This is a genomic window from Arthrobacter sp. MYb227 (assembly GCF_002975435.1).
Lineage (GTDB): Bacteria > Actinomycetota > Actinomycetes > Actinomycetales > Micrococcaceae > Paeniglutamicibacter.
This window is the reverse complement of sequence record NZ_PCPT01000007.1, coordinates 1-57,671: the sequence shown is the minus strand read 5'-3', so window position 1 is coordinate 57,671 and position 57,671 is coordinate 1. Positions and strand designations below refer to the sequence as shown.

The window sequence follows — 57,671 nt, the reverse complement described above, 5'->3', positions numbered from 1 at the left end:
CGAGGTAGGTTCGTGCGGTAGTTCGGTGATCTTCATGGCGTCGGAGAGAATTACCGTGAGACTTTCGGCCTTTGTCGGCCGGAATTCCTTGATGGTCTGCGGTAGCCGGGCGGCAAGCTTCGGGTCAATCTCGACGGCAACAACGCGTGCTGCTGCATCGAGCAGACCCAATGTCAGCGAGCCTAGACCGGGGCCAACCTCGAGCACTGTTTCGTTGGGATCAAGTTTGGCGGCAGCCACGATGCGGCGGATGGTGTTTCCGTCAATAACGAAGTTTTGCCCCAACGTCTTGGTGGGGCGTACGTCGAGTTCATCGGCGAGGCGACGAATTTCGGTGGCGCCTAGCAGCGGCGGCGGGGTTGATTCTACGGAAGTCACTGTTCAATCTTAGTTCAGGCACCAGCCACGGCAGACCGATGCGTCTCATAAACTCCGATGGGCCCCACAAAAGCGGAGCCCATCGGATGTATTAGCTTAATATTTTTCTGGGCCTAAGGCCGAAGAAGAATTCAATCGAGAACGATTTAGCGCAGTCCCAGCTTGCTGGAGCATGCTGGCCAGTGGCCCCAGCCACCGCTTTTGCGCAGATTTTCTGCGGTTGCGATCTGCTGAGCAGGTGTTGCTTGGTGCGGCAATGCTGCGTATTTTCCGCCACCGGCGCCACGCCAGCTGCTGGCGCTGAACTGCAGTCCACCGTAGTAACCGTTGCCGGTATTGATTGACCAGTTTCCACCGGACTCACATTTGGCAAGTGCGGCCCATGCACCGGAGACGCTAGAAGGAGTCTTGGTGACCTTGCTCGATTTGGCTTCAGACTTTGTCTTTGCCTTGGCTGGTTTTGGCTTTTCCTTGGTACCAACCGAAATTTCTTCGGTAACTGCCTTGGTCGTGACAGTCTTGTCGTCCAGGTCCTTAGAAACTTCCTTGCCATCTCGCAATGTCACCGTGTAGGTGAGCGTACGCTCTCCGTCGACACCCTTAGTGACTGTCTTCTTGGTGCCTTCCAGTGCCTTGGCATCCTTGACGGTCTTGGTCTCATGCGAAATCTTCTCGGTCTCGGTGACCTTCTTTGTTTCGATGCGAGTGACCTTCACAGCCATGCCCTCGGTAATAGCATCGCCGGGCTTGACGTTTAGCTCGTCATCCTTGCCGAGTTTAATCTTTGCTTCATTCAGGACTTCAGCGACGGTCGGCGAGGTGGATTCCAGCTTCTTGGTCTCACCATCAACCTTGATTTCAACTGCCTTAGGAGTCGAAATATCGATGGGTGTGCTCAACGCGGCAAGTTCCACGGAAGCGCTCTGAGCGATATCGCTCTTCACATCAACGTCGAGCTGCTTCAGTACATCGGCAACCGTCAGGCCCGTGGTGTGTACAACGCGATCCACGCCATCAATGTTTACCTGGACAGATTTGTTGCGCTTGATCTCAATTGCTTCACCATCAGCGATAGGAGCATCAAGCCCAGGGGAAACCACATCTAGGCTATCAACCTCGATCTGCGAGTCCTTCAGAACATCTGCCACTGTCGCGGCGCGGGTGGATACGCTTTGGCTCTGACCATCAATGGCAACGGCAACAGTCTTTCCGCCACCAACAAAAGTGACAAGACCGAGGATCAAAGCTGTTAGGACGGCTGCTTGCGCGCCGATTTTCACCCAACGATTTCTGAGGGCATTCTGCACAGGATTCCAAACTTTGTGTTGATCCAGGCACGGGGAAATGAACAAGGCCCCAACGTATCCCCCCAAACGACCGGTGATTCGGTCAATTCATGAAGAGATACCAATGCGAGTCCACTGAATTAGGTACTTTCTGAAAGTCGCTCAGGTACTAGCTCCACAAAACGGTTTTTAGAGGCCGCGAACGATTTCAAAAGCACCCGGGAATCTTCCCCGATCCCGGCTACTAAATACCAACCGTAACCGAATCGTAATATGGCCGCAAGAGACACGGACCACTCTGGCATAAAAAATCGGCTAGAAGTCTCCGTAGACGCGCTGTGTATTTGCTGCCAACAATCGACAGAACTCTTCTAGCTCAATACCTCGATGTTCGGCCATAAATCGCACCGTCTGTGGCAATAGGTAGCTTGCATTGGGTCGACCCCGGTAGGGATGCGGGGTCAGAAATGGGGCATCCGTTTCAACAAGTAATAATTCCGGTCTGGCTACCGATAACGCAGCACGCAAGTCATTAGAATTCTTGAATGTCACGGTTCCTGAAAATGAAAGATACCATCCGTGCTCATTACAGATCCGGGCCAATTCCTCATCACCCGAGAAACAGTGGAAAACCACGTATTCAGGAAGCTGCTCGCCTTTGAGCACACGCACAACATCGAGATGTGCATCACGGTCGTGAATCTGCAGTGCTTTACCGTGATCTCGTGCCATACGAATATGTTCTCGGAAGGAATGTTCCTGGGCTGGGCGGCCCTCTTCGCCGGTCCGAAAATAATCGAGCCCGGTTTCCCCTATGGCGCGCACGCGCTCGTGACCGGCGAGCGCCTCAATTCCCGCCAGTGCCGCTTCGAGTTCTCCCGTGGCCGCTAGACGTGCCGCGTCGTTCGGGTGGATGGCAACAGCAGCAAGGACCCGGGAGTCTTCCTGAGCAGCGCGTACCGCGAACTCCGAGGATTCAACATCGCAGCCCACCTGGATGACGCCTGGCACACCCACGGCGTTTGCGGCATCTAATGCTTGAGCCACCGTAACCGCGATTTTTCCGTCCTTAAAATCCATGTGGGTGTGGTTATCGGGAACGTTGAAGGGCAGCGGCTCGGGCGCCGAAGGGTAAGAGAGGTTACGTTTCTTACCGCGCTCATCCTGTGTGCTGCGGGTCAGTTCGGTTCCGTCGGGGCCAAGCTCGAGTACGGGCAGGTAAGCTTCGGGAACACCAAAGGTATCCCCAAGCTGGTGTTGTTGACTGCCGTGTTCCATAGCCATTGCGCTCCTCCAGATTTCCGGGCTGCCGTCTAGTGCAAACCCGGTGTACCTTCACTAGGTTACGTGGCCACGGGAAGTGCTTGGTGAGGAATGTGATCTCCAGCATAACTATGCCGGTATCGTTGAAGCAGGAATTTCATAAGTACTTCACTTCCCATTTCAGGAGGGCATTGCATGTCGCTATCCACCGAACCTCAGGTTTTATCGGCGGAGGAGTTTGGTCGTGTCTGTGAGGGCATCCTGAATGCCGTTGCCACGGTGATCGATGGGAAAGCCGAGGTTGCCCGTACGGCGTTGATCGTACTCTTAGCCCAGGGTCATCTTTTGTTGGAGGACGTGCCTGGCGTTGGCAAGACAATGCTGGCCAAGACGCTTGCGAAGACCGTTGATTGCAGTGTGCATAGGATTCAATTCACCCCCGATTTATTACCCTCGGACGTTACCGGCGTTTCAATTTTCAATCAGGAAACCCACGAGTTTCAATTCCGTCCTGGTCCGGTCTTTGCTCACATAGTGATCGGGGATGAAATTAACCGAGCCAATGCAAAAACCCAATCCGCCCTTCTCGAATGCATGGAGGAAGGCCAAGTCACCGTCGATGGAATTACCCACACCTTGGAAAGCCCTTTCATGGTCATCGCTACCCAGAACCCCATTGAGCTCGAAGGAACCTTTCCGCTACCTGAGGCTCAACGGGATAGATTCATGGCAAAAATTTCCATGGGTTACCCTGATGCAGCAGCCGAAATGTCAATGCTCGAAACCCACCAATCGGTTTCTCCCTTGGATGCTGTGCGCCCGGTGCTTGATCTTTCGCAGCTTCATACGCTGATCAAAACCGTTGCAGCAGTGTTTGTCTCCGAACCTGTCAAGGAATACATTGTGTCTTTAGGCAGGGCGACCCGGGAACATAGCGATATACGTTTGGGCGCTTCACCTCGTTCTCTTTTGCAACTTTTGCGCGCTGCCAAGGCCGAAGCCGCACTCAACGCACGGGATTTTGTGTTGCCCGAAGATGTACGAAAGATTGCTACAGATGTTTTGGGTCATCGCCTGATCTTGCATCGCCGGGCTGAGGCCTCCGGTAGCAATGCCGAGTCCGTGCTTGCCCAGATCCTCAATGCCATACCTGTGCGCGCCGGGGCGCGCGGCTAAGTCAGCAGATAGCTACAGACCATGAGCCAGTTGGAAACGGGACCTGCCGAATTTCGAGAATCGCCTCACACAGCACGTTGGGCCATCGATGATGAACCGGCGACTTTACGCGCACGCATACACCTGGGTTTCTTGACTGCCCGTGGGTGGGGCATCTTTGTTTCAGGTATCCTCGCCCTAGTGGGTGCCTGGATGTTGGGTCGGCGGGAGCTCATGGCCATTGCCCTATTCCTCATTGTTGTGCCGCTTCTTGCTGCCTTCGTGCTGCGCTTTGGCTCTTCATCTTTGGCCGTTTCACGCACCTTTAACCCAAACGTTGCAACCACCGGTGCCGGGGTGCGGGTGCGGCTCACCATCTCCCATCAAGGGCGCTCACCTGGCCAGCTCTTACTCAGTGACACTCTGCCCCAAGATTTTGGGCACGGACCCCAATTTTCCTACCCCACACCACATGCGTTGATCAGTGGGGATGGTTCTAAGAGTCTTTATGAATATCGGCTTCGTTTGGCTTCCCGCGGCATCTACGCCATAGGGCCAGTAAATGCCCAAGTTACAGACGTGTTTGGTTTAGCCACTCGGCCTTCCTCGGTGGATCGGCCAAGTGCGTTGGTTGCCATGCCCATCAAAGAAATTCTGGAACCTGGTCCGATGCCCGGCGAGCGCGGAGCCCATGGCGAAGCAAGTGCCAATCGGCGGTTAACCCCTGACTCCTTCGATGTCATGACCCGCGAATATCGTGATGGGGACTCAATACAGCGCATTCACTGGCCGGCAACAGCTAGGCGTGGAGAAATCATGGTCCGGCAAGAGGACTATCGGGCCACGCCGCGGGCCTTGCTCATCCTTGACCGGTCCCGGGCAGCATTTCTACAACAAGGTGTAGGTGCCGAACTGGGCATTGATATTCCTCAATACACCGCGCCTTCTAAGCAGTCGAGTCATCGTTTTGAGTGGGCGGTGCAGGCTGCCCTGGCCATTGGTGCGCACCTTTCTAACACCGGTTTTGGTGTGGAGGTGCTGGATCAGCAAGCAAGGCCCATCAACCAGATCTCGGCATCCGGTTCCGAAACCGGAGAGGAAGTCTTTGTGGGTCCTCATGCAGTAGAGGAAATGCAAGGTGCATTGGCTGCCCTGGGGCTGGAAGACAGCAGTAATCGAATTGATCAGGCTTCGCCGTCTTCAATGAGCACCGCCATGAGGACACGGTTGCGTGCCGATGGGGACCGCTTGGTGTTGTTCTTGGGTGAGATTCCTTTGGCCGCAGCAAATATGTGGATCGATGCTGTGGGTGCCCAGCGCAAGGTGATGGTGTTCTCGATTGTTCACCGACCCGAACATGCGCAGCCCATTATTGACCGTTTCAGGCAGGTCGGGTGGAGTGCTCTTGCGGTATCGCCCAAAACCTCACTCGCCGATGCCTGGGAAGAAATTGGCAGGTCCGTATGAGTGCTTCAACATTGACCCGAGCGCGGTCCCAGGCCGAACCGCCATCATCCCCAACCGCGTTGCGTTCTGGAAAATCGAGGATTTCGGCGTTCTTCGCTTTCGCTGCCACGGCATTTGCCGTGCTGGCGGCAACCGCTAGCCTCCACGGAGTCATCAGTGATTGGGGGTGGATGGTTCAGGTCGGCATCGTGGTGGTCGTGCTGTTATTGGTCACAAACACCGCACGCTATTTTGTGGTGCCACGTTTCCTGCCCCCGGTGTTGGGTTTGCTTGCGGCAATCCTGACAATGACCTTTTTATTCTTCGCTAATACCGCGTTTCTGGGTTTCATCCCCACTTCGGCCACTTACCAGGCGCTCCTGCAGGTGTGGGAATTGGCCAACACCCAGATGGGTTCCCAGGTCCCGCCCGTTCCAAGTACCGGGGTCATAGTCTTCTCCGTGACTATCTGGGCCGCGGTTATCTCTTTGGCCGTGGATACTCTTGCTTTCACGTTGCGTGCACCTGTCATAGCCGGGATTCCCTTAGCCCTGTTCCTGACCATCGCTTCGCTCTTCGAACCGCAGGGCGCAGGCATTGGCAGCGTCGCCACCACCGGCGTGGGGTTCTTGTTCATTCTTGCTGCGGCACGTCGGCTTGAGGTGGTACATCCTAAGCTCGATGGACATCCCGTGCAGGTCGAAACCTTAGGCTCCGGTTCCAAGCTTCATGTGCGTCTCCCTGCTAAACCCGGAAACTCAATGATCCAGGGTGTTGTGGTGCTGGTGGGCGCCTTGATCACTATGTTGCTGCTTCCAGGAATCGTACCCGGCTTCAGCAAGGGAATGTTGGTTGAAGGCACCCGCCCTTCATGGGGCAATGTGGCAACCAATATTGACCCAATGATCGCCTTAGGTAATGATCTGCGCAGCAGTTCCTCGGGCCAGGTGTTGCGTTACTACACGGATGCCACATCCCCCTTGTATTTGCGCACCTCGGTCATTGGCAATCTGGAGGGGACCAAATGGAAACCCGATGATTCTTTGTTGCGGGTTCCAGTATCTGAAAGTCTTCCGGTGCCCATGTTCCCCACGATGATTTCCGAAAGTCACGCGGTGATCACGCGCGTGGTGACCGACAGGTATCGCGGTGCTTGGCTGCCGGTTCCCGGGAACCTAACATCTGTGGAGGGTTTGTCCTCGAACTGGCAATGGATCCCCGATACCAGTACCGTCCTGACACAAAATCCGGGGCAATCTGCCGAGCAAGACTTCATTGGTTTAAGCCAAGAACCTAAGATCACTTCACAAACACTGCATGAGGCCAGCCGACAGTTAGACGAGGGCTACTTTGATTCGGTTAATCCCGAATACTCGCAATTGCCCAACAACGTACCAAAATCTGTAAACACTGTCATCGAGAAGGCCACCGCTGGTGTTGAGGACGCTACAGCATACGAGCAAGCCGTTGCCATACAGGATTACCTACGTTCTAAAGCATTCACGTACTCCGAGAAAACCCCGGTTCAGGACGGTTATGACGGTAGCGGCATGGATGTCATTGCTGCTTTCTTAGAGAAAAAATCGGGATACTGTATCCATTTCGCCTCAACCATGGCGCTCATGGCTAGGACGTTAAACATTCCAAGTCGGATCGTCACCGGGTACTCACCAGGAGATCCAAGCGGAGATTCCGTGACCAGCAGTTCCGGAACTAAACTCAACGAGTTCTCCGTGACCTCACGAAATGCTCATGCCTGGCCCGAGCTCTATTTCCCGGGGGCCGGGTGGGTAGCATTTGAGCCAACTCCGGGCCGCGGAGTGCCTCCGGCTTACGCTCCGGCGCAGGCAGCGCCGACCCCAAGCCAGGGTGAAGATCCACGTCTAACTAATCCCACAGCCAAGCGTTCGGAACAAAGCGCTCCTACGTCCCCTTCCGCTCAGTCGGGAGCCGCAACAAACCAACCTTCGGCGGATGAACCGGTCTCCCCCTGGCCATGGCTCGGTGCTCTAGCCATCGTCCTCATTGCTGGTGTTCCGCTACTGATGCGTCGAATCCAACGTTCGACTCGAATCTCGGCAATAGAAAAACCTGGCACGCTTGGGAGCGAAACTGGTGCAGCTGCCGCATGGGCCGAATTGGTGGCATTGGGTATCGATCATGCAAAACCCATGCGTCAAGATGAATCGGCAGGTGATTATTCACGCCGTCTTGCCAAGCATTTCGCCACGGTTTCTGCCGATCTTCAGATGCTTGCAACAAGCTACGAACACCAAAACTATTCCCAAACCACACTAAAGCTCTTCACTACCCAAGAACTCACTGATGCCTTAGAAAATATTGGCCATGCCATGGCTAAAGAACAGTCCTTTGGTTCAAGGCTCTGTACAGTTTTATGGCCACGGTCGGTGTTTGCTCCTAAGCCCTTAGAAACTGCTCATTATTTGGGCTCCAAGTAGATTCTCAACTGTTCCAAGTGATCGGGTGGATTAAATCCGGTTGCCTTGATTTTGGCTAGGTTTAGCACGCTGTTGGCTGGGCGCGGTGCGAAGAATCTTTGCTCGCTGAAATATTCGGAGGTGCTCGTTTCTTTCACCCGGACTTCGCTATAACCCAAGATTTTAAAGGTCTCTTTGGCTATCGTTGCCCACGAAACGGGTGTCCCATCATTTGTCAGATTATAGGTTCCAAAGGGCGCCTCGGCGTGTAGCACATGCAAGATTCCTCGGGCTATATCGGTGGCAAAGCTAAGCCTTCCCACCTGGTCATTTACCACTTCGGGGTCGAGTCCTGTCGCGGCAAGCCGGTGCATTGTTGTTATGAAGTTTCTCCCGTCCCCAATGACCCAGCTGGTTCGGAAAATGTAATGCCGCAACAGCCCTTTGACCACGCTGTCACCTGCCGCCTTAGTTTGCCCATAAACACCTAGGGGGCATACTGGGGCATCTTCGGCATAAGAATTTTCTCGTCCATCAAAAACATAGTCACTTGAAATGTGCACCAAAGTGATTCCATGCTTTGAGCATTTTTGTGTAAGTTCGCTCAAGGCATGAACGTTAACTTCCCACGCTTTTTCTCGGCCTTCTGGTGTTTCCGCCACATCAACCTGGGTAAAAGCCGCAGCATTAATTACTGTTTCATACGCCGCCCAGTCGAGATCGGCAAGATCTTGGGCATTGCAAAGGTCAAATTCTTCCCGGGTCAGAAACTCAAAGTCTTCGTCACCTGCAACTGCTATTGCAAGCGCTCGGCCGAGCTGCCCATTGCCCCCGAGGACTAATGTCTTGCGTTTTTTCATCGGTACTACCGCTGCAAGATCCGGATGGTTCTTATCCGCTTCGGAAATTGTTGCTTGTTGCAGGTCCACTGGCCAGGGGATGGCAAGTCGTTGGTCGGCCAGATTTACAAAGGTGTATTGGTTTTTAGCTTGTTCGGACCAGTGTTCGGTGACTAGATAGCTGTACCCGGTGTCTGGTTCAAGGGTTTGGAATCCATTGCCCACCCCTCGTGGAACGAAGATTGCTTGCCCGGCACGTAGTTCATGGGTATAGAGAGTCCCGAAGTTTTCTCCCGCGCGTAGATCTACCCAGGCGCCAAATACCGCTCCCCCGACAACTGCAATGTATTTATCCCAAGGTTCAGCATGGATGCCGCGGGTGGTTCCCCGCATTTTATTGAATGACACGTTGTTTTGAACCGGACGAAAATCCGGTAGCCCTGCAGCAACCATTTTTTCTCGCTGCCAATTCTCTTTGAACCATCCGCGAGCATCTTCAAACACCGGTAGTTGCACCAGTAAAAGGCCAGGAATACTTGTCTTTTGAACCGTTAAGGAGTTCATGCGGTGCCCACGGTCTTCACCGCTTCTAGCTTTCTGTCGCGTTCTTGAGATTCATAGCGCGCTTCGGTCTGCTGTTTTAGAGGTTCCCACCAGGCGCGGTTCTCCGTGTACCACTGAATCGTTGTTGAAAGCCCTTGGGCAAGATCTTCGTGCTGCGGAACCCAACCAAGTTCCACGCGTAGTGGGCTTGCATCAATTGCGTAACGCAAATCGTGCCCCGGCCGATCGGGAACCTTCTCATAGTCGTTTGCATTTTTTCCCATGAGTTCCAGGATGGTTTCGAGCACTACCCGATTATTTTCTTCTCCATTGGCACCGATGAGATAGGTTCGGCCCATTTGCCCGTGTTGCAGGATGCGCCACACCGCCGATGAATGATCATCTACATGGATCCAGTCACGGACGTTATTACCCGATCCATAGAGCTTCGGTTTTTCACCATTGAGGATATTGGTGATTTGCCGTGGAATGAACTTTTCAACGTGTTGGTATGGCCCATAGTTGTTCGAGCAATTACTCAGTGTTGCGCGTACGCCAAATGAGCGCACCCAAGCCCGCACCAAGAGGTCGGAAGCCGCCTTAGTCGAAGAATACGGGCTCGAGGGGTTGTATGGGGTCGTCTCGGTAAATCGAGCCGGATCATCTAGCTCCAAATCCCCATAGACCTCATCGGTGGAGATGTGGTGGAACCGTACATTGTGCAGGCGAACCGCTTCAAGGAGCATATAGGTTCCCAGAATATTTGTTTCAAGGAAAGGGGCCGGATCATGCAAGGAATTATCGTTATGCGATTCTGCAGCAAAATGAACAACGGCGTCGGAGTCGGAGACAAGTCTATCGACGAGGCTGGCATCGGTAATTGAGCCAATACACAGCTCGACCCGATCTTCGGGTAATCCATTCAGGGACTCACGGTTTCCTGCATACGTCAGTGCATCGAGAACGACTACCTGTGCAGAGGAGTGCTCGAGTAGGTAGCGCACAAAGTTCGCCCCAATGAATCCGGCACCCCCAGTTACCAAGATTCTTTTCATATTTGAAAGGCTATCTCCCCTCCCTATTCTTGACTAGGTGTGCCTACTATGGCGTTATGAGGGGGATCATTCTTGCTGGGGGAACTGGATCGCGGCTACATCCGATCACGTATGGGATTTCAAAACAGCTAGTACCTGTTTATGACAAACCCATGATTTATTATCCGTTGAGCACATTGATGCTTGCTGGAATCAAAGACATTCTTGTTATCACCACTCCATCCGATGCACCACAATTTCGGGGACTTCTAGGCGACGGCTCAGACTTTGGGATCAATCTTGACTATGCAGTTCAAGAATCCCCCGATGGGTTGGCTCAGGCGTTCATGATCGGAGAATCGCATATTGGCAATGAGGCAATCGCGTTGGTCTTGGGTGACAACATTTTCCATGGCCCAGGTTTTGGAACACAGCTGGCCGATTTTCATTCCGAAGCCGGAGCCTCAATCTTTGGTTATTGGGTCAAGGACCCCGGGGCATATGGTGTTGTCGAGTTCGATGCTGCGGGTCAGGCAGTCTCGCTTGAGGAAAAGCCCGAACAGCCAAAAAGTCATTACGCGGTTCCGGGCTTGTACTTCTATGACAACAGCGTTGTCGAACGAGCACGGAATCTACGGCCCTCAGCTCGCGGAGAACTCGAAATTACCGATATTAACCGCCAATACCTTCAGGAGGGTTCTTTGCGGGTCAACGTGCTTGCCCGAGGGACTGCCTGGCTGGATACCGGAACCTTTGATTCGCTCAATGATGCATCGAATTTTGTGCGAACTATCGAGGCCCGTCAAGGACTAAAAATTGGTGTCCCCGAAGAAATCGCTTGGCGCAAGGGTTACATCGATGATGAATCGTTGGAGGCGCGTGCCGCCAAACTAGGTAAGAGCGGCTATGGTGCCTACCTGCGGATGTTGCTCGAACAAAAGTTTGAAGACCCCTATCACTAGCATCCGTTCAAACCCAGAGGTGAACGCGGGAACAGTAAAGCGACGTGTGTGGGTGAATTCGCCAACACACGTCGCTCTACTTTGCAGGAACCTGAATTAGGTACCGCGAGCTATTTACTTAGACTGCGTACGGATCTGCGATACCGATGTACTGGGTGGTTGTGTACTCGGCAAGACCCTCGGCGCCGCCCTCGCGTCCCAGACCCGAATGTTTCACACCGCCGAACGGTGCTGCGGCGTTTGAGATGACACCGGCGTTGAAGCCGACCAGGCCGAACTCGATCTGCTCAGCAACGCGGAACAGGCGGTTGTGGTCCTTGGTGAAGATGTACGACGCCAGGCCGTACTCGGAGGCGTTGGCCAGCTCGATGGCGTGTGCCTCATCGCGGAAGGTAGTCACCGGGGCTACGGGTCCGAAGATTTCCTGGCGGAGGATCTCGGCATCGTTAGCAACGTTGCTCAGCACGGTCGGGGCGTAGAAGAAGCCTGGGCCTTCAACGGGTGCGCCGCCGGTGATTGCAATGGCACCGGCTGCAACTGCCTTTTCAACAAGCGCGTGAACATCATCGCGGGCATTGCCGTCAATCAGCGGGCCGACGTTGGTGCTCGGGTCGGTGCCACGACCGGTCTTCAGTGCGCCCATGGCTGCGGCGAACTTGGTGGTGAATTCCTCTGCAACGGCTTCGTGAACCAAGAAGCGGTTTGCTGCGGTGCAGGCCTCGCCCATGTTGCGCATCTTCGCTGCCATCGCGCCCTCAACTGCTGCGTCAATGTCAGCATCTTCGAAGACCAGGAACGGTGCATTGCCGCCAAGTTCCATGGAGGTCCGCAGCACGTTCTCGGTTGCGTCCTTCATAAGCATCTTGCCAACCGCTGTGGAGCCGGTGAAGGAGACCTTGCGCAGACGCGAGTCGGCCATGATCGGGCCGGAGATCTTCGAAGCCGAAGCGGAGGAAACAACGTTCAGCACGCCTGCGGGCAGTCCGGCTTCCATCATGACCTGTGCGAAGAGCTGGGAGGTCAGCGGGGTGAGCTTGGCCGGCTTGAGCACCATGGTGCAGCCTGCGGCTACTGCTGGGCCCACCTTGCGGGTTGCCATGGCAAGTGGGAAGTTCCACGGGGTGATCAGCAGGCACGGGCCAACGGGCTTGGTCTGCACGATGATCTTATTTTTGCCCTCCGGGGTGGTGAGGTAGCGGCCGTAGTCACGGACGGTTTCCTCGGAGAACCAGCGCAGGAATTCTGCGCCGTAGGTAACTTCACCGCGGGCCTCTGGAATTGGTTTGCCCATTTCTAGGCTCATCAACAGTGCAAAATCCTCGGCGCGGGCGGTGATCATGTCAAAGGCACGGCGCAGGATCTCGGCGCGTTCGCGCGGTGCTGTCAGTGCCCACGAGGCTTGGACGGCGTCGGCGGCGTCAAGTGCCGCCATAGCGTCCTCGGAGGTGGCGGAGGCCAGCGTCGCCAGCTTCTCACCGGTGGCCGGGTCGAAGACATCAAAGGTGCCGCCGTCGGAGGCATCGCGCCATTCGCCGTTGATCAGCAGACCGGTGGGGACGGAGGCAAGTAGCGCAGCTTCACGCTCTGGGGTAATGGTCATCGGGGCGTTCTCCCTTGAACGAAAATTACGGGCAGTGGATCAGTTCACTGCCCACGCTAGTGCTACAGGCTAGGGCTGTAAATTTCTATCTGCACTATGACGCACCCCATGTGTTGTGCAGGTATCCCAAAGAGCCCCCGTCAGAAAATTAATTCCCGTGCTGGCTAGGCGCGAGCTTCAAGCACCGCGGTGTATAGCTCGCGCTTTGAGACACGTTCTTTCTCGGCGACAGCCGCAACTGCTTCTTTTAGACGTAGTCCTTCGGAAACCAACTGTTGCACCTGGGCAACATGATCAACTGCACGTGCTGGTTCTCCTGCCGGTGCACCACCAATAACAACTGCAATCTCGCCACGCACCTCTCCCTCGGCCCAGACCAATAGTTCATCAAGTGGTCCGCGGATGACCTCTTCATACATTTTGGTTAGTTCGCGGGCAATCGCACCGGGTCGTTCGCCGCCGAAGGCATCACGTAGCGCACGAATCATTGCATCCAAGCGGTGCGGTGCTTCAAAGAACACCATGGTGCGTTGTTCGGTGGCAAGGTCTTCGAGGCGTTTAGCGCGTTCCCCCGCCTTGCGTGGCAAAAAACCTTCAAAGGTGAAACGGTCGGTGGGCAACCCTGACAGGGCAAGGGCCGTAAGTACCGCCGAGGGGCCGGGAACTGCCGTCACGGTGACACCCGCTGCAACTGCTGCCTCGACGAGTTTAAAACCGGGATCGGAAACTGCTGGCATGCCGGCGTCGGAAACCACAAGAATAGTTGCACCGCCGGCCACTAGCTCGAGTAGTTCGGTCAGTCGGTGGGTTTCGTTGTGTTCGTGGTAGCTAATTATGCGTCCCGGAACACGGACCCCCAGACCCTGGGCTAGGTGTACGAATCGGCGGGTATCTTCGGCGGCAACAACATCGGCGCTCTTCATGAGCTCCACCAAGCGTGGTGAAGCATCGGAGAGGTTTCCAATAGGTGTTGCGGCTAGGACGATCTGGCCCGAATTTTCTTGAGTTTCCACACGCCAAGCCTACTGCCAGTGGTGCCTTCCCGGTGTACCAAGCACCCCGGCTAGTAGAGTGGGGCTGGTGAACACAGCAACACCGCCAACGATCCGCCGCTGGATGATGGCCCCCGAGCGGGCCTTTAGCATCCAAGCGTTGCGTGATCGACTCATCGGCCACGTTTTCGTACCTGGTCTGTGGGGTTGGATTGTTCCCCTCGCCATGACGGTGCTTGCCGGTGTACTGCGGTTTACAAATCTGGCACACCCGCATCTGTTGATCTTTGATGAAACGTATTACGTCAAGGATGCCTACACCATGATGCAAGCGGGCTACGAGCTGGAATGGGCAGAGACGCCAAATGATGCGTTCATCAGTGGTCACCCCGAACCCAAGGATAGTGCCTCTTTTGTTGTCCACCCGCCCTTAGGCAAATGGTTAATTGCCGCGGGTATGTGGATCTTTGGTACAGATAATGGTTTGGGTTGGCGGTTCTCCACAGCACTTTTTGGAACTCTCGCGGTCCTACTGATTGCCTTGATCGCCCAACGTATGTTTTCCTCCGTGATCTTGGGTGGAGTTGCCGGGGGGCTCGCGGCAATTGATGGGCATCAAATTGTCATGTCGCGCACCGGATTGCTCGATATTTTCTTGATGTTTTTCATCGTTGCCGGTTTCTGGGCACTGCTGAATGACCGTTATTACGGGCGTGAAAGGTTGGCCCGCGCACTGGCAACCCTCGATGGGAAATTACCGGATCCACGTCTACTCGCATACGGACCATGGCTCTTGTGGCGTCCCTGGCGCCTTGTAGCCGGTGTCATGCTAGGGTGTGCCGCGGGCGTAAAATGGTCGGCATTATCCTTTATCGCAGTCTTTGGTTTGCTGACTGTGCTGTGGGATCTCAGTGCCCGTCGCCGCGCCGGTATTCGGCATTGGTTCGTCGGCGGAATTCTACGCGAAGGCATTCCAGCCTTTTTCACAATTATCCCCACCGTGGTTGGCGTCTATCTACTCACCTGGACCGGTTGGTTTATGACCTCCGGTGGCCGTTATCGACAATGGGCGGTAGAAAATCCTTCGGAAGCCTGGAGCTGGGTTCCCTACTCGGTGCGCTCCCTGATCGAATATCACCGCGCTGCCTATACCTTCCATGAAGGACTTGGTGCTCCGCATGGGTGGGAGTCTTCCCCCTGGAGCTGGCTTTTTGCCGGGCGCCCGGTGCTCTTTTTCTACGAGTCTCGCACCACCGGGCAATACGGTTGTATGGATACCAATTGTGTTCAGGGAATCACCGATTTGCCCAACCCCATCATGTGGTGGGCAGCAACGCTGAGCCTGCTCCTGCTCTTGTTCTATTGCATCGGGGCACGCGATTGGCGCGCAGGTGCCATTTTGGGAGCTATTGGTGCCGGGTTCCTCCCGTGGTTTATGTATCCAGAACGCACAATGTTCTTCTTCTACACTCTTCCCTTTGCACCGTTCATGATCCTTTCCTTGGTTTATGTTTTGGGCAGGTTTATCCCCGAAGGGAGTGTAGATGCGTGGCGTAGCAGCAGAGCATTATTATTGACCGGATTGTTCTTAGCGCTCGTGTTACTGGTTTCTGCGTTCTACCTGCCAATCTGGACCGGACAAATGGTCAGTTACGAATTTTGGCGCCTCCATATCTGGATGCCAAGTTGGTCCTAGTCCCCAACCATAAATGTCGAGCCCCAGCGACGCTGGGCAATATTTTCAGTTCATCAACCAGCAGGAATACTCATGCGTGAAGTAAGTACCAAAAAACTTATTGAACTTTCCCCACATTTCAACACCACAAATTTACTGTTGGACAGGCTTGCCTCAGGCAATGAAACACCACTCTTTAGTGTCAAGCGCGGAGCGAGCTGGGTAGATGTTTCAACTGCTGACTTTGTTGCAGACGTTCGCCTGCTGACCAAAACTTTAATCGAAGAAAATGTTAAGCCTGGGGATCGGGTGGCGATCATGTCGCGCACCCGGTACGAGTGGGCCCTGGTGGAGCAAGCCATCTGGTTTGCCGGGGCCATCTCTGTGCCGATCTACGAGACAAGCTCACCATTCCAGGTCGAATGGATTTTACGCGATTCCGGTGCCCGTCATGTATTCACCGAAGAACCCCAGCATGCCGCGGTGGTTCGTGCCGCTCTTGCCTCGTTGGGTGAAGAAGTGACAATTTGGCCCTTTGAATCCGCTGGCACGCAAAACTCGCTCGATAGTATCCCGGCAAGCGGTCTACAGAAACTACTCATGCAAGGTGCTTCATCGGCAATCACCGAGGCCGATGTTGAGCACGCTCGCAGTGGTACTCGGCTCGGTGATACGGCGACCCTTGTCTATACCTCGGGAACCACCGGTCGGCCCAAGGGCTGCATGATGACTCACGCAAACTTTTCGGAAGTCGCGGTGAATCTTGCACCGCATATGGCAAAGGTACTCGGGGATGGGGAACGTACCTTGATGTTCCTGCCCTTGGCCCACGTATTTGCCCGGGCCGTCCAACAAGTATGTTTGCACGCCGGGTCGACGATTGCGCATACGCCCTCGGCTGCAACGCTGGTTGAAGATATGAAGGCCGTCAAACCCGGCTTTCTTCTGGCGGTTCCACGCATTTTTGAAAAGATCCGTGCCACGGCCTCTGCCACCGCCGAATCGGCCGGTAAGGGGGGCCTCTTTGCTCAGGCAGAGGCCGTTGCCATCGAATATTCCAAGGCAGCCGATGCCCGCGGTCGAGGTTTCAAGAGCCGGCGTTCGCCACTATTGTTGGCCAAGCATGCACTGTTCAATAAGGTCTTGTACCCCAAGTTGCGTGCCGTGCTCGGTGGCAACGCCCGGTACACAATTTCCGGAGCCAGCGCATTAAACCCAGACCTTGCGCATTTCTTCCGTGGTGCGGGGCTGGGCTTGCTCGAAGGCTACGGGCTTACCGAAACAACGGCCCCAGCCACAGTTAATCTGGCCGATGACGTACGGGTAGGAACCGTGGGAATCCCGATTCCTGGTACCACCATTAGAATTGCACCCGACGGCGAAGTGTTAGTCAGGGGCATCGGCGTCTTTGCCGGTTATCACAACAATCCCGAAGCCTCCGCGGGCGCCTTTGATGCCGAGGGTTTCTTCAAGACAGGTGACACGGGTTCTCTCGATGAGGCAGGATTCCTAAGCATCACCGGACGCAAGAAAGATATTTTGGTTACTGCCGGCGGAAAAAACGTCGCCCCCGGACCGTTGGAAGAATATGTCCGTGCCTCACGGTTGATCTCTCAGGTGGTAGTCGTTGGCGAAAACCGCCCATTTGTTGGTGCACTGATCACTCTCGACGCCGATGAGCTTACGTCGTGGTGCCGAGCCAATGGCTTACCTGCCATGAGTCTGAAGCAGGCGGCAGCGCATCCGTTGGTGCGCGATACCGTGCAACGGGCTATCGATGCGGCAAATACCACTGTGTCCCAGGCTGAGAATATTCGTAAGTTCCTAATCCTCGAAGAGGATTTCACCGAGGAATCAGGACATATGACCCCCTCCATGAAACTCAAGCGCAATAGCGTCATCGACGCATACGCCGCACAGATCGATGCAATTTATCTTCCGGTGCAACGCTTATAGCCAGCTCGTAACGGGCTGAATGCCGAATAAAAGGTTGAAGGGGGTAAGTGAATTTTTCCTCACCCCCTTCAACCTTTTGTTCAATGTTCTACTTCAACCCAAAGACGCGAGCTTCCTGGCGCAGCCTAGACTTTTCTCGACGCTTGGCCGAAGGCCATGTGAAGATCAGGGTGATCACGGAAACCAGCATGACGAGGCCACCAATGGTGATTGCTGCATCTACCCAGAACTGCGGCGGATAGAGCCTAATCAAGGTGTCCGAATAGTTGAAGGTCCAGGTCCCATTGGCGAAGAAAATATTGTGGAAACCAGTAAAGAAGGCGTCCCACCCAAGTATTGCAAGTGCGGTTAGACCCCCAAAGAGGGCAATTGTTGAAATTGCACCAGCAAATAATCCGCGACGGATACCCCCTGCATAGCTCTTGCCTAGGTAGAACAACACAAAAATCATGATCAGTGCCAGGATCGCACCGGACGCGTAGGTTAGCGAAATAACGTTTTTCACATCAACCATGTGCTGCACCTCGGTGTTGAGGAACAACGGATTACCCAATGGATCACGCAATTCACCCAGATACCGTGAATCTGCAACATTGTTTAAATAGTCGACGCCGTAGGAGCCGTAGGTCAACCGGTCGGCGGTGCTGAATCCAAAACCGTCCGCAGGGAAACCCGGGCGCTGGTATGCCGCCCAGAGGAATGCCGAGCTTGCCACGGCACGAATCGCCACGATCAACAACACAAATGGGTAAATTACGGCAAGTATAACCTGTAAGGTCCGGGCGAGGGGTGGTTTAGATCCAAGGGCAGCTTCTCGTGCAGCACGCCGTTCGCGGGCCGCTGGCGAGGGTTCCGGAGTGGGGCTATAAGCACCAAAAACCCGGTTTCGGGCTTCGGCAACTGCCGCAGCGGTCATTTCCGAATTTGCCTTGAGCGGTGGAACAACTGCTGCTTCGGGGGCAGGAACATTCGCTTTGAGCGCCGCTTGATCCACGGCCGGTAGCGTTGCAGTCGAGGAAGGGGCTACTGCTGGTTTCTCTGGTTCAACAGGAATCATGGCAATAATGTCTTCGATCTCTTCCGGTTTGTTTACCGGTTGGGTCACTTGTGCTTTGTTTTTGGCTACGGTCTTCGGTGCTGTTTCCGCCGGCGTTTTTGCTGCCGGCTTTGAAGCATCGGTTGCTTGTGGCTTGGCCGGAGCATTTGGTACCGGGTCATTCCCCGCGGCTGGCAACGCCTTTTTGGCTTCTGCGGGTTTGCCGGAATCAGGCGCCTGTCCCGGCGCCGCAGGCTTCTTATCGGCTTGCGTCTGAGTTGACTTAGCATCGGTCATCGCCGGGGTCTTTGCGGAAGAGGCCGGTGATGCTGCACTTGAAGCAAACGCGGAGGCTGCCGCGGCAGCTGCGCTGATAGCCGCATTGGGTGCAACCGGTGTACTCTGCGGTATCTGGTGCTCTACAGGCTCGGCAACTGGCTCCGAGAGGGAATCCGATGCTGGGATGACCGGTGGGATCTTGGTTTGTCCCTTAAGCGCCGCAGACCGTGATGCGGCAAGGGTTGCCTCGATCTTTGCGGCAGCAGCAGCGGCAGCAGCGCTCAGCGGTAGCCCCTCTGCGCGGGTACGGGCCGGGTTTAAACCTGTTTTTTCAGGCGGAGTGGAGTCTGGCGTTTCGGCCCGGGGTTCATCCTGTACTGCCATCTTTTCCCTCACAACTTCGGACGTTGGTGTCATACCGGTGCGAGGGTCAGCAACAATCCCGCCATTACCCGGAACACACCATGCCCCAAGCCTATCGAGCTAACGTGCTATCCCATGACTCACTACGCCAAATACGCTCCAGCGTGTCGGAGAGACGCTGCGCTTTTCCACGCTTTCACGTATTGAAGTGGCTAGGAGGACTCCTAGTTTGGGACGCTTTGGGCTTCTTGGGTCAGTAGGATCGGAATGCCCTCACTGATTGGGTAACTCAGACGTTGTCCCTTTTCATCGGTGCCAAGAGAAACTAGGGTGTCACCGATTTGTTCAAGCGCCGAACCGGTGAGAGGACAACGAAGCAAAGATGCGATCTGAACTGGAAGTCTAGGCATACTACCTAGTTTAGAGCTCAGAGTTCCCTTCACGCAGCACGCGAAGGTGTCGACGTGTCAGATGGGTTCCGTTACCCGGTGCAATTGCCGGTGGTGCGGTGCGGGGCGCCGGAATTTCTACGGCGGGTTCAACCGGGGCTTGAACTTCCTTTTCACGCACGGCGTTTGCCAATGCGTAGAGGTCATCCTTGTTCAGCGGCGTTTCGCTGGGAAGCTCCAAGCGCAGCACTTCCCACCCCAGCGGGACGGTAAGTCTTGCCGCGTGCTGAGCACATAAATCGTAGCAATGAGGTTCCGCATACGTGGCCAGGGGGCCCAAGACTGCGGTTGAATCGGCATACACATACGTCAAAGTCGCGATTGCCGTTTGACGGCACGCCGAACGTGAACAAAGTCTTGTAGATCCCACGATTAGACAGACTACCCGGTTCTCTTGGTGTTTACCCCTTCGCACCGCCGGGTGGCAGGCAATCAGTATTTCCGGAGCTCGCCTGGCTCTAGTCTTAGAGTATGACCGAAAATCTTGTGACAGATCTGGATTCCGTGCCCCTAGGCGATCCTGCACCGGGCACGGGCAGAGGTTTTATGGCAAGAAAACGTAACCGGCATGGCCGCGGACGCCGCGGACCAATACTTGATTCGTTGCTCCCGGGAGCCCGCACCCGTGAAGAATTTTTCGAGGATTTACTTATTGAATCTGCCGAACGGCTCGCCGATCGGTGGGGTTCCCGGGTCACCGCCATCGACTTTCGCCTGATGTTGGTTCCCAATACTAAGGTGCTGACGCGGGTAGCGGCCGAGGGGAATAGGGTGCCCTGGGCAACCAACCGTTCGGGGCGTCCGGGGCGCCCCGAACGAATTACCGTCTATCGTCGCCCGTTGGAGCAAGCAGCGCAGGTCCCTGCGGAATTACCGGAATTAGTCCATATGGCTATCGTTGAGCAACTTGCCGATTTGTGGGCCATGGACCCACAAACCATTGATCCTAGCTACCATCCTTGGGGTTAGTGACGTAGCTGAACCTGCACACCTTCAACTCCGGAAGCAGCCGGATTCAATGCCAAGGTCGCGACACCCGTATCGCCTTCTTCGATAACCATTGCGGCATATGCAGGCGCTCCACTTGCTGAAATTATGACGGCAACGGTGTCGTTACCAAGATCGCTTGGCTTGAGGGTGATGGTCTTGGCGTCGCTTAGCTCGATCTTCTTTTCGGCGCCCAATTTTCCGTCCTTATTCAGCGGTCGCAGTGTAATGGTTGCGGTGTCTACCGGTGCGTTGAGGACCAAACGAGCATTGCCAATTTCGGGAACCGGTGAGAGGTGTTCGCTACCAATTCTTGTAGCTCCAACGGCCCAGGCCTGATCCATCGGTTCATCGGCCTTAGTTCCACGGACCATTTTCACCGATGCTGTTACCGCGGAATCGGCTTCCAGGACAAAGGTATAAACGCCAGCAGGTAGACCTGTGAGGGGAAGTCTTGCCGTGGCATTCGAGGCAACGATTAGTTCGCCACCGCCGGGAATTGCTACTTCACCGTTTGCGCCCAAGGCCTTAACCTTGATGGTTGCACCTTCGTTTGAGGTTGCCGAAACATGAAGTTCTGGCACTGCATCCGCTGCTGAGGTGCCTTTGGCAAGGTCACCGGCAAGCTGTGGATCTTGCAGGAGGACACCGGGGATTATCTGGCTGGAAGCCGCTGGTGTTCCTGGAACTAGATAATCAATTCCTCCAGGGGTAAGCCCATGCAAGGAACTTTGTTGGACAGTTGCATTGATTTTGCCGCCTGATGCCGAAATTTTCAGTGCCACCGATTTTTCGTTTGGCGCGTACGCAGCCAATACCAGTGATTTGCTTTCACCCGGTGCAATCGCAATTTCGCTCAAGGATGCGGCCTCGATGGCTCCTCCGGAGCCACGCAGATCAATACGGACCTGACTGACAGAAGCCGATGAATTCACAAGATGAAGCACAGAGGTAGTACCGCCGGTGGTTGTTACACCGGTAATCCAAGATTCGGAAGCGGGAACGGTGCAGCCGGCCGCGGCAAGCCCCGCCAAGTCTCCGTCTTTTGCGGTATAGAAACGCGCTGCACCACTCAAGGACTGTAATCCGCCAAGTGGTTGAGTGCGCAAGGTCAGTGGTTCGGCGGCCGTAATGCCGCTTGCTGTAATGCCCTTGCGTTGCGAGGAACCGTCTTGGGCCGCTGGGGGAAGTTTAGCGGCTTCGGCTTCTTCAAGTCTGGGGGCAAGCTCTTGCTGGGACTTGCCATCGAGTTTGAGTAGTTGTGTGCCCGGGATGCGACCCACGTTATCGGAGAGCACTGCAGCACGAATCACCGATTTTGAATCTTTTGAGGTTGGCGCAAATTCCGGGTCTGCATCTGCTCCTGCGCCCTTCAGGAGTCGTACTGCTGCCGGGCAAGTGGTTAGGGCGTCACTAGCCGGAAGTGTAGTCAGTCCGGTGACTGCCCCTTGTGCTGGAAGCTGCGCAGGGAAGAGCGTGCCCGCTGCAACAGCGGCAGCTCCAAGGCACAGCACGGCCACCGAACCAATGAAGCCAAGGGTTTTTTTGGCCTTAGAATTTTTGGGCACTTTGGTGGCTAGTCCGGCCGTTGGCGCTGGAACTTTTTCGAATTCAGGTGCTGCCTCGAAAACTTGTGCTTCGGCAGCGGTTACTTCGGCAGGCTTGGAGCTGGAATCATCTGGAGATTCCGGCCCGCTTGTTGTTGTATTTTCCGATTTCTCAGATTTTTGGGGAGCATTAATTTCGGTGGCATTTGCATCTTTGGTGCCGTGGTTGGACGGCTCAACGTCGGCTTCGGCATTCGGAGGCGTTTGCGCGGGTTGGGCGGAAGTCTGCGTTGGTTCAACTGCCGGCTCACCGGGTGAGAAGAATCTACGTTTGGCATTGCGCTCGGCCTCCCGGCGGGCCCGACGTGATTCGCTCATGATTTTTTCTCCTTGGCCTGGGCCGTATGCTGACCGCGGTCCAGCTCATCAATGCTTTCGGCGTTGCCACGAGTACGGTATTCGTCAAGCCTGCGTGCCGAAAAACGGCGGCTACGTGGGATCGGAATTACTAGCAGCAACGCAAGAATAAGTACCGTCCAGCGGGCTATCGAGACCGGTATTTTGTAAGGGCTCGAATACGTAACATTCAAGGTTCCGCCCTCGGTTCCTAGCTCAAAACCTTGGGCCCAGGCTTGGGCTTGAAGCCCGCCTGTACCCGAGACTCCCCCGGTTTGTGGTCCAACAGTCACTCGGGTGAGCGGTTTGCCGTTGAGTGTTGCTTTCCATCCGGCGTCCGCGCGTTCCGCGAGCACCACCTGACGTGGTTCGGTAGATGGTTCAAGCTTTACGTTGCGTACTTCGGCACGGTGTGAAGGTAGCAAAGCAGTGGTTTGACCATTGGTGGTGATTCTGACCCGCGAGGTGAAGTCTGTGGCATTATCCGCTCCGGAAATTTCGGTTCCCGGTTCCACTCGCCAGAGCCATCCGGCATCTGTGCGACCCACCGGTGCGAGCCCCTGTACCGAGTCAAGTTGAGCTACCAAGGCCGAGGCCGTCTCACCGCTTTCTTGCAACACCACAAACCCGACACCTAATGAATCCAGGAAGGAACGTGGATCGAAGTCCGAGTTAGCAACAAGCATTGCGACCGTTGATTCGATGAGTTTCTCCGCGGCATCATCGGCTCGTACACTCGGATCAAGTAAACCGCCTTCGATACGTTCGGCGCTTGCTACCTGGGAGAGCGAATCGGCTGTGGTTCCGGCACCGTTCATCAGTGCTGCGGAAATCGCACCATCACGGCTTGGAGCCAGTACCAAGGTCCGGTCTTCATATGGGCCTAGGCCTCGATCGGCTGCGGTTGCCGGTAGGGTTCGGGACGCGACAGCGCGCAGTGAGCTGGCAGTGCCCCAATTGGTTTGGTTTTCGGTGCGTGAGCCATCTTGTGCCAGAAGCCACGTGGCGCCGCCAGAAATGAGCGAGAGGGTCATCAGTGAGCAGATCAGTACCAACACACCACGGTTTGCACCGTGTTCGGGTAGCGATGTTGTTCCGGTAAACCCTTGGGTAAGTGGTTGTTCTTGGTGCTCCGAACGGATCTCGGCAACACCGATAGTTGCCGCGAAGAGCATCACTACCAAGAATGCCGAGATAAATGGCCCGTTGAATGGTGCAACCCAGGCTTCTCCAGCAACCGAAACAGGAATCAGGCTTGCTCCGTACCCGGCTGCCAACATCAGCACGCCACCAAGCCACAGGGTCCTGACCAATGCCGCCCGTTTGGAAGCCGAGAAAAGCGCGACAATCGACAGTCCCAGTAGTGGGGCACCGATGATGATTCCTATGACCAATGCCCAGGGGCCATCCGGAAGGAAAACAAAGCCAAGCGGCGCGGCGAATGGGTCAAAGTTTACCGGGAAGCCAAGAGCCTGGGCCCAGAGCGGTGCCGGAGCAAATGCTAGTGGAAGGCCAGGATCTGTGATCAACGTACGGATGTTTTCAAAGGCACCAATAATCAGCGGTGCTTGGAAAACAAGGGTTGGCAGTGCCACCCACCACAGCGTCTTTGCACGGGAGCGTAGCGTGATGGCTAACAACAGCATCAGGACGATGCTTGCAATACCAAGAGCCGGTGAGGCGGCCGCTATTGCCGCAAGTAAGAGCGAGGCTGCCGCGGCACCCGTCCAAGATGGGATTGCATCAAATCCGGGGCGTGAAAGAGTCGCACCGTTGATTTGATTGCGCCGTTTAAAGTCCGTTGCAGCACCCACCGTGCGCAGTAGAGCCAGTAGGAGCAGTGGTGCCAGAATATGAACAACCATCGCTCCGGCACGCCCGGATGCCAAGGAAACCTGCAATACCGGTGCGAGGCCCCAGAGCAGTCCGCCAATCATGCGTGCAGCCCGAGAACGCGTCACGGCTCCCAAGCCCAGCCAAGCGCTGAGCGCTGCAAGTGGCATGACCAGCAGTGTGAGTACCACGGCTGCAGCGTTGGAGTGTCCGACACCGAGCAAAGCTGCTAACCAAAGTAGGAAATCAAATGGATCCGACCCGCCGGGTATTCCCGCGCCGAGGTTTTGCCACCAGGTAGTTGCGTTGGTGTAAATCTCAGATGCTTTGGTAGACAGTGGTAGCAATGCCCCACCGGCAACTGCTGGGGCACCAATGAGGGAACGCAACCCAATGAGCGAAAGAGAAACGGTTCCAAGCACGGCAAGAATCGCGCTGATGAATGCAGAGGTTCGTGCCGGGGCTGCAAGGGAAGCAAAATCATTGCGTGAGTCTCCACTGGGAGCCTCCGAGGTCAATGCCCCGGTGCCGTCTCCAAGAACCTGGGCGTGATCGAGGCTTTCGAGCATGTGTTTGCGATGTTCACGGACAAGATTTTGGTCGGTGAGCAGTCGAGCAATCGCGTTCCGTGGCATGGTGCGAGTTTTTGCCGCTGCCTTGCGTGATCGTGAAAGTTTGATGGGGGTTCCCACAGCACGGAACGTCGCGTCCAGTTGTCCAAAGGCATAGCCGGGGTCTTTAGCTAGTAAGGAGCCGATAAATCTATAGAGCCCACCTAGAATGGCCCCAGCTATCAGGAACGGAATCTTCCACCCGGCTGCGTGCTTGAGCCGCATGAAGACTTCGGCGCGCCTGGTTTCCTTGGGTCCGGCAAGCGCACGGACTACCGCTGCCTTGTGGAACATCATTGCTTCGGGAACAACAACGACGCGGTTGCCCAGCAGGCGGTTGCGCCAGCACAGATCCATGTCATCGCCCAGCCCCGGCAGGGCAGGGTCAAAGCCGCCGAGTGCTTCAAAGACATCACGGCGGATCAGCATTCCGGCACTTGTCACAGCGAAGGAGTCGGTTCGTGCATCATATTGGCCTTGGTCAACCTCATCGATTTCAATGAGGGTCACCCGCTCGGCGTATTCATTGACGCCAAGACCCACGTCGAGTAATCGACGTGGTGAATCAAGGTCTAGCTGCTTACAGCCGGCAATAGTCACCGATTCGGTGGCTTCAACGACTGTGACAAGTCTTTCGAGGGCATCAGGGGCCGGGGTTGAATCGTCATGGATGAGCCATAACCATTCGGTGCGCCCCGGTTTGGGTTTGCCCAAAGAATTAACCGCAGCTTTAACCGATTTTCCAAAGCTGTGCGCTTCGACGCCAAGAATCGTGGCGTCCGAGGGCAGATGCTTGCGCATCAAGGATTCGGAATCATCGGTTGATGATGCGTCAACGCCCACAAACCTATCGATGAGGCGTGTTTGATCACGCAGGGCATCGAGGGTTCGGGGCAAGAAGACTGCGCCATTGTGTGCTGCAACAACGGCTGTGACATGGATCGTGGGGAGAATTAGACTGCTCGTTTCCGCAAACGTCGGCGTTCACGCTCTGACAATCCGCCCCAAATGCCGAATCGTTCATCATTGGTCAAGGCATATTCAAGGCATTCGGATCGTACGGCGCATGCTCCACATACGCGCTTAGCGTCTCGAGTAGATCCACCCTTTTCAGGGAAAAATGCTTCGGGGTCGGTCTGCGCGCACAATGCCTGCGTCTGCCACCCTAATTCGCCATCTTCGGATTCGGCCCCCAAGCCAATCCAAATAGCTTTCGATTCGTTTCCCTTATCCAACTCCGCGTCGAGGCTTGGTGCCCATGACGGCGTCGGTTCTCCCACAAGTTCATTGACGGCATCATGTGCCAACAAAAACGCAGCAACTTGTTCGTTGCTACTCAGAGCCTGAGGATCACTCTCGCTACTTACCGAGTTGGATTCTGCTGGGTCAACAAACCAGTCCGTCGGCACTTCTCGTGACCCAAACCGGGCCTGCGAGATGTTCAACGATGCTGCTTCATTGAAGCTGCGATCCAAGTTCCCCATGGTTTATCAACCTTCCGCTGTTACAAACTCGTGACAAAAATTAGACCTAGAGGAAAACTTCAGCGGCTTTTCGAGAAAGGCCACCGCGAGACAATTACGCTCTCCCGGGCGGTTCACTATCTAATTACACTGGTGTAACTCGGCATGAGTCAAGTAGGGTCGTCGATTTTAGCCAAAGCTGGCGTAGATTTAGGGTCACGCCACGCCCGAGAATTCCGCGTGGTAATGGACAAAATACGTATAACGTGAATTCCCGGTGAATTCACAGGGATGACTAGGATGTATTTATGAGCACTGATACCAATTCGTTATCACCCGTGGAAGCACTCCTTTCCCCCTACCGCCATTCGACCCACCCGTGGTTGACTTGGTATTCGCTTTCTGGGGAGCGCGTTGAGCTCAGCGGAAGGGTCTTTGACAACTGGGTTGCCAAAAGCGCGAACCTCTTAGACGAAGAATTTGATCTGGCGCCGGGCGATGTGGTTGGCATAGATATGTCCGGCCACTGGAAATCGGCAGCACTGGCTCTGGCTTGCTGGCATTTAGGTGCCGAACTTCACTGTGTGGCGCCCGGGGAGAATCCGGGAAATGTTGACTTGTTCATTACAGCTTCGCCACAGACATTGAACGTTGACGGCTCGGTAGAAGTTCTTGTGGTTCCGCTTCCGTCCCTGTCGATGTCCTTTGACGGTGAACTTCCGGTGGGTGCCACCGATTACGCGTCCGAGGTACGTTCCTATGCGGATTCCTATTTCCCCTCCCCGATTGATACCACGGCCGTTGCCCTGCGCCATGAGTCAAAGATGCTAAGTTTCGTCGATCTCTTTACCCAGGGCCAGAGCCCGACCGGAACCACCTTGGTAACCACCGCTTGGCCTTTAGAACGCCTTCTTCCAGCCTTTATCGGTCTGTGGTCTAAGGGCACCAGCGTGGTCTTGGTTGAGGAAGGTGTGGCAATCACCGAAGGAATGCTTCAAGGAGAGCGGGTCATCAACACCCTCGACCAAAAGAGCTAGGGCTGCTTCCCACTCGATCGCACAGGGCATGGAGTAATTGCTCGGCGCGTCGAGGGCTTTTAGGTTTCTTTGACGGCCATCATGCCGGGTTCGCCTGGGGCGATCGTCTTGATTATCGAAGAATTGTCGGCGGATGCTTAGGTGAAATGTGCAGCTAAGCACGCTAACCGTTTTCCGCAACGCACATCAGGGACTCTTGACGAAGAATAATCATCGCCAAGAGTTTCCCTTTCCAATCCATCAATAATTCCCGCGGCTGTCTCAACACTAAGTTCTACTCCCCGGACGAGGGGAAGCAGCACTCGTTGCTGATGGAGTTCTTTTCACGACTGGCCTGCAATGCTCGGGGAAAGCCAAAAAGGGTTCAGCCAGAGAATCTCCACTCGTACTAGGGGCTACAGGAAGTACTCGCGCAAGCGCGACAGCCAGTGCGTGATCCCCCAGCAGAAAACCAGCGAGCCGGCCGTGACTGTGCGGACTCCGTTAACGGCCGGCACGTTACCAACGATATAGAAGCACTGTCCTACCATTCGGCCATGGCTTTCCATGTCGTGGCGATCCGGAGCAATATACTGCACATTCGAATCTTTGCCCAAAATGACGTCAATTAAATAGCGATTAGTCATTGATAAATACTAATTCGGGTACTATTCTCGGTCATACTCGAACCACTGGGGGGACGGGACTTGTCGTGAATTTGGGGAAATTACGTCATGAGTCGCCTATTTTTAGATGCACATCGATTGCTGAGCGCTGCTGTCGCATTCATTGTTCTATTGGTGTTGGTGTCCAGCACCAATGACTACAAAAAGTCACCGCACGAAATCCAAATTGTTTCGCATTTTCCGCGTGACGGCGCAAAATCGGTTTCTCGTGACGCCACCGTAGTCGCGTGGCTAGATCATCCGGTTAAGGAAGGATCTAACCAGCTGGCACTGTTGTTGAATGACCAGCAGGGGGTACCCATCAACGGCCGATTCGAGTTGGCAGTGGATGGCTCATCAATAACTTTTGAACCAGAAACGAAATTGGCACCTGGTCAATACGTGGCATCTGTCCGGGAAAGCCCGTCCGCGCTCGACGGCTCCGGTAATTTGAGCACCTGGAATTTCTATGTTCCCGAGAAAAAATCCCTCGAACTTGGTCCTGGCGGTTCCATTTTGTTGGTCACTGACGACGATAATAAATTTTCAGCAAAGTATTCAGAAATCCTACGGCTCGAAGGGCTGAACAGTTTCGAAACCGTCAATGTCGATGAACTAACACCTCAGCTCTTAAGGGCCCACGATCTCGTGATCCTCAGTAGTGGCTCCGTAAAGCCACGGACCGAAAAATCAATCATCGACTGGGTCAAGAACAACCAGGGCAACCTCATCGTTATGGAGCCGGTCGGGCTCCTGGCAAAGCTCGCGGGCGTCCAGAACCACGGTGCAGGCGTATCCAATGGTTATTTTCGTGTCGACACCGCACAGGCCCCGGGAAGTGGCATCGTCACTGATTCCATTCAGTTCCACGGTGAGTCATCAATGCTAAAAGCCATGAGTGGCACCCGGACCATAGCTTCGCTGAGTTCGAGCGCCCTGGGATCGGCTGGATCACCCGCGGTTACGCTGAGACCAGGGACGGGCAAGGAAGGATATGTGGTTGCCTATTCGTTTGACCTTGCCGAATCGACGGTGCTGACGCGGCAAGGGAATCCCGCGTGGGCCGGCATAGAACGCGACGGTATCACGCCGATTCGACCCAACGACTTGTTTTTTGGCGCAGGTGACCGCGACTACCTTGATTTATCCAAGGTCCATATCCCCCAGTCCGATGAACATCTTCGATTATTGTCCAATTTAATCGGCTACATCAATCAAGAAAATGGACCACTACCCAAATTCTGGTATTTCCCGAATTTCTCCAAGGCTGTGCTTGTGATGGCCGCGGACGACCATGGCACCACCACGGGAACTGAGAACATGTTCTCTCGGATGAGCAAACTCAGCCCAGAAGGTTGTTCCGTCGACCTATGGCAGTGTTTTCGGGCTACGTCGTGGGTCTTTCCGGAATCTGGATTAAACCCAGTAGAGGCCAAAAACTACTCAGAGATTGGGTTCGATATCGGTGCCCACGCGTCCACCGCCTGCGAAGACTGGAACGCTAAATCCTTAAATGCGGCATTTTCGGAATCTCTAGGTGAATTCCGGAAGAAGTACCGTGGCCTTCCGCAGCAGACAGGCAGCAGGTTGCATTGCATTACTTGGAGCGAGTGGTCAACGCAAGCCAGCATTGAACGAACGTGGGGAATTCGAATGGACATGAATTATTATTACTGGCCCGCCGATTGGATCCGCGAGCGTGCGGGCTTCATGACTGGATCGGGCCTGCCCATGCGCTTCAGCGACTCAAATGGGGATCTCATCAACGTTTACCAACAAGAAACGCACTTAGTGGATGAGGTTTTCGCGGGACACCCTGAGCAAGTGGAAAAGCTATTGGAACGGGCCACTGGCATCGAAGGATTCTACGGAGCATTCGGCACCCACTTCGATTTCAGCACGGGTTTCGATGCTGAGGTGATGGAACTTGCCATCCGACATTCGATTCCCATGGTATCGGCCAAGCAACTTCTGGACTGGACCGATGCCCGAAATGCATCGAGTTTTGAAACAGCGAAATGGCATCAGGGCGAATTATCGTTCGCTCTGGATATCGCACCTGGAACTCATGGAATGCTCAAGACAATGCTGCCAACCCAATCCGTTGACGGCTCGTTAAGCGTGCTTCGTTTCAGGGGCGAAACAATCAATTTTTTGGTCGAAACGATCAAGGGCGTTGAATACGCAATCTTTGAGGCGGCAAGCGGAACCTACAAGGCGACATACCGCTAGGCTCTTTTCCCTATTTGTGCTTTCTTGAGGGCGGAGCAGCGGATCGCCACGGCAGCAATCTTAGCGGTAGCTAACACCCTCGATCAGAAGAGCTGTGCGCGCTTACTGCTCAATCACCAAGGGCGTGGACCTTCAATGAAGGCTAGCCGTTGACATAAGTGCGTTACTGGCTTTGGCTTCCTTCTCCGGGAGTAGCCCCCGGAGTTTCCGGTGTTTGAAGCTTACGCATGCTGCCGGTCTCTACCCCAACACCGAGTAGTTCCCGATCGTTAGCGAAGGCTTCTTCCTGATCCAGCTCTGCGCCAAAGACCCAGAAACGGTAGGCGAAGAAGCGGAAAATTGTGCCAAGAACCAAACCGACGACAGATCCCGCAATAAAGAGGCTTGTGGTGTCGGTGAGACCAATCCAGTATTTGGTGATCCACACGCAGGCAGCGGCGATTCCCAAGCCAATGGCGTTCATGATGAGGAACATCACCAGTTCACGCACCACATTTGCCTGGCGACGGTGTCGGAAAGTCCAGAAGCGATTGGCTACCCAAGAGAACATCGTTGCAACAACACCGGCAACGATCTTCGCTTTTACCTCGGAATCATGCATGGGGCCTTCAAGCATCCAGAGGTAAATGCCGGAGTCGATAATGAACGCTACCCCGCCTACAACGCCAAATTTTGCGACTTCGCGCCACATCATTGACGCGAGCCCGCTAAGCCTGCCCCAGATCTTCGACAGCATGGTCCTCCAGATATTGGTTTTCGTATACCGGTGCTTCAAACCCATCTCTGGGCTAGCGCCGTTACGTCTCAACCGCGACTACATGACCCGGTCAACCTAAGTATTCTAATGCGGTTCACTGAAAGTTACCCAAGAATGGTGTCGAATCTCGCTTCATTCTCATCTAAGCCCTGTTGAGGTTGGGTAGGCTATGGGGGTGACGTTTCCAGTAATTGGCGTTGTTGGCGGAGGCCAACTCGCACGCATGATGGCCCCCGAGGCATTGAACCTCGGCTTCGAACTACGCATCTTGGCCGAGAGCCCCGATGTTTCTTCAGCGCGCGCTGTTGCCGACGCACCGGTAGGTGATTACAAGGATTTGGCAACGCTGCGTGAATTTGCGCGCGGTTTGGACGTCATGACGTTTGATCATGAGCACGTGCCTAATGAGCATCTGCAGACGCTGATTGCCGAGGGCGTGAACGTCCAGCCGCGTCCCGCGGCGCTGATCCATGCCCAAGATAAATTGGTCATGCGTGCAGCAATCGAGAAACTCGGGTTGCCGAATCCGGCGTGGGCAGCTGTTGAAACAGTTGAAGAGCTTGTGACCTTTGGGCAGCAGATCGGCTTCCCCATAGTGCTCAAGACCCCCCGTGGCGGCTACGACGGCAAGGGGGTACGCATGATCAATGACGCAACCGAAGCCCGCGAGGCGGCCGACTGGTTTGGCAACGGCGCACTGCTGGCTGAAGACAAGGTCGATTTTGCCCGCGAGCTCTCAGCACTTGTCGCTCGCACTCCCTCCGGTGAGGCCAAGGCCTGGGATGTAGTGCACACCATCCAGGTTGATGGTGTGTGCGATGAGGTTATTGCTCCGGCGCAGAACATCTCCGATGAGGTGGCACACACAGCAGAATCTGCAGCACTAAGAATCGCCGAGGCATTCGGTGTCACCGGTGTCATGGCTGCCGAACTTTTTGAAACTCCGGGCGTCGGTGCGGGGTTTGTCATTAACGAACTTGCCATGCGTCCACACAACACCGGTCACTGGACCCAGAACGGCTCGATTACGAGCCAGTTTGAACAACACCTGCGTGCGGTTCTTGACCTGCCCTTGGGCGCTACGGATGCCCTGGCGGAAATTACAGTCATGAAGAACTACCTCGGTGGCGAAAACCAGGATCTGTTCTCAGCATTCCAAGCAGCCTTGGCGGCCGAGCCACGTGTGAAGGTTCATGCCTACGGTAAATCGGTTCGTCCGGGACGCAAGATCGGACACGTAAATGTGGTCTCCGAGCCCGGCGAAAGCGCAGATTCCCTGCGTGCCCGGGCCACTTTGGTAGCCTCAATGATCCGTGATGGCGTAGAAACCACGCCTGTTCCCAGCACCGAAGGAAATGCATAATGTCTACACCCGCACCACTTGTTGGCCTCGTCATGGGCTCGGACTCGGACTGGCCGGTCATGCGGCTGGCCGCCGAGGCCTTGGCCGAATTCGGTATCCCCTTTGAGGCGGATGTTGTTTCGGCACACAGGATGCCCGAAGACATGATTGCTTATGGCAAAGAAGCCCATACCCGTGGCATCCGCGTCATCATTGCCGGTGCCGGAGGCGCTGCCCACCTGCCCGGGATGCTTGCCTCCGTCACCCCGCTTCCGGTGATCGGAGTTCCGGTTCCACTTAAGACCCTCGACGGCATGGACTCGCTGCTTTCCATCGTACAAATGCCCGCTGGTGTTCCGGTGGCGACGGTATCCATTGGTGGAGCCAAGAATGCAGGCCTGCTTGCAGCACGGATCCTTGCCGCAGGAACCGATGAACTTGCAGCTACCCTGCGCACTGCGCTCGTTGAATATGCTCAGTCGCTACGCCAGATCGCTTCCGATAAGGGTGCGGCCCTGCGCGCAGCTGCAGCAACCGACTTCGGCGCCTAAGGACCTATATGACATCGACCCGCCGTACCGCACGCGATCAAGGCGTCTTACCCGACCCGGCTTCAGTGGCAGCACCGGTGCGTTCCAAGCGCGCGTTCATGCTGTTATTGATGACCTTGTTCTTCCCTGGCAGTGCCCAGTCGGTATCGGGTCAGCATGCGGTTGGCAGGTTCGCCATGCGCATCACCATGGCCTGTTGGGCCGTGGTGATTGCGCTGGTCCTGTTGTTGCTACTCAAGCGTGATTGGCTGCTGAGCTTTTTTGCTCAGCAGTGGGTTCAGTTGAGTACCAGCATCATCTTGGTTGCTTTGGCGGCAGGTTGGTTACTACTTTTCCTCAACACCCTCTCGATCATTCGTCCCAAGCTTTTGGCCCCCGGGGCTCGGATGATCATTGGTGCTGGCCTGGTTTTGGCTGTTGTTGGCACAAGCGGCGCACTGGGTTATGGAGCGTTTGTGCTCAATAAGGGGCGGGAAACTATTTCAAACGTTTTCACTACGGCTCCTGCCTTCAAGCCGGTCAATGGCCGCTACAATATTGCAGTTTTTGGTGCCGACTCCGCCGGGAACCGTGATGGGGTCCGCACCGACTCCATGTCGCTACTGTCGGTAGATGCCAAGACAGGTAAATCTCTGCTCATTTCGATCCCGCGTAACTTCCAGAACGCCAAGTTCGCCAAGGATTCACCCATGCGCAAGGTGTATCCGGATGGCTACAACTGCGGTAATGAATGCCTTTTTAACGCTATTTACCGGAATGCCACGGACAACCATGCAGATTTGTACCCCGGGGTAAAAAATCCTGGTGCACAGGCAACCATGGACGCCATTGAGGGAACCACTGGGCTAGAGGTGCAGGCCTACGTCATGATCGATATGGCAGGTTTTGCCGGCTTCATCGATGCCATGGGTGGGGTAAGCGTTGAATCCGGAGGTTGGGTTCCCTACAATGCCAAAAAGTGGCCCAACTCCTCGGTTAACACTCACTGGTTCGCCCCCGGAGTTCATAAATTCACCGGCAAGCAAGCGCTCTGGTTTGCTCGTTCACGTGATTTCACCTCCGATTACCACCGCATTGCTCGTCAGCAGTGCCTGCAACAGGCAATGATCTCGCAGTTCAGCCCGCAAACCATGCTCACCCGCTTCACCTCGATCATGGATGCAGGTAAGCAACTAGTGGAAACCGATATTCCGCAGGCCCAGCTCGGTTCCTTCCTCAACCTTGCAGATAAGGCTCGTGCCACCCCATTCAAACGGTTGACTCTAGGTGCCCCCGATTTTGGTTCGGCCTCCGATAAATTCTCCACCTACCCAGATTTTGATCAAATCCATGCACGCATCGAGTCGCTGATCGAAAAGGAGTCGGGCGCCAAACCCAAGACCACGCAAGCGTCCAAGGGCACCGAAACCAACACCGATTCGTCGGGATCAGCAGCGTCCTCCAGCCCTGCCACCGAGGAGAAAACTACCTCCTCCAGTGGGCGTAATAGCTCCCCCGGCAAGGTCAATGAGGTCAACGAGGATGTTCCGACCACCAAGCGCGATGGTAGCCCCATCACCGAAGAGTATCTTGTACAGCTCGAACAGATTGGTCGAAAAGACCTAATCAATAAGATTGCAGCAAATAACAACGAGTGTTCGGTGCCCTAAGCTGGGGCACCACCCATTGATGTCCAAAGGACCATGATGTATCGCCTGACAAACACCATCCGTGATTACGCCTGGGGATCTTCCGGCGCTATTTCCAATCTTTTGGGGAGCACTCCTAGCGGCAAGCCAGAAGCCGAAATGTGGCTTGGTGCTCACCCTGGTTCCCCATCACTGACCACAAGCACCGGTGCTGGAGCACCCCAGGGGTTAGATGAGCTGATCGCTGCAGACCCGCAGGGACTCTTGGGAGCAGATATTGCCCAGAAATATGGCCAGCTACCCTTCTTGGTGAAGGTACTGGCCGCAGGAAAACCACTGTCTATCCAGGTGCATCCCTCCGCCGAACAGGCAGCCGCGGGTTTTGCTGCAGAGAATGCTGCAGGTCTCCCTGCCGATGCACCGCACCGAAACTATCGGGATTCCTCGCACAAACCAGAAATGATTTATGCGCTTACCGATTTTGCTGCGCTGAGCGGATTCCGTTCCCCCGCCCAAAGCGCTGCACTCTTCAGAGACCTGGGCGCGGTGCTCGATAAGCAAAATGCAGCGACCTGTGAACGAATCGCCGCGCTGCTCTCACACCCGCATGAGGGAACTGCCCTGAGCTCAACGTGCGAATACCTGCTCGGGCCAGCAGCAGAACCCGGCAGCTTGGTCGCCGCAGCTGTGGCCGCCGTCAAGACGCATCCGGAACTTGCCGAGCATATCTCCTTGGCGGAACTGCCAAAGATCAATGAGCATTACCCCAACGATATTGGTGTACTTGTCTCGCTATTGCTGAACCTGGTAGTTCTCGCTCCGGGTCAAGCGATCTATTTGGATGCCGGAAACGTGCATGCCTACCTGCGTGGGTTGGGCGTTGAGGTCATGGCCAACTCGGATAATGTGTTGCGTGGCGGGTTGACCCCCAAACACATCGATGTCGCAGAGCTCTTGCGCATTACTCGTTTTGAATCTCTCGGTGTTCCGTTATTGGAACCGGTTTCCACAATGTTTGGGCAGCAGATTTTCACCCCGCCCTTTGCCGAGTTCCAACTCCAACACATCGAACTTGCCAAAAATGCCGATGCCGGCGATATGGCTGGTGGCGATGTTCCAATTGCCGCACATGGACCGGTGATAGTTCTATGTGTTGAAGGTGAAATCCTTGTTGATACCCCGCGCGGTGATGAACTACTCCGGCGCGGAGATTCGCTATTTATTGGTGCCAATGAGGCCCCGGCGATGGCTCGACGCAGCGCTAATGCAGCGGGCCGAGCTTTCGCCGTGACACCGCAAGAATCCGCATAGTCGATAACGTTTTAAAGACTGTGGGGCCGGTACAAGAAAACTTGTACCGGCCCCACAGTCTTTTGCTACGAAAGTAATTTAGCGGGTGTAGGCTTCCCACTTATCCGACTGGTGTTCGCCTTCAACAAAGCGAATGGTGCCGGACTTCGAGCGCATGACGATCGACTGGGTCTGGATACGGCCGTTCTTGTACCGCACACCGCGCAGCAGGTCACCATCGGTGATACCGGTTGCCGCAAAGTAGCAGTTGTCGCTGGTTACCAGATCATTGGTGGTCAGTACGCGGTCAAGATCGTGTCCGGCGTCGATGGCCTTCTGCTTCTCATCATCGTCTGTGGGCCACAGACGGCCCTGAATGATGCCGCCGAGCGACTTGATGGCACAGGCGGTGACAATGCCTTCCGGGGTGCCACCAATGCCCATCAGTGCGTCAACGCCGGTTCCCTCGCGGGTCGCGGCAATGGCGCCGGCAACATCGCCGTCCATGATGAACTTGGTGCGCGCACCAGCGGCACGGATCTCTTCGACCAGGCCAGCGTGACGCGGGCGGTCCAAGATACACACGGTGATCTGGGAAACCTTCTTGCCCTTAGCCTTAGCGATCAGGTGCAGGTTCTGCTTGACCGGCAGGCGCAGGTCAACAAGCTCCGCCGCTTCGGGGCCGGTGACAAGCTTCTCCATGTAGAAGACTGCCGAGGGATCAAACATTGAGCCACGGTCTGCTACGGCAAGAACCGAGAGGGCATTGTTAATGCCTAAGGCGGCCAACCGGGTGCCATCAATCGGGTCAACGGCTACGTCGCATTCGGCGCCGTTGCCGTCTCCCACGTGTTCGCCATTGAACAGCATCGGTGCTTCATCTTTTTCGCCTTCACCAATGACAACTACGCCATTGAAGGAGACAGTGGAGAGCAGTGAACGCATGGCGTCAACTGCGGCACCGTCGGCAGCATTCTTATCGCCAAATCCAACCCAGGGGCTAGAGGCAATGGCTGCTGCTTCGGTGGCGCGCACCAATTCAAGTGCTAGGTTACGGTCCGGTTCGGCGTCGCTAACCGAAAGCCGTGGGGACAGGTGGGCAAAATTCGTGGCTTCAGTCACGGTCTTCCTCGTCTTTGAGATCTGTTCGTTTGCCGGGGGCCAACGCCTTCCATCATATCGCTCGTTCTTCGAAGGCACCGCCTCATGAACCGAAGGTGACCGGGATATCACGTTTAGATTCTGCGGGCGCAATAGGCGAGAATGGTTGGGTGAGCCAGCACCCCGAAGACCCAGCAGCTACCGTGTCCACTCCAACCTCGGCGCCCACCGAGGCCACCGACCTGCCCGCAGGTACCACCGGTGAAGCGGAAACAGCCCCGGAAATCACTCCGGTTTTGACCCCGTCACAGGCAAAACGTGCCAACCAGACGCTCAAGGGCATGATCATTTCTGTGGTGCTCACTGTTGCCGTTGCGTTGCCCATTATTTTCATTAACCCGGCCAGCAAGGCCGAGACATACCGTCAGCCAGTAGATATTTCGGCTGTTGCCTCGCAGGCCGCCGCGGATGCCGTCTTTACCCCGTGGGCACCTGCCCTTCCGGAGGGTGATTACGTGAATTTTGCACGGTGGCTCACCGGAAACATTGATGGCATCAAGTACTGGGAATTTGGTGTTGTCACCCACGATGACAAGTTTGTCTGGGTCAGGCAGACCGGAGATGTAAACCCTTCGTGGCTTGCAACAGTTACCGATAATGCGGTACCAGCCGGTGAGCATCTTGTAGATGGCGTTGCGTGGGAATTGCGCAAGAAAGATAAGAGCCAGGTACTGCTTTCTACGATCGGTACCTCAACCATCGTTTTGAGCAGCGAAAGCGGTATTGAAACACTTGAGGCCTTGGCGCGTTTGGCCACCGCTCAGGTCCAAGGCTCCTGATAGCCTAGCCGCTACCTGCGGGAAACATGAGACTTTTCCCACAGCGGATGTGCCGATCCCCTCGGCGTTTCGCATATCGAAGCGTCATGCATCGACGTTGGTGCATCCAGATGCCTCTGGTTGCAATACGCTAAAACTCATGAACGAATTCGATGCCCAGCTCGAGAATCTAGCGCTTACTCCTGCCCAAGCGTGGCGGAAGCTGCGCGAAGGAAACTCCCGCTTTGTTTCTGACCGGACCGATCATCCAAATCAGGATGCGTTGCGCAGGCATTCACTGATCAATAGCCAATATCCTTTTGCGGTAATTTTCGGTTGCTCGGATTCGCGGCTCGCTGCAGAAATTATTTTTGATCTCGGTCTGGGTGACGTCTTTGTGGTGCGTACCGCCGGACACGTCATTGATGCCGCAGCTCTCGGATCCCTCGAATACTCGGTTGATCTGCTCAATGTCCCCTTGATTGTGGTCTTGGGTCATGACTCCTGCGGTGCCGTGACGGCAACCATCCGCTCGGTGGAGACCGGGCACATGCCTCCGGGATTCATTCGCGATCTTGTTGAGCACATTACTCCCTCGGTGATTGCTGCTAACCGCAATGGAATCCACGACGTTAATACAACGGTTGTTGAGCACGTCCAGCAGACAACTCACCGCCTAGTTGAGCAATCCCGACTCATCTCAAACGCTGTAGATGAGGGCCGCACCGCCGTCATTGGTGTCACCTATCGCCTAGCCGAGGGTAAGGCGGAGATGGTTTCCGGGTTCGGGGTTCTCTGAGGCCTAGCCCAAAAGCTGCAAAGTTTTAGCTAAAGCGATGGTGCTGCTGGGAAATTATTCCCGATGGACACCATTGCTTTTCTATTCCCGGTTTCGCCAATTGCATGACCACCTGCCTTTTCTACTTATGCGGGCGTAGCGTGGGTGCTATGGATAATTCAGCTGACTTCCGCATTGAACACGACACCATGGGTGAGGTTCGGGTACCCGCAGCTGCGCTGTATAGGGCACAGACTCAACGTGCAGTAGAAAACTTCCCCATCTCTGGGAAGAAACTTGAATCGACCCATATTCGCGCTCTTGCCTTGGTGAAGAAGGCGGCAGCACGTGCCAACCTTGAGCTGGGGGTCTTGGATACCGAGCGGGCTGCGGCGATTGTTGCAGCAGCGGACGAGGTCGCGGCAAATAAGTATGATGCTCATTTCCCCATCGATGTATTCCAAACGGGTTCGGGTACCTCGTCAAATATGAATATGAATGAGGTCCTTGCCGAACTTGCAACCCGTGCCTTGAGTGAGCAGGGGTCACAAACCGTTGTACACCCCAACGACCACGTCAATGCCTCCCAGTCCTCAAACGATGTATTCCCCACTTCGGTGCACGTCGCAGCGACAGCGGGACTGCTAGGGGATGTGATCCCGGGTCTTGAGAAACTTGCCACCTCCCTTGATGCCAAGGCCGCAGAATTCAAGGATGTTGTGAAATCCGGGCGCACCCACCTGATGGATGCCACCCCGGTCACCCTGGGTCAAGAATTTGGTGGCTATGCCGCCCAGATGCGCTATGGCATCGAACGTATCCTGGCATCGTTACCGCGGGTTGCCGAGGTACCGCTGGGTGGCACCGCGGTGGGAACCGGGATCAACACCCCCGAAGGGTTCCCGCAACTGGTCATCAAACTGCTGGCCGATGACACCGGGCTACCGATTACCGAGGCGCGGAACCACTTTGAGGCTCAGGCCAACAGGGACGGGCTCATTGAGGCCTCGGCACAGCTGCGGAACATCGCGATCTCACTGATGAAGATCAACAATGACCTGCGCTGGATGGGCTCTGGCCCAAACACCGGTCTGGGTGAAATTGCCATCCCGGATTTGCAGCCGGGGTCCTCGATCATGCCGGGCAAGGTCAACCCCGTCATCTCCGAAGCGGCCATCATGGTTGCAGCCCAGATCATTGGAAATGACACGGCCATCGCATGGTCCGGTACCAATGGCGCGTTCGAGTTGAACGTGGGCATCCCGGTGATGGCCTCGAATCTTCTCGAATCGATCCGGCTGTTAGGTAATACAACCCGTGTCATGGCGGAAAAAATGGTTGAGGGGATCACCGCGAACGTTGAACGTGCACGTTTCCTGGCCGAGGCCTCGCCCTCGATCGTGACCCCGTTGAATAAGGTCATTGGCTATGAGAATGCAGCAAAGATCGCTAAGAAGGCAGTAGCCGACGGGCTCACGGTTCGCGAGGCGACCGTGGCTCTGGGATTCGTTGAACGCGGTGAGCTGACCGAGGCGCAGCTCGATGAGTTACTCGATGTCACAACAATGACCGGGAAACACTAGGGACGCCCCGGCCCCGCGTCGATATGGCGTCGTGGTGTGCGGCAGAAATTCTGTCTCAAGCCACGACGCCATATGCATTAATCATCCAGCGTTGCCGTCCTGGACGGTGACGCAAAACACAAGACTTGCACCGTTGCTCCATTAGTGCAAAACTGCACTCTATGACGAACAGTGCAAAGAGCGTGGAGAACGTTCCACCTACTCCCCCAACGCTCAGCGCACGAATGCTCAAAACCCGGCTGTCCATCACGCGTCACGCACGCGAACTGACGGCCGCGCACGGTTTCGCAGGATTCACAGTTGAAGAGCTCTGTGCCCGCGTCGGTATCTCCCGCCGCACCTTCTTCAACTACTTCGGCACCAAACTCGACGCGGTCTTTGGCCACGCGGAGGACGGCATACCGGCGGACGCTTTGGAACGTTTCATGAATGCCCGCCCCGCCGGAACCGTGGGGATCTCCCCCACCCTGTTGACAGATCTGGTGAGCCTGGCGCTCGAACAGCTACGTCTGGACGATGAAGAGATCCGCGGAGCGCAGGGCTTCTTTACGATCCTGCACCGCGAGCCCGAACTGCTCGAACGCATGATGAAACTAGGTCCTGAACGTCAGGCCGAATTCACCGCAATGGTTGCCAAACGTGAGGGCGTTGACCCCACACATGACGGCATTGCCTTGGCCTTACACACCCTGCAATTTGCTGCCATGCGTGCCATCGATCGCTACCTGCAATCCCCCGAGGGGCCCACGCTGGGCGAAGAATTCCTCGCCGTCATGGAACAAGCCCAGGTATTGCTGGGTCAGGAACTCACCACGGTGGCGCAAGCCCCCGAGCCTTCCGTGCCGCGTTCACCCTCACCATAATTGCCCGTTTCCCAACTTCAAGGAAAACTCCCCCCGATGTCTACTTCCACCGCGTCCCGGCCCGCCGGGGCACCCGCACCGCTGCTGCTGACCCAGCGGCGGATCTGGATCATCTTCTCCGCGCTGATCGCCGGCATGATGCTCTCCTCCCTTGATCAGACCATCGTCTCCACCGCGATGCCCACCATCGTGGGACAGCTCGGCGGCGTCGAACACCAAGCGTGGATCACCACCGCTTACCTGCTGGCCACCACCATTGTGATGCCCATCTACGGCAAATTCGGTGACGTATTAGGCCGACGCAACCTCTTTTTGATCGCCATCGCGCTGTTCACTCTTGCTTCGGTGGGAGCCGCGTTCTCCGGCACCTTCTGGATGTTCGTCTTCTTCCGCGCCATGCAGGGGTTGGGCGGCGGCGGGTTGATGATCCTCTCACAGGCCATCATCGCCGATATCGTCCCGGCCTCCGAGCGCGGTAAATACATGGGCCCGCTGGGCGCTATCTTTGGTCTTTCCGCGGTTGCCGGCCCCTTGCTGGGCGGCTTCTTCGTTGACCACATGACCTGGCAGTGGGCCTTCTACATCAATATCCCCATTGGCATTGGCGCCTTCATCATCGCGTGGTTCGCACTGACCCTGCCTAATAAGAAGGCAACTAAGAAGATCGACATTCTTGGTGTTCTGCTACTTTCCATCGCCACGACCTGTCTGATCTTCTTCACAGACTTCGGCGGCAACAAGAACCACGGCTGGGGCGCGATTGAGACCTGGGCCTGGGGCCTGGGCCTGCTCACCGCCGCCGTGCTCTTTGTGATTGTTGAAGCTCGCGCACAAGATCCAATCATTCCGCTGGCGCTGTTCAAGAACCCCATCTTCATCAATGCAACTGCCATTGGTTTCACCCTGGGCCTTGGCATGTTCGCGGCGATCGCGTTCGTTCCTACCTTCTTGCAGATGTCCTCGGGCACCTCGGCGGCCGTCTCCGGTCTGCTGATGGTCCCGATGATGGTCGGCATGATGGGTACCAGCATCTGGTCGGGTATCGCCATTAGCAACTCCGGAAAGTACCGGGCCTACCCGATCGCCGGAACCTTGGTCACCGCGGCTGCCATGCTGGCCTTCACTACACTCTCGGCAACCACCCCATTGTGGCTGATCTGCATCTACCTCTTCGTCTTTGGCGCAGGCTTGGGTCTGATCATGCAGGTTGTGGTGCTGGTGGTACAGAACGCAGTAGATCCTTCAATGGTGGGTACTGCAACCTCCACAAATAACTACTTCCGTGAGGTCGGTGCCTCGCTGGGTGTTGCCATCTTTGGTGCCATGTTTACCAACCGGCTCTCCGAGAACCTTACCGAGGTCTTCACCGGCGCCGGGGCCAGCGCCAGCGAGGCTGGCAATGCCACGGCAACACTTGATCCGCAGACCATGGCACAACTTCCCGAGGCCGTGCGTGAGGGCATTGTGACCGCTTATGCCGATTCATTGGCTCCGGTGTTCTGGTACTTGATCCCGTTCATCCTGATCTCATTTGTGTTGGCGTTGTTCCTCAAGCAGGTCAAGCTCTCCGATACCGCAGGCATGGTGGCCCGTGGCGAAGCAATTGGTGGAGAAGAAGCCCTCACCATGGAACAAGTTGCCCGCGCAGGCAAGGATTCTGCCCCAGCAGCTGAAGAAGACTCAAGCGATTCGTTTCAGCAACGATAGTTAGTTTGAGGGCTTAGCAAAATGCCCCCGAGGTTGTTTTCTCCTCAAGGAGAGACAAGTATCGGGGGCATTTTGTCGTTCAGAAATAAATCATTCAGAAATAAAGTGGCCTTCGTTCTTTGGCTCTTGTGCCCATTGGATCGCACGGAGGTGCTTGGGCGGAACCGATGGCAAGTCGTTAATTTCGAACCAAGCAACTTCGAGGTTCTCATCATCATTAACTCTTGCTTCGCCACCCACATAAGTGGCACTCATGACAACATCTAAATACTGAGCGCGGTCCCCATTGGGATAGATGGCCTCATCGGTGGTTGCCACCCCAAGTAATCTATCGATACTGCAATGCACCCCGGTTTCCTCAAAGACTTCTCGAACCGCGGCAAGCGCGGGTTCTTCACCGGGTTCTAAGATCCCCGCCGGGACCGTCCATCTACCGTTATCTGCTCGACGCACCAATAGCACGCGTTCTTGGTGGATCAGCACTACTTTAACCCCGGGAAGCCAGAGTGGGTCGGTGCCAATTTTGCTACGCAGTTGAAGAATAAATTCCGGGGTTGCCATACTGTAATCCTGTCACGAGCGGCAATGCCAGACGAATCACTGCCGTATCGAACTGCTAGAAGCTCACTGTCACAGCAATTGCCGCACCACTTAACATGAAGGGGCCAAAGGCTACCGAGGAACGCAGGTTCATCCGCTTACTCAGCAGCAACATGGCCGAGACACCTGCTCCCAAAATGAAGGCAAGAACTGTCGCGATAAAAAGGTGTGCCCACGAAACGAATCCTAGATAGAGTCCTAGCACCGCGGCGAGTTTCACGTCTCCTAAACCCATGCCGCCCGGAACCAGAAAATGCACCAGTAAATAACCACCAAAAAGAATCCCCGCACCGGTTAACGACCGTAGAAGCCTCTCGGGCTCCCCGGCACATAGTGCCGCAGCACCGAGCAGGATGAGAGAAGAAACAAACCATGGAAAGATAATCGCGTTGGGCAACAATCGAGTGCGGAGATCAATGATTGATAAACGGACACCATTGATCAGGAATAGCGCCAATGCACAGCTGACCAAGATGCCGGCCAGCAGATCTAGAATGGTCGAGGCAGTTAACCAACCCATGATTTGTTCGGGCATGTGAACACCCTACGCCGCTATGCCCCGCCGCTGGGACACCGGAACCTGAATGTGGATAAATACGCCAGGGACGGCAGCCACTGTGGCATGGCCTCGCTACTGGGTTATTCGCCAGCATTCCTCGCTACACTGAAAGCATGGATCAGCTCAATGGCGCAGCCGTTTTTCCGGACCCTGATCAGGCTCCGAGCAAAGAACTTATGGGCACTTTTCGACGTCTTGCACGCTCTTCGCCATGGTTGTGGGACACCATTGAGCTAAAGATCAGCGAACATAGCCTCACCAAGAACGCAGCCGGTGTGAAGGCCGTGGAGACGAGCGCACCATTATCCGTGTTGATTAGACGGCCCAACGCGGTTCGGGTTGAAGATCAGCATGGAAATGTCGTGTTCCGCACCGATTCAATCAATGATTCAAAGTCAGCATCTTTTCTGATGTCCAACCGAAAATCGTGGCTCTTGCCGCCCAAATTGTTGGCTCCAGTCTATGGAGAAGATGGTTTTGTCTCTCGCCGCCCGGAAGCGGCCTATGTGAACGAGCTGATGCCTGTTAGCAAGTGGAATGCCTTCCTTGATCCGGTGGAGATTGCCGGCTTTACTCCTGGCCCAGCAGACCTCGCGTTCCCGCATCCAAGCATTATTCATACGCTGAATCAGATGACCGATGAGGCTGGACGGCCCTGTTTGGAAGCCGACCTTTCACGCGGGCACTCCTATGCGCCGGTCTTTACTCATTCCCCACTCTTGGCCGAAGGAACCACCCGGCTACGCATTGATCTGGCAACCGGTATTTGTGTCCAGCGCACGGTGCTTACCGGTGCCGGCGCTGGAAGTGTGCAAAAGGTGAAAATCATTGCCGTGGATCGATACATGATCGATGGGCTGTTCACCCAGCCCACTGCCCAGCTCTCCGATGTGCGGCAAGCTCCTGTGTGGCCGGTATCGGAAGAAAAGCACCCGCCCGGTCGCCATCAGAGCTAAAAGCTGACTCATCGAGTGGTAGTTGGGTGCCGATCCGTGGTTGCTTCAGCACCCAAATCACGAGACTCTAACTAAATTTTTCTTCGAGCATCTCGGTCACCAGGGCCGCAATCTCCGATCGTTCCGAACGTGTCAAGGTGACATGACCAAAAAGCGGATGTCCTTTGAGCAGTTCAACAACCGCAGAGACACCATCGCGGCGTCCCACCCGAAGGTTATCGCGTTGAGCCACGTCGTGAGTCAGCACAACCTTTGAGTTCTGCCCAATGCGGGAGAGCACTGTCAAAAGCACGTTGCGCTCCAGTGACTGCGCCTCATCAACAATCACGAACGCATCGTGCAACGACCGCCCGCGGATATGAGTCAGCGGCAAGACTTCAAGCATGCCGCGGCTGAGCACCTCGTCTATGACGTTCTTTGACACCACCGAGCCGAGGGTATCGAAAACTGCCTGAGCCCAGGGATTCATTTTGTCCGATTCGGCACCGGGCAGGTAGCCAAGCTCTTGACCTCCTACCGGGTAGAGCGGCCTGAAAACCATGATTTTGCGGTGTTCGCGGCGTTCCATGACGGCTTCGAGTCCTGCACACAGTGCCAACGCCGATTTACCCGTCCCAGCACGCCCTCCCAGCGATACGATCCCCACGTCCTTATCCAGCAGTAAATCAAGGCCTAGGCGTTGCTCGGCGGAGCGCCCACGTAGCCCAAATGCTTCACGGTCTCCACGAACCAGATGAAGCAGGTGGTTTCGATCCACTCGACCCAAAGCAGAGCCCCGGGGAGAATGGATGACCATTCCGGTATTGCAGGGTTGTTCGGCAAGCTCCGGGAGTTCCAAGGATTCGGAGGCATAGAGGGCGCTCATATCTTCTTCGGTAACGTTCAACTCCGCAATACCTGTCCACCCGGAGGAGGCAACTAATTCATTACGGTATTCTTCTGCTGCCAGCCCCATGACCGAAGCTTTGATGCGCATCGGCAGGTCTTTGGAGACGAGACAAACATCGACTCCGTCGTCGAGCAGCGACTTGGCTACCGCAAGGATCTTTGAATCATTATCCGAGTTCCGGAAACCCGCGGGTAGTACTTCGGGAGAAATGTGGTTGACCTCGATCCGCACGGTTCCGCCGGATTTCCCAACAGGCATCGAGGACGCCAGCCCTCCACCGTTTCTTCCCATCTCATCGAGCGTGCGCAGTGCTTCGCGGGCGAAAAAACCAAGGGTTGGATCGTTGCGTTTGTGCTCAAGTTCGATGATGACTGTCAGTGGGAGCACCACGTGGTGCTCGGCAAAGCGCAGCATGGCGTGTGGATCGGCGATAAGCACCGAGGTGTCTAGGACAAAGGTGCGTGCTTCTTGCACGTCTAGAACCGCGTTTTGTTCCAAATTCTCTGCCATTTGTGACTCCCAACGAGGTGTTGTTCCCCGCAGCTATTGCGGGTGAGTGTTGGGGCACTAAGGGTTGGACGGCGAAAACCGGCGATCGGGCTTCTGAGCATGGTGGCCATTGGATGCTGTTCCCGCCGTCCTACTCTCGGAGTTGCCCCTACCGACCTTGAAGGTACAAGGCCGTTATAACCAACCTACGCCCAAACAAGACACTAGTCACGAGTGTTTTATGACCAGTGACCGGCTTCTGGATGAACATTTGGAAACCCCGATGCTAGCCGGTGGTTGGGCAGCAGCCACGGTTATCCGGCCAGCAAGCCGGTGAGAGAATAGCCAAGGAAATAGCTTAGGATCCGAAGCGCCGCTGACGATCGGCAAAATCACGTAGTGCACGCAAAAAATCAACGCGTCTAAAATCTGGCCAGAGTGCTTCGCAGAAGTAAAATTCGGAGTATGCGCTTTGCCAAGTGAGGAACCCGGAGAGTCGTTGTTCTCCGGAGGTTCTAATGACAAGTTCCGGGTCCGGTTGTCCACTGGTGTAGAGGTGTTTGGCTAGCTCGTCCGGATCCAGTGTCGCGGCGATTTGCGCCGCGTTTTGTCCCTTTGCTTGGCCTTCGAGCAGCAATGCCTTGACCGCATCAACGATTTCGCGGCGTCCACCGTAACCGACCGCAACATTGACGTGGACACCGTTAATCCCTGAAGTTGAGGCTTCTAGTTCGCGTAGTTTGTTTGCCAAATAGTCTGGGAGCAGTTCCAAGGCACCCACGGGCTTAACGCGTACCGCCTTGGTTTCGCCCAGGCGTTCGAGGGTGTTGGCGATGATTCCCATCAGATCGTCGAGTTCTTGACTCGAACGATTCATATTGTCGGTGGAAAGCATATAGAGGGTCACCAGATTGATATCTAGTTCCTTGCACCAATCCAAGAACTCTAGGATCTTGTCGGCACCCGCTTGGTGCCCTGTTGCGGTGGTGGCGCCGGCGAGTTTTGCCCAGCGCCGGTTTCCATCAACGAGAACACCAATATGTGTTGGCAGTTTTTCCGGGCTCAGTGAACGTCGGATCTGCCGCTCATAGAGACGATAGACGAAACCCGGTAATTCCACCGCATACTCCCGCTTTGAACTTGGACGGTACCGCATTTGAGATACCCTGATCCTTAACGCTACCTTTTGCGCGGGCCACTAGGTGGCAAGACTCGGCTCCCAGCGTGTGAAGTTACTAAGAAACCCTGCCTACTAACAAGTAACCTACCGCAACGTAGGTTAGGCTTTGTGCATGATCAAGGAAGCGCACCCCCAGGGCAGCGGCAGTCCCACACACCCGTCACTGTCTTCATCTACGACGCCGATCACCGAAATAAAACCACGATTGCGCGGCTGGATTCACGCAGCAATGGTTCCGCTCTCACTGGTCTCAGGAATCATATTGATCTCCTCGGCACCGGCCGGAGCCGGAAAAATAACCAGCGCCATCTATGCGTTTACCGGGCTCCTACTATTTACTGTTAGCGCGACTTATCACCTAGGCGACTGGTCGCCAAGAGTCAAACGTGTGCTCAAACGCCTCGACCACACAAATATCATGCTGCTGATAGCCGGCTCCTACACCCCGCTGGCTTGGGCACTATTGCCAGCGGGCAAGGCAACATTCTTATTGATTGCCATCTGGATAGGGGCCGTGGCCGGAGTTGCCTTCAGGGTGTTCTACACCGACGCACCGCGCTGGCTTTACACACCCGTATATGTGCTCCTGGGACTTGCAGCACTACTGTTCATCGGAGATTTTTACGCGGCAAGTCCGGTATCCGCCGTAATGATCTGCGTGGGCGGTGCCTTCTACATTTTGGGAGCAATTTTTTACGCACTCAAACGCCCCAACTTCAATGCTCAATGGTTTGGTTTTCACGAACTTTTTCATGTTTTGACGGTTGCCGGATTCGCTTGCCATTACATTGCCATCACGCTGGCTGTGGTGAGCCAGCGTTAGTGCATGGCCTCGAGATTTTCAAGGCCTGGGACCAAGAGTTGGATCAGCTCCGCCGGACTATTGGCAGGCATATGGCACACACCGCCGCGACACACATATATTCGCAGCCCTTCAGCGGGCCCTGTCGGATAGTTCGTAGCCAGGCTCACCGGGGCCGCTAGGTTCCCTAGCTGCGCAATTCCAGCCAGCACCCCGAGGCGCATTGCCTCATGACGTTGCTCGGTGCGCCCTCCAGCGATCACTAATTCGGAGGTGGAACCACGCACAAATTTCACCGCAACTCCCAGTGCGCTACCCGCCGCATGCGGAGCCCTATCCGCAATGGCAGGCACAAAACCAATGAGGGTTCGAACCAGCTCTAGGTCCGCATTGATAGCTTCATTCCCCTGCCCGGCGAATCCACTTTCCATGATTTGGCGCATTCCGGCACGGGCAAGCAAGGCCGCGGCAAGCAGGGAACTAGCCGCAGGAACCGCATCATCAAGAGCTTCTGCAGTCAGGGCACCGGCGCGGCTTGCCAAGACACGTGGGTCTCCGCTGGGTGCGTCAACGGGCCCTGCCGCTGAGACAAAACGTTCCACGGTGCCATCCAAAAGCTCGTGTGAACGCTCAAGCCAGCGTTGCTCACCACCAATGACGGCAAGAGCTTGGAACCCTAAGACCACAGATGCATGATCCTCAAGCACACCGATATTCTGCAAATCCGCTTGACCTTGATAGCTCACCCGCAAGAGTACTGAGCGCTTTGCATCCCAATGGGTAGCCCACAGGTATTCTGCAGCGCCCGTGGCAAGCTCCAGAAATTCCGGTTCATCAAGTAATACCGAGGCTTCGGCAAGCGCGGCAATGGCTAGCCCGTTCCACCCGGCAACCACCTTCTCGTCTCGCGCAGGTTGGATTCTTTGTTGACGAACTGTCGCCAATTTTTCAAATGCCAGATCAAGTTCTGCCCATTGCTCAAGGTTTGGAACCTTGCCCAACGCAATGCTCAGGCTTGGTTCTTGACCATCGCTGACTTCCGCTGCTCGACCATCCCAAAGTTCCCAGAACGCATTTGTCTTATCGGTAATAATTTCTTCGATTTCGCTGCGCGTGAAGGTGTAGGTTGCACCCTCACGGTGACTTCCATCTTCCATCACGGTATCGGCATCAAGCGAGGAGGCCAGCCCGCCGGAGGGTAAGAGCATCCGAGCCCTGAGCCAGTTGCCAATGCCGCGGGCCGCCCTGCTAAAGAGTTCACGTTCGACCGCCCGCGGGCTCTGCACCGCGGCGCGAGCGTAAATGCTTAATAGTTGGGCATTGTCATACAGCATTTTTTCAAAGTGTGGGATCTTCCACTGCGCATCAACACAGTAGCGGGCGAATCCACCCTCTATCTGGTCGGCAAGTGCACCGGTGGCCATCAGATTTAGTGTTCTGTTGGCTAACGTTGTGGCGGCTGTTGCCGCGGGCCCCGTTCCGAGTCCGGCACGCAGCAAAAAGTCCAACACCGGCGAAGGTGGGAACTTTGGAGCCGGGCCAAAGGCTCCAGTTGGATCTTCTAAGCTGCCGAGCTTTTCAATGGCCGTGGCAATCACAGGCCCGAGCCTTACCTGATTTTCGCTGGTGGGCAACGGGAGTTTGCGGGAGAACATTTTTGCTTGTCCCGTGGCTACCGAGCCCAGGTGGGTGGCAAGAGCTGTTGCCTGTTCCTCAAGCTGCGGCCGACGATTGACCCATGCATCGTGTACCGCCTCGAGCACTTGGCTAAAGGATGGCTGCCCGGGGTGTGGCTTAGGTGGGAAGTAAGTGCCCGCGTGGATGGTGCGTCCATCGGGTAGCGTGAATACGCTCATGGGCCAACCACCGGAACCGGTGAGGGTTTGAGTTGCCGCCATATAGGTCTGATCAACGGTTGGGTGTTCTTCGCGGTCCACCTTGATGGGTACGAAATTTTCATTGAGGTAGCCGGCGACCTGCGGATCATCGAAGGACTCTGCTGCCATCACGTGACACCAGTGGCAGGCAGCGTAGCCAATCGAAAGGAACACGGGGATATTGCGTGCCTTCGCGTGTTCAAATGCCGCGTCCCCATAGGGCCACCAATCCACCGGTTGGTGGGCGTGTTGGCGCAAATAGGCGGAGGCACTTGAAGCGATTCGTTGTCCCATGCTCCAAGTCTCCCCCACCAGGTGGCACTAATAGTGCCTTCTGTGGTCCTGCCCCGGTTGGTGTTTCACACACGTCATGTGAGCGCAAGAGCGGAAACCGCAAATATCAGAGGCTCATCAACGGTACGAGCAAGAATTTTTGGGCTCGCTCAAAGCGCAGGCCCGAGCATCTTAAAAGATTTTCGACCCATAAGATTTAAGAAGTAACGCTTAGCAGTACTTTGTGTTGGCGCCTTGGACTTGACCGGCGCCAACATCAGCCTACTTAGTGAGCTGGCTTATCGCCGGGCTCATCGGGCTGGATATCTTTGCCGCGCTCCACCAATTCTTGTTGGCGTGCCTCGGCCTCGCCCTGGTAACGAACCCGGCGGATACGTCGAGTCATATCGCGGATGATGAAAATGGTGACAATGACAAGGGCTGCCGTTGCCACGAAGCCCACGAAACCCGGACCGATGGACCGAGCAGCGTCCTCGGAGATTTCGGGAATCGGGGAAGGTGACACGGATGCTGCATACAGCAGGAACGAATACACGCGCGAAGCTCTTTCTAAAAGTTGACTGCCGGGAACAACGGCACAGTATCTATCTTAGACCGGCAAACAAATCGGTTTCGGGCAGCTCCGTGGGAACCGAGGACTCGATCAAGGTGAAATCCTCCCAGGGCCAGTGCTTGGCGTAGATCGCTTCGGGCACGGCAAAGAAGAAACCCGTGGGATCAATCTGAGTTCGGTGCGCCTTCAGCGCCTCGTCACGAGTCTTGAAGAACGCAGCACAATTAACCTGAGTTGTGGTTTTGTGTGGCGAAACCCACCCAAACATTTGCTCGTCCGGGTGCTTTTCCCATTCGGCAATACGCTCAGCGTAGGGAGAATCAATGCCTTCCTCAAGCATTGCGTAGTGCAGTGCGCGGAAGCGTTCCGGAGCAAAAGCACGGTCGTAGTAAAACTTTGAAGTCTCCCACGCCTCACCAAGTTCAGGTGAGCTTTCGGCCTTGGCTGCTTCCTCAAAAGCGTAGACGGCAACCTTGTGCGCCTGAATATGATCAGGGTGTGGGTACCCGCCATTTTCGTCATAGGCGATGATCACATGAGGTTTGAATTCACGGATCAGCTTGATCATGGGTGCCGCAGCAATTTCGAGCGGGATCAGAGCAAAAGCACCAAAGGGAAGTTCCGGAAGCGGGTCTCCCTCGGGCAGACCAGAGTCAACGTAACCCATCCAACGATGTTCAATCCCCAGGTGGGCTGCGGCCTCGGCCATTTCGGTGCGACGTACTCCGGCTAGGTCACGGTGGGCATGAGCGAGCTCGCCGACTGCAGCGTTGAGGATATCCCCGCGCTCGCCTCCGGTGCAGGTGGCGACCATGACCCGTGCGCCGGCGGCAACGTAAGCTGCCATGGTTGCCGATCCCTTTGATGATTCATCGTCCGGGTGGGCATGGATCGCCAGCAAACGCAGGCCCTGAGACGGGGCGATTAGCTCTTCGTTGTGATCTTGCACCTGTATAACTCCAACTTCATATGCTCGGTAAAGGGATTCCCTGCGCCAAGGCTTAGACTGGTAGAGATGCTTTCTCCCCGGCCGCGACGCCCACGATTCTGAAAGAGGCGCCATTGTCCAGCTTAACTAATAGGTACGGTTCGCCCAAGAAGAGTCTTAGCAAAAAAACTCGCAGAAACCTCATTATCGGTGGTTTGGCCTTCGGCATCCTCTTTGCGCTCTACCTCGCTTGGGCGACGATGAGCAAAGTTGAGTTCAAGGACAACTCCTTTGAGGTCATCTCTCCCACCGAGGCTTGGACCCTGGTTGATATCACCAAGGATGCCAAGGATACTGCGCAATGCGAGATCCGTGCCTTGAATGAATCGTACGCAATTGTTGGATGGAAGACTCTGACCATCGGTCCAACCGAAGGCAAGGGCAAAGTGACTCAACAATTTGATGTCACGCTTCGGACAGAATCCTTAGCCACCACTGTTGGCGTTGAAGAATGCAAAATCATCAAGACCAACTGATCAATTCGCTCGTAAATAAGCGACTCGCCGGGTACGCCAAAAGCTCAAACTCTTGGGTAAATGCTCATCGAGGGCTAATATCTTTCTAATACGTTAACGCCCCGCTGCAGATCGTGACGGACGAAGTTCTTCACCATCTGTGCGGGGTCTTTGCTTGCAAGATGTTCGTCGCATCATCGGCAGGGACCGTCTCGGCACGTTGCTCCAATCCAGGATCAACCGCCCTGATTACACAAGGAGTACCACCGTGACTACCACCAACCACGAACCAGTCATCTGGCTGACCCAAGAAGCCTTCGACCGTCTGAATGCCGAGCTTGAGCACCTTTCGGGTCCGGGCCGTGCGGAAATTGTCGACCGCATCGAGCAGGCTCGTTCCGAGGGCGACCTCAAGGAAAACGGTGGCTACCACGCAGCCAAGGAAGAACAGGGCAAGGCCGAGGCACGTATCACGTACCTGAAGGATCTACTGCGTCGCGCCCACGTTGGCGAAGCTCCTGCCGATGACGGAGTTGTCGAGCCTGGCATGCTCGTTGAAGCAATCATCGCAGGGGATCAGACCACGTTCCTCTTCGGTAGCCGCGAAGTAGCAGGCGACTCGGATCTGGAAGTTTACTCGGAGCAGTCCCCGATCGGTGGTGCCGTCCACGGCGCCAAGTCGGGTGACAAGATCACCTACACCGCTCCGAACGGCAGGGAAATTCTCGTTGAGATCGTTTCTTGCAAGCCTTATAGCGCTTAATTTCTTTCTGCCACGACGAACTCTTGGCACCGGTTGTTGATGGGGGTTTCCGCTAGCGCGGAAACCCCCATCAACACTTTAACCTTCGGTAAAAAGGGCAAGAAGTAGCCGGTGTTTCTTTTCCCAGCAAGGAAGGTGAAACACCGGCTAGCTTGTGCGCTGAACTTTTACTGCATGATCATTGGCTGGAAACCTTCGGCACGAAGGTTGTTGAGTACCTGTTCCGAATGAGCGTGACCCTTAGTTTCCATATCAATGGTGATTGCTACGTCTCCCATGGACAATGAACCGCCTACACGGGTGTGATCAAGACGGGTAACGTTGGCATCGGATTCGGCAATGACACGAGAAATCGTTGCCAGCTCACCTGGACGATCATCAAGCATCATGCGCACCGTAAGGTAGCGCCCCGCGGCCGAGAGACCGCGCTGGATGACCTTGAGCATCAGCAGCGGGTCAATGTTGCCACCGGAGAGGATCACCGCTGTCTTGGCCGGGTTTAGGCCCAGCTCTTCGAGCTTGCCTTCGAGGAGCGCAGCAACTCCCACGGCACCAGCGGGCTCCACCACGAGCTTGGAGCGCTCCAGCAGGAAGACTAGCGCACGTGCCAGCCCGTCCTCGGAGACCGTCACGACATCATCGACGAGTTCCTTGATGATCTGGAAGGGAAGCTGGCCGGGGCGACCTACGGCAATGCCATCGGCGATGGTACGTACAGTATCCAATGGCACCAGTGCATCTGCTGCAAGTGAGGGAGGGTAGGCTGCAGCATTTTCTGCCTGCACACCAATCACCTTGATGTCCCTGCCCATTTCTGCGGCCTTGGATTTGATAGCTATTGCCACCCCGGCAAGTAGCCCACCGCCACCAACACCCATCAGGACGGTATCAACGTCTGGAAGCTGTTCAAGGATTTCTAGTCCAATGGTCCCTTGTCCAGCAATGATGTCCGGATTATCGAAGGGGTGAACAAATACCGCTCCGGAGGCCGTGGCAAAGCGTTCGGCTTCGGCAAGGGCCTCATCAACGTTGTGACCGTGCAGGATCACCTCTGCGCCATGATCACGGGTTGCGGTGAGCTTGGGCAGGGCAACACCCAATGGCATGTAGATTCGGGCCTTGATGCCCAATCGGCGTGCGGCCTGGGCAACGCCCTGCGCGTGGTTTCCTGCTGATGCAGCAACTACGCCGCGTGCGCGCTCCTCTTCGGAGAGCAACGCCATCCGAACGTAGGCTCCGCGTACTTTGAAGGAACCGGCACGCTGCAGGTTCTCACATTTAAGGTAAACCTCGGAGCCAACGGCCAAGGACAGCGCACGCGAGTGCTCGATCGGGGTGCGTACGCTGACTCCCTCCAGAATGGTTTGTGCATGTTCGATGTCGGAGAGACTTACCGGGAGCTTGGTCTGCTGGATCATTGAACGACTTTCTCAAGGGGCGTGATGACGCGAATTCTAAATGGGATTATTTCTTGGTTAGGGCCGTGCTGGCTGTTGGTGCGAACCGGGGTTTGGTTCTTCACCGTCCAGGTCGGCGGGAGCCGGTTCCGGGTGACGGACCGGCTCGATAATTCGAGTGGGATTCGAAAGGTCGGGATCGTTTTCCCACCCTCGATTTGAAATGTATTTCACCACGGTATTGGCGATGGCCAGCAGCGGGACGGCAAAGAGTGCACCGGGGATCCCGGCGACCATGGAGCCTCCGGCAACCGCCATGACCACGGCTAGCGGATGTAGGCTGACCGCCTTACCCATGATCAGGGGTTGGAGAATATGGGATTCTGCCTGCTGGACAAAGAGCACGATGAGCAACATGATCAGCGCGTTGACCGGTCCGTTTGCCACGAGTGCCAACAGTACTGCCACAGCGCCGGTGACCATGGCACCGATGACCGGGATAAAGGAGCCAATGAAGACCAGCACGCCCAACGGTAGGGCCAGTGGTACACCGATGATCAGTGCCCCAACCCCGATGCCAACTGCATCAATGAAAGCTACAAAGAGCTGGACCCGTACATAGATCACCATCGAGGCCCAGCCGCGGCGCCCCGCTCCCTCGGCTGCCGGACGAGCCCGGCGCGGAAGAATATTGATGAAGAACTTGCCAATGCGTGGACCATCAAGCAACAAGAAAATCAGTGAGAATAGCACCAGCAACAGGCCCGCCACGAGGTGGCCGAGGGTCGTACCCCACGAAAGGGCTCCCGAGACAATGCTTGAGGAGTTGTTCTTCAATTGATTCAAGGCATCTTGGATCAATACGTCTAGGTCTTCATTGCTCAGGGCCAGCGGTCCATTGGCAAGCCAATCTTGGATCTGTGAAATACCCGTGACAGCTTGGGCCCACAAGCTAGAGAAGCCTGTTGCTAGGCGTTGTCCTACAAGTGAGAGTCCCCCAATGACAACAGCGAGGAACGCAATCATGGTGATGCCAACTGATAAGCCCTTGGGCAGACGTAATCGTCTATTGAAGAAATGGACTATGGGGCTCAGCAATCCGGCGATGAGCGCCGCAATCATCAGTGGCACTACCAGTAGCGAAACCTGTGAGAGTAACCAGACTGCAATGCCAAGGGCCACGACAATGAGGATCAAGCGCCATGCCCAGGAAGCTGCAATGCGTACCGCATACGGCATGTCTTCGGCCTGCGTCACTTCATTGGTGCTTTCGGCGGCTATCGCTTCGGGTGATTCGGTTTCGTCAGGCTGCCCGGGAAAGAGCTTTGCGCCCAAGGCTTGGACACCTTTAACCGTCTCTGCCCCGGTCTTTTGGTTGAACAGGTGCGGGAACTTCACGATCCCACCAGTTCCTGTTTCGTGTCGAGTACCGAGGGTTGCGAGACTACAGACATGGCACTGCCTGCGGTCTTTCCGGTGGTACTGACGATCAAACTCATGAACATACGGTATCCCTTGGAAGAACAAGGTGCGACATAGATGACGCACATATTGCAGAAAAACTGCGGGGCAGTACCCAAAAATGGATACTGCCCCGCAGTTTTACATCAGATTGACTAGTCGTCGCCACGCAAGATAGCCAGAATGCGCAGAATCTCAACGTAAAGCCAGATGAGCGTCACCGTGAGACCGAAAGCCGCGGCCCAAGCCATCTTGGCAGGGGCGCCGCGCTGGACACCTTCGGAGATCGAGGTGAAGTCCATGACCAGTGCGTAGGTTGCCAGCAGCACGGCGAGGATACCAATGCCCAAGCCTAGGATGCCGCTACGCATGCCGAAGGTTCCACCCGCAACGCCGGTGAGCATCAGAATGAAGTTAAGCAGCGAGAACAGGCCGTAGCCGATCATGGCAATCATGAACATCTTGGTCATCTTCGGGGTGGCGCGGTACTTACCCGAGCGGTAAAGCACCAGAGTCACGGCGAAGACCGAGAAGGTTGCCAGCACGGCTTGAACCGCGATGCCCTCCCACTTGGTTTCGAAGAATGCCGACAGGCCTCCCAAGAACAGACCCTCAAATGCCGCGTAGAGCAGAATCAGGACCGGGGATGGCTCACGCTTGAAGGAGTTAACCAACCCGAGGACTAGGCCAATAATGGCACCGGGAAGCATCAGAATGGGTGCCTGCCAGCCGACGACAGCACCAATGACGACCAACCCGAGGGTCAGCGTGGTCTTGTTGATGACATCGGCGTAGGTCATACGGCCGGTCTGCATCGGTGATGCCGAAGGCTGCGAGTACATATCCTGCAGAGCTTGTGTGCTCATGCCGGATTGTGCGTAAGTGGTGGGCGCGGCACCCGCGGGGCCGGCCGCACGGGTCTGCTCGCGATAGTTCTTGGAATTGAAGACCGGGTTTCCGCCCAGGGCCATTATATTTCTCCTCAGTAGGGTTGTTAGTTAATAGCCTACGTTGGTCTAACGAATCAGATGTACCGAAAAATCCCCAATATTGCATATTTTTCTCAAGAACCCGCGCGAAGTGCTGTTTTAGGGCAAGATTGGCCCTTATTTAGTCGGCACAGCCAGAGTTGTTCATCGAGTTCCTACGAAATTCATGGCAGTTTCATAGAGTTGCACCCTACGTCGCCACTCCCGAAAACCCCTTGTGAAAGCCGCGGAAAAGATTTTTCCACGCACGCTGTGGGCAATAGCCAGACAAGCCAAGCGTTTTGGATACAGCAAAGGCTCCTACTCCCCCGTGTTTACAGGGAAGTAGGAGCCTTGTTTTTGGTACCCCCAGTGGGACTCGAAACCTCTAAAGTCCGCTAGCTTACACCAAAAACCCTGAACTTATGCGGAAACTCATGCGGTGGAATTAGTGGAAGTATGGGCAAACGTGGGCAAAGTGTGGGCAATTTGTGGGCAGACTAAGAATATCGACGTTAAAGAGTTCGCCCCCTACCCCAACTATGAAACATAGGGGGTAGGGGGCGAACTCTTTAACG

48 protein-coding genes (1 of these 48 running past the window's edge) are annotated in these 57,671 nt (G+C 55.5%); 22 read left to right on the top strand and 26 right to left on the bottom strand.

From position 1 onward, the window contains the following. From rsmA to CQ018_RS13990, 3 genes are all read right to left on the bottom strand, one after another. On the bottom strand, positions 1–378 hold the 5' portion of the coding sequence (rsmA, locus tag CQ018_RS14000; RefSeq protein ID WP_105550632.1) for a 16S rRNA (adenine(1518)-N(6)/adenine(1519)-N(6))-dimethyltransferase RsmA. It extends 504 nt beyond the left edge of the window; 378 of the gene's 882 nt are visible here — the first part of the coding sequence; its start codon is at positions 376–378; the stop codon falls past the left edge of the window. Positions 379–524: 146 nt separating this feature from the next. Next, a complete protein-coding gene (locus CQ018_RS13995) occupies positions 525–1,658 on the bottom strand; it encodes a transglycosylase family protein (RefSeq protein WP_308729194.1) in 1,134 nt (377 codons plus the stop codon). A gap of 321 nt (positions 1,659–1,979) precedes the next feature. Next, positions 1,980–2,948, bottom strand: coding sequence for a TatD family hydrolase (locus CQ018_RS13990; protein WP_105550630.1), 969 nt, complete (start codon positions 2,946–2,948; stop codon positions 1,980–1,982). 174 nt (positions 2,949–3,122) lie between these two features. Here CQ018_RS13990 and CQ018_RS13985 point away from each other — a divergent pair, with 174 nt between their 5' ends. From CQ018_RS13985 to CQ018_RS13975, 3 genes are read left to right on the top strand one after another with little or no spacing between them, the layout of a single operon-like run. Beyond that, entirely contained in the window at positions 3,123–4,103 is a 981-nt protein-coding gene (locus CQ018_RS13985; protein ID WP_105550629.1) for a MoxR family ATPase, read from the top strand. Between the two features lie 21 nt (positions 4,104–4,124). After that, entirely contained in the window at positions 4,125–5,549 is a 1,425-nt protein-coding gene (locus CQ018_RS13980; protein ID WP_105550628.1) for a DUF58 domain-containing protein, read from the top strand. Continuing rightward, positions 5,546–7,987 carry a DUF3488 and transglutaminase-like domain-containing protein gene (locus CQ018_RS13975; protein WP_105550627.1) on the top strand — a complete coding sequence of 814 codons (2,442 nt, stop codon included), beginning with the start codon at positions 5,546–5,548 and terminating at the stop codon, positions 7,985–7,987. Before CQ018_RS13980 ends, CQ018_RS13975 begins: the two co-directional genes overlap by 4 nt. Here the strand turns inward: CQ018_RS13975 and CQ018_RS13970 are convergent. Continuing rightward, the gene (locus CQ018_RS13970) at positions 7,969–9,369 is read right to left on the bottom strand and encodes a sugar nucleotide-binding protein (protein WP_105550626.1); all 1,401 of its coding nucleotides are present in this window, start codon (positions 9,367–9,369) and stop codon (positions 7,969–7,971) included. The genes CQ018_RS13975 and CQ018_RS13970 overlap by 19 nt on opposite strands. After that, positions 9,366–10,403 (bottom strand): dTDP-glucose 4,6-dehydratase, encoded by a 1,038-nt coding sequence (rfbB, locus tag CQ018_RS13965; RefSeq protein ID WP_105550625.1) that lies wholly within the window; start codon positions 10,401–10,403, stop codon positions 9,366–9,368. The genes CQ018_RS13970 and rfbB overlap by 4 nt, the downstream gene beginning before the upstream one ends. 56 nt (positions 10,404–10,459) lie before the next feature. Here rfbB and rfbA point away from each other — a divergent pair, with 56 nt between their 5' ends. Next, on the top strand, positions 10,460–11,344 hold the full coding sequence (gene rfbA / locus CQ018_RS13960; RefSeq protein ID WP_105550624.1) for a glucose-1-phosphate thymidylyltransferase RfbA: 885 nt from the start codon (positions 10,460–10,462) through the stop codon (positions 11,342–11,344). A gap of 118 nt (positions 11,345–11,462) precedes the next feature. Here the strand turns inward: rfbA and CQ018_RS13955 are convergent, their stop codons facing one another. Both CQ018_RS13955 and rsmI read right to left on the bottom strand, forming a co-directional pair. Further along, a complete protein-coding gene (locus CQ018_RS13955) occupies positions 11,463–12,944 on the bottom strand; it encodes an NAD-dependent succinate-semialdehyde dehydrogenase (RefSeq protein ID WP_105550623.1) in 1,482 nt (493 codons plus the stop codon). A 164-nt stretch (positions 12,945–13,108) separates the two neighbouring features. Continuing rightward, complete coding sequence (gene rsmI / locus CQ018_RS13950; protein WP_105550622.1) at positions 13,109–13,957, bottom strand: 16S rRNA (cytidine(1402)-2'-O)-methyltransferase; 849 nt, start codon at positions 13,955–13,957, stop codon at positions 13,109–13,111. A gap of 67 nt (positions 13,958–14,024) precedes the next feature. On the opposite strand from rsmI, the gene CQ018_RS13945 reads away from it, so the two are divergent. Further along, positions 14,025–15,632 carry a dolichyl-phosphate-mannose--protein mannosyltransferase gene (locus CQ018_RS13945; RefSeq protein ID WP_258142624.1) on the top strand — a complete coding sequence of 536 codons (1,608 nt, stop codon included), beginning with the start codon at positions 14,025–14,027 and terminating at the stop codon, positions 15,630–15,632. A gap of 72 nt (positions 15,633–15,704) precedes the next feature. Then, positions 15,705–17,567 carry a long-chain fatty acid--CoA ligase gene (locus tag CQ018_RS13940; protein ID WP_105550621.1) on the top strand — a complete coding sequence of 621 codons (1,863 nt, stop codon included), beginning with the start codon at positions 15,705–15,707 and terminating at the stop codon, positions 17,565–17,567. An 88-nt stretch (positions 17,568–17,655) separates the two neighbouring features. On the opposite strand, the gene CQ018_RS20570 is transcribed toward CQ018_RS13940, so the two are convergent. The 3 genes from CQ018_RS20570 to CQ018_RS13925 all read right to left on the bottom strand — a co-directional run bounded on the left by CQ018_RS20570 (position 17,656) and on the right by CQ018_RS13925 (position 20,064). Further along, positions 17,656–19,266, bottom strand: a complete 1,611-nt coding sequence (locus CQ018_RS20570; RefSeq protein ID WP_258142623.1) for a TIGR01906 family membrane protein — start codon at positions 19,264–19,266, stop codon at positions 17,656–17,658. Positions 19,267–19,469: 203 nt separating this feature from the next. After that, on the bottom strand, positions 19,470–19,655 hold the full coding sequence (locus CQ018_RS13930; protein ID WP_105550620.1) for a hypothetical protein: 186 nt from the start codon (positions 19,653–19,655) through the stop codon (positions 19,470–19,472). A gap of 10 nt (positions 19,656–19,665) precedes the next feature. After that, a complete protein-coding gene (locus CQ018_RS13925) occupies positions 19,666–20,064 on the bottom strand; it encodes a DUF3499 domain-containing protein (protein WP_105550619.1) in 399 nt (132 codons plus the stop codon). A 101-nt stretch (positions 20,065–20,165) separates the two neighbouring features. On the opposite strand from CQ018_RS13925, the gene CQ018_RS13920 reads away from it, so the two are divergent. Then, the gene (locus CQ018_RS13920; RefSeq protein WP_105550618.1) at positions 20,166–20,663 is read left to right on the top strand and encodes a metallopeptidase family protein; all 498 of its coding nucleotides are present in this window, start codon (positions 20,166–20,168) and stop codon (positions 20,661–20,663) included. On the opposite strand, the gene CQ018_RS13915 is transcribed toward CQ018_RS13920, so the two are convergent. The 3 genes from CQ018_RS13915 to CQ018_RS20725 are packed head-to-tail and all read right to left on the bottom strand — an operon-like array spanning position 20,660 to position 26,552. After that, on the bottom strand, positions 20,660–22,606 hold the full coding sequence (locus CQ018_RS13915; RefSeq protein WP_105550617.1) for a DUF5719 family protein: 1,947 nt from the start codon (positions 22,604–22,606) through the stop codon (positions 20,660–20,662). The two genes, CQ018_RS13920 and CQ018_RS13915, sit on opposite strands and share 4 nt — an antisense overlap. Beyond that, positions 22,603–26,010, bottom strand: a complete 3,408-nt coding sequence (locus CQ018_RS13910; RefSeq protein WP_258142631.1) for a glycosyltransferase family 2 protein — start codon at positions 26,008–26,010, stop codon at positions 22,603–22,605. Before CQ018_RS13910 ends, CQ018_RS13915 begins: the two co-directional genes overlap by 4 nt. A gap of 11 nt (positions 26,011–26,021) precedes the next feature. Beyond that, the gene (locus CQ018_RS20725) at positions 26,022–26,552 is read right to left on the bottom strand and encodes a WhiB family transcriptional regulator (protein WP_105550615.1); all 531 of its coding nucleotides are present in this window, start codon (positions 26,550–26,552) and stop codon (positions 26,022–26,024) included. 287 nt (positions 26,553–26,839) lie between these two features. Between CQ018_RS20725 and CQ018_RS13900 the strand changes: the two genes are divergently transcribed. Then, positions 26,840–27,568, top strand: coding sequence for a TIGR03089 family protein (locus CQ018_RS13900; protein WP_105550614.1), 729 nt, complete (start codon positions 26,840–26,842; stop codon positions 27,566–27,568). 395 nt (positions 27,569–27,963) lie between these two features. Here the strand turns inward: CQ018_RS13900 and CQ018_RS19895 are convergent, their stop codons facing one another. Further along, entirely contained in the window at positions 27,964–28,194 is a 231-nt protein-coding gene (locus CQ018_RS19895) for a hypothetical protein (protein ID WP_146111916.1), read from the bottom strand. 87 nt (positions 28,195–28,281) lie between these two features. Here CQ018_RS19895 and CQ018_RS13895 point away from each other — a divergent pair, with 87 nt between their 5' ends. After that, positions 28,282–30,444 carry an Ig-like domain-containing protein gene (locus CQ018_RS13895; protein ID WP_105550613.1) on the top strand — a complete coding sequence of 721 codons (2,163 nt, stop codon included), beginning with the start codon at positions 28,282–28,284 and terminating at the stop codon, positions 30,442–30,444. 163 nt (positions 30,445–30,607) lie between these two features. On the opposite strand, the gene CQ018_RS13890 is transcribed toward CQ018_RS13895, so the two are convergent. Next, positions 30,608–31,180 carry a GtrA family protein gene (locus CQ018_RS13890; RefSeq protein WP_105550612.1) on the bottom strand — a complete coding sequence of 191 codons (573 nt, stop codon included), beginning with the start codon at positions 31,178–31,180 and terminating at the stop codon, positions 30,608–30,610. Between the two features lie 190 nt (positions 31,181–31,370). On the opposite strand from CQ018_RS13890, the gene CQ018_RS13885 reads away from it, so the two are divergent. Genes CQ018_RS13885 through manA form a run of 4 tightly spaced genes read left to right on the top strand, consistent with a single transcriptional unit; the run spans position 31,371 to position 36,033 of the window. Continuing rightward, positions 31,371–32,564 (top strand): 5-(carboxyamino)imidazole ribonucleotide synthase, encoded by a 1,194-nt coding sequence (locus tag CQ018_RS13885; protein ID WP_181149902.1) that lies wholly within the window; start codon positions 31,371–31,373, stop codon positions 32,562–32,564. Continuing rightward, entirely contained in the window at positions 32,564–33,094 is a 531-nt protein-coding gene (purE, locus tag CQ018_RS13880) for a 5-(carboxyamino)imidazole ribonucleotide mutase (protein WP_105550611.1), read from the top strand. The genes CQ018_RS13885 and purE overlap by 1 nt, the downstream gene beginning before the upstream one ends. Before the next feature lie 8 nt (positions 33,095–33,102). Continuing rightward, complete coding sequence (locus tag CQ018_RS13875; protein ID WP_258142622.1) at positions 33,103–34,743, top strand: LCP family protein; 1,641 nt, start codon at positions 33,103–33,105, stop codon at positions 34,741–34,743. Between the two features lie 33 nt (positions 34,744–34,776). Beyond that, positions 34,777–36,033, top strand: coding sequence for a mannose-6-phosphate isomerase, class I (manA, locus tag CQ018_RS13870; protein WP_258142621.1), 1,257 nt, complete (start codon positions 34,777–34,779; stop codon positions 36,031–36,033). A 78-nt stretch (positions 36,034–36,111) separates the two neighbouring features. On the opposite strand, the gene glpX is transcribed toward manA, so the two are convergent. Further along, the gene (glpX, locus tag CQ018_RS13865; protein ID WP_105550609.1) at positions 36,112–37,134 is read right to left on the bottom strand and encodes a class II fructose-bisphosphatase; all 1,023 of its coding nucleotides are present in this window, start codon (positions 37,132–37,134) and stop codon (positions 36,112–36,114) included. A 149-nt stretch (positions 37,135–37,283) separates the two neighbouring features. Between glpX and CQ018_RS13860 the strand changes: the two genes are divergently transcribed. From CQ018_RS13860 to CQ018_RS13840, 5 genes are all read left to right on the top strand, one after another. Next, complete coding sequence (locus CQ018_RS13860) at positions 37,284–37,952, top strand: DUF4245 domain-containing protein (protein ID WP_146111915.1); 669 nt, start codon at positions 37,284–37,286, stop codon at positions 37,950–37,952. A 139-nt stretch (positions 37,953–38,091) separates the two neighbouring features. After that, complete coding sequence (locus CQ018_RS13855) at positions 38,092–38,730, top strand: carbonic anhydrase (protein ID WP_105550607.1); 639 nt, start codon at positions 38,092–38,094, stop codon at positions 38,728–38,730. 149 nt (positions 38,731–38,879) lie between these two features. After that, entirely contained in the window at positions 38,880–40,292 is a 1,413-nt protein-coding gene (locus CQ018_RS13850; protein WP_105550719.1) for a class II fumarate hydratase, read from the top strand. A 161-nt stretch (positions 40,293–40,453) separates the two neighbouring features. Continuing rightward, positions 40,454–41,155 (top strand): TetR/AcrR family transcriptional regulator, encoded by a 702-nt coding sequence (locus CQ018_RS13845; protein ID WP_105550606.1) that lies wholly within the window; start codon positions 40,454–40,456, stop codon positions 41,153–41,155. A 36-nt stretch (positions 41,156–41,191) separates the two neighbouring features. Then, on the top strand, positions 41,192–42,862 hold the full coding sequence (locus tag CQ018_RS13840; RefSeq protein ID WP_105550605.1) for an MDR family MFS transporter: 1,671 nt from the start codon (positions 41,192–41,194) through the stop codon (positions 42,860–42,862). Positions 42,863–42,952: 90 nt separating this feature from the next. Here CQ018_RS13840 and CQ018_RS13835 read toward each other — a convergent pair whose 3' ends face one another. Beyond that, positions 42,953–43,423 carry an NUDIX domain-containing protein gene (locus CQ018_RS13835; protein WP_105550604.1) on the bottom strand — a complete coding sequence of 157 codons (471 nt, stop codon included), beginning with the start codon at positions 43,421–43,423 and terminating at the stop codon, positions 42,953–42,955. A 55-nt stretch (positions 43,424–43,478) separates the two neighbouring features. Then, positions 43,479–43,997: an A24 family peptidase gene (locus tag CQ018_RS13830; RefSeq protein WP_258142620.1), complete on the bottom strand. Its 519-nt coding sequence runs from the start codon at positions 43,995–43,997 to the stop codon at positions 43,479–43,481. Between the two features lie 137 nt (positions 43,998–44,134). Here CQ018_RS13830 and CQ018_RS13825 point away from each other — a divergent pair, with 137 nt between their 5' ends. After that, the gene (locus tag CQ018_RS13825) at positions 44,135–44,977 is read left to right on the top strand and encodes a hypothetical protein (protein ID WP_105550603.1); all 843 of its coding nucleotides are present in this window, start codon (positions 44,135–44,137) and stop codon (positions 44,975–44,977) included. 67 nt (positions 44,978–45,044) lie between these two features. Here CQ018_RS13825 and CQ018_RS13820 read toward each other — a convergent pair whose 3' ends face one another. Continuing rightward, the gene (locus CQ018_RS13820; protein WP_105550602.1) at positions 45,045–46,376 is read right to left on the bottom strand and encodes a PhoH family protein; all 1,332 of its coding nucleotides are present in this window, start codon (positions 46,374–46,376) and stop codon (positions 45,045–45,047) included. A gap of 337 nt (positions 46,377–46,713) precedes the next feature. Next, positions 46,714–47,511, bottom strand: coding sequence for an isoprenyl transferase (locus tag CQ018_RS13815; RefSeq protein ID WP_181149901.1), 798 nt, complete (start codon positions 47,509–47,511; stop codon positions 46,714–46,716). 136 nt (positions 47,512–47,647) lie between these two features. Here CQ018_RS13815 and CQ018_RS13810 point away from each other — a divergent pair, with 136 nt between their 5' ends. Next, on the top strand, positions 47,648–48,358 hold the full coding sequence (locus CQ018_RS13810; RefSeq protein ID WP_105550601.1) for a hemolysin III family protein: 711 nt from the start codon (positions 47,648–47,650) through the stop codon (positions 48,356–48,358). Here the strand turns inward: CQ018_RS13810 and CQ018_RS13805 are convergent. From CQ018_RS13805 to mca, 3 genes are all read right to left on the bottom strand, one after another. After that, the gene (locus CQ018_RS13805; protein WP_105550600.1) at positions 48,355–50,508 is read right to left on the bottom strand and encodes a thioredoxin domain-containing protein; all 2,154 of its coding nucleotides are present in this window, start codon (positions 50,506–50,508) and stop codon (positions 48,355–48,357) included. The genes CQ018_RS13810 and CQ018_RS13805 overlap by 4 nt on opposite strands. A 265-nt stretch (positions 50,509–50,773) precedes the next feature. After that, positions 50,774–51,013 (bottom strand): hypothetical protein, encoded by a 240-nt coding sequence (locus CQ018_RS13800; RefSeq protein ID WP_146111914.1) that lies wholly within the window; start codon positions 51,011–51,013, stop codon positions 50,774–50,776. A gap of 79 nt (positions 51,014–51,092) precedes the next feature. Beyond that, positions 51,093–52,010 (bottom strand): mycothiol conjugate amidase Mca, encoded by a 918-nt coding sequence (mca, locus tag CQ018_RS13795; RefSeq protein ID WP_258142619.1) that lies wholly within the window; start codon positions 52,008–52,010, stop codon positions 51,093–51,095. A gap of 113 nt (positions 52,011–52,123) precedes the next feature. Here mca and CQ018_RS13790 point away from each other — a divergent pair, with 113 nt between their 5' ends. Both CQ018_RS13790 and greA read left to right on the top strand, forming a co-directional pair. Further along, entirely contained in the window at positions 52,124–52,525 is a 402-nt protein-coding gene (locus CQ018_RS13790; RefSeq protein ID WP_181149900.1) for a DUF4307 domain-containing protein, read from the top strand. Positions 52,526–52,772: 247 nt separating this feature from the next. Next, complete coding sequence (gene greA / locus CQ018_RS13785) at positions 52,773–53,267, top strand: transcription elongation factor GreA (protein ID WP_105550596.1); 495 nt, start codon at positions 52,773–52,775, stop codon at positions 53,265–53,267. A 167-nt stretch (positions 53,268–53,434) separates the two neighbouring features. Here greA and ilvA read toward each other — a convergent pair whose 3' ends face one another. From ilvA to CQ018_RS13770, 3 genes are all read right to left on the bottom strand, one after another. Then, positions 53,435–54,685, bottom strand: coding sequence for a threonine ammonia-lyase (gene ilvA / locus CQ018_RS13780; RefSeq protein ID WP_105550595.1), 1,251 nt, complete (start codon positions 54,683–54,685; stop codon positions 53,435–53,437). A 57-nt stretch (positions 54,686–54,742) separates the two neighbouring features. Further along, the gene (locus CQ018_RS13775; protein ID WP_105550716.1) at positions 54,743–55,903 is read right to left on the bottom strand and encodes an AI-2E family transporter; all 1,161 of its coding nucleotides are present in this window, start codon (positions 55,901–55,903) and stop codon (positions 54,743–54,745) included. A gap of 377 nt (positions 55,904–56,280) precedes the next feature. Then, a complete protein-coding gene (locus CQ018_RS13770) occupies positions 56,281–57,096 on the bottom strand; it encodes a Bax inhibitor-1/YccA family protein (protein WP_105550594.1) in 816 nt (271 codons plus the stop codon). Positions 57,097–57,671 lie beyond the last annotated feature (575 nt).

Bases quoted from the DNA above. Each gene is read 5' to 3' on its own strand.
- CQ018_RS13990 (WP_105550630.1), bottom strand. From the start codon at position 2,948: ATGGCTATGGAACACGGCAGTCAACAACACCAGCTTGGGGATACCTTT.
- CQ018_RS13985 (WP_105550629.1), top strand. From the start codon at position 3,123: ATGTCGCTATCCACCGAACCTCAGGTTTTATCGGCGGAGGAGTTTGGT.
- CQ018_RS13980 (WP_105550628.1), top strand. From the start codon at position 4,125: ATGAGCCAGTTGGAAACGGGACCTGCCGAATTTCGAGAATCGCCTCAC.
- CQ018_RS13975 (WP_105550627.1), top strand. From the start codon at position 5,546: ATGAGTGCTTCAACATTGACCCGAGCGCGGTCCCAGGCCGAACCGCCA.
- CQ018_RS13970 (WP_105550626.1), bottom strand. From the start codon at position 9,369: ATGAACTCCTTAACGGTTCAAAAGACAAGTATTCCTGGCCTTTTACTG.
- rfbB (WP_105550625.1), bottom strand. From the start codon at position 10,403: ATGAAAAGAATCTTGGTAACTGGGGGTGCCGGATTCATTGGGGCGAAC.
- rfbA (WP_105550624.1), top strand. From the start codon at position 10,460: ATGAGGGGGATCATTCTTGCTGGGGGAACTGGATCGCGGCTACATCCG.
- CQ018_RS13955 (WP_105550623.1), bottom strand. From the start codon at position 12,944: ATGACCATTACCCCAGAGCGTGAAGCTGCGCTACTTGCCTCCGTCCCC.
- CQ018_RS13940 (WP_105550621.1), top strand. From the start codon at position 15,705: ATGCGTGAAGTAAGTACCAAAAAACTTATTGAACTTTCCCCACATTTC.
- CQ018_RS20570 (WP_258142623.1), bottom strand. From the start codon at position 19,266: ATGGCAGTACAGGATGAACCCCGGGCCGAAACGCCAGACTCCACTCCG.
- CQ018_RS13930 (WP_105550620.1), bottom strand. From the start codon at position 19,655: ATGCCTAGACTTCCAGTTCAGATCGCATCTTTGCTTCGTTGTCCTCTC.
- CQ018_RS13920 (WP_105550618.1), top strand. From the start codon at position 20,166: ATGACCGAAAATCTTGTGACAGATCTGGATTCCGTGCCCCTAGGCGAT.
- CQ018_RS13915 (WP_105550617.1), bottom strand. From the start codon at position 22,606: ATGAGCGAATCACGTCGGGCCCGCCGGGAGGCCGAGCGCAATGCCAAA.
- CQ018_RS20725 (WP_105550615.1), bottom strand. From the start codon at position 26,552: ATGGGGAACTTGGATCGCAGCTTCAATGAAGCAGCATCGTTGAACATC.
- CQ018_RS13900 (WP_105550614.1), top strand. From the start codon at position 26,840: ATGAGCACTGATACCAATTCGTTATCACCCGTGGAAGCACTCCTTTCC.
- CQ018_RS19895 (WP_146111916.1), bottom strand. From the start codon at position 28,194: ATGACTAATCGCTATTTAATTGACGTCATTTTGGGCAAAGATTCGAAT.
- CQ018_RS13895 (WP_105550613.1), top strand. From the start codon at position 28,282: ATGAGTCGCCTATTTTTAGATGCACATCGATTGCTGAGCGCTGCTGTC.
- CQ018_RS13890 (WP_105550612.1), bottom strand. From the start codon at position 31,180: ATGCTGTCGAAGATCTGGGGCAGGCTTAGCGGGCTCGCGTCAATGATG.
- CQ018_RS13885 (WP_181149902.1), top strand. From the start codon at position 31,371: ATGGGGGTGACGTTTCCAGTAATTGGCGTTGTTGGCGGAGGCCAACTC.
- purE (WP_105550611.1), top strand. From the start codon at position 32,564: ATGTCTACACCCGCACCACTTGTTGGCCTCGTCATGGGCTCGGACTCG.
- CQ018_RS13875 (WP_258142622.1), top strand. From the start codon at position 33,103: ATGACATCGACCCGCCGTACCGCACGCGATCAAGGCGTCTTACCCGAC.
- manA (WP_258142621.1), top strand. From the start codon at position 34,777: ATGATGTATCGCCTGACAAACACCATCCGTGATTACGCCTGGGGATCT.
- CQ018_RS13855 (WP_105550607.1), top strand. From the start codon at position 38,092: ATGAACGAATTCGATGCCCAGCTCGAGAATCTAGCGCTTACTCCTGCC.
- CQ018_RS13850 (WP_105550719.1), top strand. From the start codon at position 38,880: ATGGATAATTCAGCTGACTTCCGCATTGAACACGACACCATGGGTGAG.
- CQ018_RS13845 (WP_105550606.1), top strand. From the start codon at position 40,454: ATGACGAACAGTGCAAAGAGCGTGGAGAACGTTCCACCTACTCCCCCA.
- CQ018_RS13840 (WP_105550605.1), top strand. From the start codon at position 41,192: ATGTCTACTTCCACCGCGTCCCGGCCCGCCGGGGCACCCGCACCGCTG.
- CQ018_RS13835 (WP_105550604.1), bottom strand. From the start codon at position 43,423: ATGGCAACCCCGGAATTTATTCTTCAACTGCGTAGCAAAATTGGCACC.
- CQ018_RS13830 (WP_258142620.1), bottom strand. From the start codon at position 43,997: ATGCCCGAACAAATCATGGGTTGGTTAACTGCCTCGACCATTCTAGAT.
- CQ018_RS13825 (WP_105550603.1), top strand. From the start codon at position 44,135: ATGGATCAGCTCAATGGCGCAGCCGTTTTTCCGGACCCTGATCAGGCT.
- CQ018_RS13820 (WP_105550602.1), bottom strand. From the start codon at position 46,376: ATGGCAGAGAATTTGGAACAAAACGCGGTTCTAGACGTGCAAGAAGCA.
- CQ018_RS13815 (WP_181149901.1), bottom strand. From the start codon at position 47,511: ATGCGGTACCGTCCAAGTTCAAAGCGGGAGTATGCGGTGGAATTACCG.
- CQ018_RS13810 (WP_105550601.1), top strand. From the start codon at position 47,648: ATGATCAAGGAAGCGCACCCCCAGGGCAGCGGCAGTCCCACACACCCG.
- CQ018_RS13805 (WP_105550600.1), bottom strand. From the start codon at position 50,508: ATGGGACAACGAATCGCTTCAAGTGCCTCCGCCTATTTGCGCCAACAC.
- ilvA (WP_105550595.1), bottom strand. From the start codon at position 54,685: ATGATCCAGCAGACCAAGCTCCCGGTAAGTCTCTCCGACATCGAACAT.
- CQ018_RS13775 (WP_105550716.1), bottom strand. From the start codon at position 55,903: ATGCCGTATGCGGTACGCATTGCAGCTTCCTGGGCATGGCGCTTGATC.
- CQ018_RS13770 (WP_105550594.1), bottom strand. From the start codon at position 57,096: ATGGCCCTGGGCGGAAACCCGGTCTTCAATTCCAAGAACTATCGCGAG.